This is a genomic window from Delftia sp. ASV31, assembly GCF_016428765.1.
Taxonomy (GTDB): domain Bacteria; phylum Pseudomonadota; class Gammaproteobacteria; order Burkholderiales; family Burkholderiaceae_C; genus Comamonas; species Comamonas acidovorans.
In genome coordinates, this window is sequence record NZ_JAELTK010000020.1 from 1 (window position 1) to 55,989 (window position 55,989).

At 65.4% G+C, this 55,989-nt stretch carries 49 protein-coding genes; 20 read left to right on the forward strand and 29 right to left on the reverse strand.

Annotated features, from left to right (window positions below; all coding sequences use genetic code 11):
- Positions 1-1,007: 1,007 nt before the first annotated feature.
- The 4 genes from JHD82_RS09535 to JHD82_RS09550 form a co-directional block, all read right to left on the reverse strand.
- Positions 1,008-1,979 (reverse strand): tripartite tricarboxylate transporter substrate binding protein, encoded by a 972-nt coding sequence (locus JHD82_RS09535; protein WP_199136186.1) that lies wholly within the window; start codon positions 1,977-1,979, stop codon positions 1,008-1,010.
- A 104-nt stretch (positions 1,980-2,083) separates the two neighbouring features.
- On the reverse strand, positions 2,084-2,350 hold the full coding sequence (locus JHD82_RS09540) for a DUF2783 domain-containing protein (RefSeq protein ID WP_013800326.1): 267 nt from the start codon (positions 2,348-2,350) through the stop codon (positions 2,084-2,086).
- A 31-nt stretch (positions 2,351-2,381) separates the two neighbouring features.
- Positions 2,382-4,073: an FAD-dependent oxidoreductase gene (locus JHD82_RS09545; RefSeq protein WP_047327018.1), complete on the reverse strand. Its 1,692-nt coding sequence runs from the start codon at positions 4,071-4,073 to the stop codon at positions 2,382-2,384.
- A 132-nt stretch (positions 4,074-4,205) separates the two neighbouring features.
- Positions 4,206-5,171, reverse strand: coding sequence for an MBL fold metallo-hydrolase (locus JHD82_RS09550; RefSeq protein ID WP_013800328.1), 966 nt, complete (start codon positions 5,169-5,171; stop codon positions 4,206-4,208).
- 149 nt (positions 5,172-5,320) lie between these two features.
- Between JHD82_RS09550 and JHD82_RS09555 the strand changes: the two genes are divergently transcribed.
- Positions 5,321-6,139 (forward strand): IclR family transcriptional regulator, encoded by an 819-nt coding sequence (locus JHD82_RS09555; protein WP_199136188.1) that lies wholly within the window; start codon positions 5,321-5,323, stop codon positions 6,137-6,139.
- Between the two features lie 19 nt (positions 6,140-6,158).
- Here JHD82_RS09555 and JHD82_RS09560 read toward each other — a convergent pair whose 3' ends face one another.
- Positions 6,159-7,991, reverse strand: a complete 1,833-nt coding sequence (locus tag JHD82_RS09560) for a methyl-accepting chemotaxis protein (protein ID WP_199136190.1) — start codon at positions 7,989-7,991, stop codon at positions 6,159-6,161.
- Positions 7,992-8,298: 307 nt separating this feature from the next.
- Between JHD82_RS09560 and JHD82_RS09565 the strand changes: the two genes are divergently transcribed.
- Positions 8,299-9,132 (forward strand): GNAT family N-acetyltransferase, encoded by an 834-nt coding sequence (locus JHD82_RS09565; protein ID WP_199136192.1) that lies wholly within the window; start codon positions 8,299-8,301, stop codon positions 9,130-9,132.
- Between the two features lie 255 nt (positions 9,133-9,387).
- On the opposite strand, the gene JHD82_RS09570 is transcribed toward JHD82_RS09565, so the two are convergent.
- From JHD82_RS09570 to JHD82_RS09585, 4 genes are all read right to left on the reverse strand, one after another.
- Entirely contained in the window at positions 9,388-9,855 is a 468-nt protein-coding gene (locus JHD82_RS09570; RefSeq protein ID WP_199136194.1) for a CoA-binding protein, read from the reverse strand.
- Positions 9,856-9,883: 28 nt separating this feature from the next.
- On the reverse strand, positions 9,884-11,155 hold the full coding sequence (nhaA, locus tag JHD82_RS09575) for a Na+/H+ antiporter NhaA (protein ID WP_199136196.1): 1,272 nt from the start codon (positions 11,153-11,155) through the stop codon (positions 9,884-9,886).
- Between the two features lie 236 nt (positions 11,156-11,391).
- Complete coding sequence (locus JHD82_RS09580) at positions 11,392-11,925, reverse strand: hypothetical protein (protein ID WP_013800334.1); 534 nt, start codon at positions 11,923-11,925, stop codon at positions 11,392-11,394.
- A gap of 193 nt (positions 11,926-12,118) precedes the next feature.
- On the reverse strand, positions 12,119-14,383 hold the full coding sequence (locus JHD82_RS09585; protein WP_199136198.1) for a protein-disulfide reductase DsbD: 2,265 nt from the start codon (positions 14,381-14,383) through the stop codon (positions 12,119-12,121).
- Between the two features lie 214 nt (positions 14,384-14,597).
- On the opposite strand from JHD82_RS09585, the gene JHD82_RS09590 reads away from it, so the two are divergent.
- On the forward strand, positions 14,598-15,575 hold the full coding sequence (locus tag JHD82_RS09590; RefSeq protein WP_034398003.1) for a tripartite tricarboxylate transporter substrate binding protein: 978 nt from the start codon (positions 14,598-14,600) through the stop codon (positions 15,573-15,575).
- A gap of 41 nt (positions 15,576-15,616) precedes the next feature.
- Positions 15,617-16,480 (forward strand): creatininase family protein, encoded by an 864-nt coding sequence (locus JHD82_RS09595; RefSeq protein WP_199136200.1) that lies wholly within the window; start codon positions 15,617-15,619, stop codon positions 16,478-16,480.
- A gap of 339 nt (positions 16,481-16,819) precedes the next feature.
- On the opposite strand, the gene JHD82_RS09600 is transcribed toward JHD82_RS09595, so the two are convergent.
- The 5 genes from JHD82_RS09600 to JHD82_RS09620 all read right to left on the reverse strand — a co-directional run bounded on the left by JHD82_RS09600 (position 16,820) and on the right by JHD82_RS09620 (position 21,888).
- The gene (locus tag JHD82_RS09600) at positions 16,820-17,794 is read right to left on the reverse strand and encodes a tripartite tricarboxylate transporter substrate binding protein (RefSeq protein WP_013800338.1); all 975 of its coding nucleotides are present in this window, start codon (positions 17,792-17,794) and stop codon (positions 16,820-16,822) included.
- 119 nt (positions 17,795-17,913) lie between these two features.
- On the reverse strand, positions 17,914-18,597 hold the full coding sequence (locus JHD82_RS09605; RefSeq protein ID WP_199136202.1) for a histidine phosphatase family protein: 684 nt from the start codon (positions 18,595-18,597) through the stop codon (positions 17,914-17,916).
- A 91-nt stretch (positions 18,598-18,688) separates the two neighbouring features.
- On the reverse strand, positions 18,689-19,648 hold the full coding sequence (locus JHD82_RS09610) for a PhzF family phenazine biosynthesis protein (protein WP_199136204.1): 960 nt from the start codon (positions 19,646-19,648) through the stop codon (positions 18,689-18,691).
- 224 nt (positions 19,649-19,872) lie between these two features.
- Positions 19,873-21,051, reverse strand: coding sequence for a PLP-dependent aminotransferase family protein (locus JHD82_RS09615; RefSeq protein ID WP_034398011.1), 1,179 nt, complete (start codon positions 21,049-21,051; stop codon positions 19,873-19,875).
- Between the two features lie 234 nt (positions 21,052-21,285).
- On the reverse strand, positions 21,286-21,888 hold the full coding sequence (locus tag JHD82_RS09620) for a LysE family translocator (protein WP_034398013.1): 603 nt from the start codon (positions 21,886-21,888) through the stop codon (positions 21,286-21,288).
- Between the two features lie 207 nt (positions 21,889-22,095).
- On the opposite strand from JHD82_RS09620, the gene JHD82_RS09625 reads away from it, so the two are divergent.
- Positions 22,096-23,547 (forward strand): PLP-dependent aminotransferase family protein, encoded by a 1,452-nt coding sequence (locus tag JHD82_RS09625; RefSeq protein WP_199136206.1) that lies wholly within the window; start codon positions 22,096-22,098, stop codon positions 23,545-23,547.
- Between the two features lie 218 nt (positions 23,548-23,765).
- Here the strand turns inward: JHD82_RS09625 and JHD82_RS09630 are convergent, their stop codons facing one another.
- The 9 genes from JHD82_RS09630 to motA form a co-directional block, all read right to left on the reverse strand.
- On the reverse strand, positions 23,766-24,479 hold the full coding sequence (locus tag JHD82_RS09630) for an RNA polymerase sigma factor FliA (protein ID WP_012202528.1): 714 nt from the start codon (positions 24,477-24,479) through the stop codon (positions 23,766-23,768).
- 5 nt (positions 24,480-24,484) lie between these two features.
- A complete protein-coding gene (locus JHD82_RS09635) occupies positions 24,485-25,366 on the reverse strand; it encodes a hypothetical protein (RefSeq protein WP_199136208.1) in 882 nt (293 codons plus the stop codon).
- Positions 25,359-27,005, reverse strand: coding sequence for a flagellar biosynthesis protein FlhF (gene flhF / locus JHD82_RS09640; protein WP_199136209.1), 1,647 nt, complete (start codon positions 27,003-27,005; stop codon positions 25,359-25,361). Before flhF ends, JHD82_RS09635 begins: the two co-directional genes overlap by 8 nt.
- Positions 27,002-29,101, reverse strand: a complete 2,100-nt coding sequence (flhA, locus tag JHD82_RS09645; protein ID WP_012202531.1) for a flagellar biosynthesis protein FlhA — start codon at positions 29,099-29,101, stop codon at positions 27,002-27,004. Before flhA ends, flhF begins: the two co-directional genes overlap by 4 nt.
- Positions 29,098-30,273 carry a flagellar biosynthesis protein FlhB gene (locus JHD82_RS09650; RefSeq protein ID WP_013800346.1) on the reverse strand — a complete coding sequence of 392 codons (1,176 nt, stop codon included), beginning with the start codon at positions 30,271-30,273 and terminating at the stop codon, positions 29,098-29,100. Before JHD82_RS09650 ends, flhA begins: the two co-directional genes overlap by 4 nt.
- Positions 30,274-30,495: 222 nt before the next feature.
- Positions 30,496-31,110 carry a protein phosphatase CheZ gene (locus tag JHD82_RS09655; RefSeq protein WP_012202533.1) on the reverse strand — a complete coding sequence of 205 codons (615 nt, stop codon included), beginning with the start codon at positions 31,108-31,110 and terminating at the stop codon, positions 30,496-30,498.
- Between the two features lie 10 nt (positions 31,111-31,120).
- Positions 31,121-31,507, reverse strand: coding sequence for a chemotaxis response regulator CheY (cheY, locus tag JHD82_RS09660; RefSeq protein WP_012202534.1), 387 nt, complete (start codon positions 31,505-31,507; stop codon positions 31,121-31,123).
- A gap of 124 nt (positions 31,508-31,631) precedes the next feature.
- Positions 31,632-32,669, reverse strand: a complete 1,038-nt coding sequence (gene motB / locus JHD82_RS09665) for a flagellar motor protein MotB (RefSeq protein WP_199136211.1) — start codon at positions 32,667-32,669, stop codon at positions 31,632-31,634.
- 24 nt (positions 32,670-32,693) lie between these two features.
- A complete protein-coding gene (gene motA, locus JHD82_RS09670) occupies positions 32,694-33,554 on the reverse strand; it encodes a flagellar motor stator protein MotA (RefSeq protein ID WP_012202536.1) in 861 nt (286 codons plus the stop codon).
- A 386-nt stretch (positions 33,555-33,940) separates the two neighbouring features.
- On the opposite strand from motA, the gene JHD82_RS09675 reads away from it, so the two are divergent.
- The 9 genes from JHD82_RS09675 to JHD82_RS09715 all read left to right on the forward strand — a co-directional run bounded on the left by JHD82_RS09675 (position 33,941) and on the right by JHD82_RS09715 (position 43,502).
- Positions 33,941-35,602 carry a glycosyltransferase gene (locus JHD82_RS09675; protein WP_123695344.1) on the forward strand — a complete coding sequence of 554 codons (1,662 nt, stop codon included), beginning with the start codon at positions 33,941-33,943 and terminating at the stop codon, positions 35,600-35,602.
- Entirely contained in the window at positions 35,599-36,756 is a 1,158-nt protein-coding gene (locus JHD82_RS09680) for a DegT/DnrJ/EryC1/StrS aminotransferase family protein (RefSeq protein ID WP_199136213.1), read from the forward strand. The genes JHD82_RS09675 and JHD82_RS09680 overlap by 4 nt, the downstream gene beginning before the upstream one ends.
- A gap of 69 nt (positions 36,757-36,825) precedes the next feature.
- Positions 36,826-37,455, forward strand: coding sequence for an acetyltransferase (locus JHD82_RS09685; protein WP_197944443.1), 630 nt, complete (start codon positions 36,826-36,828; stop codon positions 37,453-37,455).
- A gap of 6 nt (positions 37,456-37,461) precedes the next feature.
- On the forward strand, positions 37,462-38,568 hold the full coding sequence (locus JHD82_RS09690) for an aromatic ring-hydroxylating dioxygenase subunit alpha (RefSeq protein ID WP_199136215.1): 1,107 nt from the start codon (positions 37,462-37,464) through the stop codon (positions 38,566-38,568).
- A gap of 29 nt (positions 38,569-38,597) precedes the next feature.
- Positions 38,598-39,209 (forward strand): DapH/DapD/GlmU-related protein, encoded by a 612-nt coding sequence (locus JHD82_RS09695; RefSeq protein ID WP_199136217.1) that lies wholly within the window; start codon positions 38,598-38,600, stop codon positions 39,207-39,209.
- Between the two features lie 61 nt (positions 39,210-39,270).
- On the forward strand, positions 39,271-39,954 hold the full coding sequence (locus JHD82_RS09700) for an inositol monophosphatase family protein (protein ID WP_199136219.1): 684 nt from the start codon (positions 39,271-39,273) through the stop codon (positions 39,952-39,954).
- Positions 39,902-41,434, forward strand: coding sequence for an N-acetylneuraminate synthase family protein (locus JHD82_RS09705; protein ID WP_199136220.1), 1,533 nt, complete (start codon positions 39,902-39,904; stop codon positions 41,432-41,434). The genes JHD82_RS09700 and JHD82_RS09705 overlap by 53 nt, the downstream gene beginning before the upstream one ends.
- Positions 41,435-41,456: 22 nt before the next feature.
- A complete protein-coding gene (locus JHD82_RS09710) occupies positions 41,457-42,194 on the forward strand; it encodes a cytidylyltransferase domain-containing protein (RefSeq protein WP_199136222.1) in 738 nt (245 codons plus the stop codon).
- A gap of 48 nt (positions 42,195-42,242) precedes the next feature.
- Positions 42,243-43,502, forward strand: a complete 1,260-nt coding sequence (locus JHD82_RS09715; RefSeq protein WP_199136224.1) for a WavE lipopolysaccharide synthesis family protein — start codon at positions 42,243-42,245, stop codon at positions 43,500-43,502.
- A 54-nt stretch (positions 43,503-43,556) separates the two neighbouring features.
- Here JHD82_RS09715 and JHD82_RS09720 read toward each other — a convergent pair whose 3' ends face one another.
- The 6 genes from JHD82_RS09720 to JHD82_RS09745 all read right to left on the reverse strand — a co-directional run bounded on the left by JHD82_RS09720 (position 43,557) and on the right by JHD82_RS09745 (position 48,113).
- Positions 43,557-44,081, reverse strand: coding sequence for a UDP-3-O-(3-hydroxymyristoyl)glucosamine N-acyltransferase (locus JHD82_RS09720; protein WP_307838086.1), 525 nt, complete (start codon positions 44,079-44,081; stop codon positions 43,557-43,559).
- An 88-nt stretch (positions 44,082-44,169) separates the two neighbouring features.
- Complete coding sequence (locus tag JHD82_RS09725) at positions 44,170-45,315, reverse strand: aromatic ring-hydroxylating dioxygenase subunit alpha (RefSeq protein WP_199136228.1); 1,146 nt, start codon at positions 45,313-45,315, stop codon at positions 44,170-44,172.
- Between the two features lie 29 nt (positions 45,316-45,344).
- On the reverse strand, positions 45,345-46,091 hold the full coding sequence (locus JHD82_RS09730; protein WP_199136231.1) for an SDR family NAD(P)-dependent oxidoreductase: 747 nt from the start codon (positions 46,089-46,091) through the stop codon (positions 45,345-45,347).
- Positions 46,088-46,849 carry an SDR family NAD(P)-dependent oxidoreductase gene (locus JHD82_RS09735; protein ID WP_123695322.1) on the reverse strand — a complete coding sequence of 254 codons (762 nt, stop codon included), beginning with the start codon at positions 46,847-46,849 and terminating at the stop codon, positions 46,088-46,090. Before JHD82_RS09735 ends, JHD82_RS09730 begins: the two co-directional genes overlap by 4 nt.
- Positions 46,846-47,883 carry a ketoacyl-ACP synthase III gene (locus tag JHD82_RS09740; protein ID WP_199136234.1) on the reverse strand — a complete coding sequence of 346 codons (1,038 nt, stop codon included), beginning with the start codon at positions 47,881-47,883 and terminating at the stop codon, positions 46,846-46,848. The genes JHD82_RS09735 and JHD82_RS09740 overlap by 4 nt, the downstream gene beginning before the upstream one ends.
- Positions 47,884-47,888: 5 nt before the next feature.
- Complete coding sequence (locus tag JHD82_RS09745) at positions 47,889-48,113, reverse strand: acyl carrier protein (protein WP_034366508.1); 225 nt, start codon at positions 48,111-48,113, stop codon at positions 47,889-47,891.
- A gap of 367 nt (positions 48,114-48,480) precedes the next feature.
- Here JHD82_RS09745 and JHD82_RS09750 point away from each other — a divergent pair, with 367 nt between their 5' ends.
- The 6 genes from JHD82_RS09750 to JHD82_RS09775 all read left to right on the forward strand — a co-directional run bounded on the left by JHD82_RS09750 (position 48,481) and on the right by JHD82_RS09775 (position 55,945).
- Positions 48,481-51,264 (forward strand): tetratricopeptide repeat protein, encoded by a 2,784-nt coding sequence (locus JHD82_RS09750; RefSeq protein ID WP_233174683.1) that lies wholly within the window; start codon positions 48,481-48,483, stop codon positions 51,262-51,264.
- Positions 51,265-51,513: 249 nt separating this feature from the next.
- Complete coding sequence (locus JHD82_RS09755) at positions 51,514-52,365, forward strand: flagellin domain-containing protein (protein WP_071953708.1); 852 nt, start codon at positions 51,514-51,516, stop codon at positions 52,363-52,365.
- Positions 52,366-52,656: 291 nt separating this feature from the next.
- Positions 52,657-53,529 (forward strand): flagellin domain-containing protein, encoded by an 873-nt coding sequence (locus JHD82_RS09760; protein WP_199136238.1) that lies wholly within the window; start codon positions 52,657-52,659, stop codon positions 53,527-53,529.
- 180 nt (positions 53,530-53,709) lie between these two features.
- A complete protein-coding gene (fliD, locus tag JHD82_RS09765) occupies positions 53,710-55,125 on the forward strand; it encodes a flagellar filament capping protein FliD (RefSeq protein ID WP_199136240.1) in 1,416 nt (471 codons plus the stop codon).
- A 104-nt stretch (positions 55,126-55,229) separates the two neighbouring features.
- The gene (gene fliS / locus JHD82_RS09770; protein ID WP_012202552.1) at positions 55,230-55,643 is read left to right on the forward strand and encodes a flagellar export chaperone FliS; all 414 of its coding nucleotides are present in this window, start codon (positions 55,230-55,232) and stop codon (positions 55,641-55,643) included.
- Between the two features lie 2 nt (positions 55,644-55,645).
- Positions 55,646-55,945 (forward strand): flagellar protein FliT, encoded by a 300-nt coding sequence (locus JHD82_RS09775; RefSeq protein WP_012202553.1) that lies wholly within the window; start codon positions 55,646-55,648, stop codon positions 55,943-55,945.
- The last annotated feature ends 44 nt before the right edge of the window (positions 55,946-55,989 follow it).

The window sequence follows — 55,989 nt, forward strand, 5'->3', positions numbered from 1 at the left end:
CCCCCCCCCCCCCCCCCCCCCCCCCCCCCCCCCCCCCCCCCCCCCCCCCCCCTTTTCAAGCAGAAGACGGCATACGCGATCAACGTCAGCGTCTCGTGGGCTCGGAGATGTGTATAAGAGACAGGCGTATCTGCGCTGAACTTCAACTGGCGACCGGCCTTCATGGGTCCTTTGGCCAATCACTAGCGTACCGGCGGGCAAGATGTTGATGTGCTGCTGCTGCCCGTTAATGCTGGTGAGCGTTCAGGGCCTTGGACTGATCAACAAGGCCTGCGTGCAGCGGGTGTGGATGCCGACGCGTGCTATCCAAAGTGGTGGTGCATCCCATTGAGGGCCACCTAATGGACAAGACCCGGCAATACGTGGGCAAGCCGCCTAGCAATACGGTCTACGCCTTCGCTAGCAGCGCAAATGTGTCGCGCTCTGGCCGGCCGCGCAAATCGGCAGGTATGCCCATCCCAGGCAATTCAATAGCATGCGCTTGACCGTGTACCTGGCGCTCGAGCTTGGAAAGTGTGCATGGGTCGTGCGGTCCCAGATTGATTGAGTGCCCGAGCATGCTCGGCTCCACTGCAGCAGTACACGGACCGCACCTTCCGTCAGTTCCCTAAAAAAGAGAACTAGCTGTATTCCCAGCATGCGCGAGTGGAGTGCACCTCAAAGGGAAAAGCCAGGACATCGCACGAATTGGAAGCGAAGGTGAGAATCGCCACCACGTTGAAGGAAAGCCAGGCAATGGGCATGCGCTCACAATGCCGGGCAACCCATATGATGGCCGTAGTTAGCTGAAATGCTGGACCGCTTGGCGATGGTATCCAGGCCGTGATGTATGACACAAGGCGCAACCGATCTTGGCCGTGCTGCGGTTCTATTGCGCCAGCTGTTGCGCAAGGCTGACTACCATCCTTGCCCCGCTGCTCCAGCGTCTGCGTGTTCAGACATCGATGAATGCCTGAATGAAGAAGTGAATTTACAGGGCGGACTCAAGAGCTACAACATATGTCCGCTCAATCCAGCTTGATGTTGTTGGCCGAGATCACCCGTCCCCACTTGCTGCGCTCGGCGCGCACGAACTGGCCCATCTGGTCGGCGCTGCCCGGCATGGGTTCCACGCCCATGGCGGCCAGGCGTGCCTTGGTGCGGGTGTCGGCCAGGGCCTGCTGCAGCGACTGGCTGAACTTCTTGACCACCTCGGCCGAGCTGCCCGTGGGCACGACGATGCCCTGCCAGGCGTAGCCCTCGAAACCTTTCAGACCCTGCTCCTGCAGCGTGGCGACCTGGGGCAGCACGTCCACGCGCGCGGGGCTGGCCACGCCGATGGCCTTGAGCTTTTTCTCGCTCAGGAAGGGAATGATGGTGGCGCTGTCGGCCCACATGGCGGGAATCTGGCCGCCGACCACGTCCTGCAAGGCGGGGGCAGCGCCACGGTAGGGCACATGGGTCATGTTGCTGATGCCCGCCTGTTCGCGGAACAGCTCGCCCACCAGGTGGTGGGGGCTGCCCAGTCCGGCCGAGCCCCAGCTCACGCCGGTCTTTTGCTGTTTGGCCCAGGCCAGGAATTCGGCGAGGTTGGTGGCGGGCACCTCGTTGTTGACCACCAGCAGCATGGGAAAGCGCACCAGCATGCCCACGGGCTTGAAGTCGCGCTCGGCGTTGTAGTTGAGCTTGCTGAACAGGAAGGGGTTGGCCGCCAGCGTGGCGAAGTCGGCCGTGAACATGAGGTTGCCGTAGTCGCGCGAGCGGGCGCTGTACTCGGCCGCGATGTTGGTGCCCGCGCCTGGCTTGTTGTTGATGACGATGACCCGCTCCATGTTGCGGCCCATGGCTTCGGCGATGACGCGGGCGACCACGTCCGAGCCGCCGCCGGCCGCATAGCCCACGACCCATTCCAGGGGCTTGTCCTGTGCCAGGGCGGCAGGCCCTGCGGCCAGGGCCAGGCCCGAGCAGGCCAGTGCGGTCAGAAACTGCTTGCGTTGCATCCTTGTCTCCATGTTGTATGCGGCGCCCTTGTGAGATGTCCAAGGTGTGAGGCGGGCGCCTTTGTGGGGATGGCAGGCCGCCGCACGGGCGGCGGCGCGCGGCTTCAGGCGGCCGCGTGCACCGGGGCGACCGGCGTCACGGCGCCGCGCTCGGCGGGGTCCGCTCCGGCAGGGGCAAGTCCTGCGCTGGCGCGGGCCAGTTCGAGCGCATGCAGCAAGGTGCCCTGGTGGCCGATGTGGTTGGCCAGCAGCAGCACGAGGCGGGCATTGAGGGCATGGCTTTGCGCGGTATCGAGCCCCTGGTGGGTGGCGATCAGGGCTTCGTAGAAATCGTCGCAGGCCTGCAGGTTGGGGTGGGTGGACAGCAGCATGGCGGTCTCCTGTGGATGGGGCGTAAGAGGTTCAGGCCGTGGCGGCGGCGCCGCAGGCTCTTTGGAGAGCGGCGCGCACGCCGGCCTCGTCGGGGCGCCGCCAGCGCGCGCAGACATGCTGGTCAGGCCGCAGCAGGTAGCTGGTGCCGGGGCGCGCATCCAGGCGTTTGGCCGCCAGGCCGCGCGCATCGATGAGGTCGGCGCCGTGCGCATGGGCCTCTCCCTCGGCCGCGATGGACAGGTTGAGCACGCCGGGAAGCGCCTGTGCCCAGGCGGGCGTGGGGCCGAAGTGCAGCAGCGTGAAGTCCGGTCCCAGTGCGCGCAGCAGCCAGGCCGTGCCGTCTGCGCCGGGCCGGCGCATGGGCGCATCGGCCAGCACGGCGCCGGGCAGCTGCGTTCCGTCGAAGGTGTCGGTGTCGGGCGTGTTGAGCGCGGAGCCATGCAGCGTGGCCGGCACGGACAGCCGCCCGCTGTTGACGATGCGGCGCGCGAATTCATGGTCGCGCGCCAGGTCGAGCACGGCGTCGCGGAACAGGCGGCTGATCTCGCTCTTGGGCGTGATGAAGTCGGTGGCGCGCGTGGAGTTGCGGATGTTCTCGTCGGCCGCGTATTCGCGCTCGGCGCCGTAGGTGGCGATCAGCGAGGCATCGGCCTGGCCGCGCAGCACGCGGTCCAGCTTCCAGGCCAGGTTCTCGGCATCCTGCACGCCGCTGTTGGCGCCGCGTGCGCCAAATGGCGAGACGCCGTGGGCGCTGTCGCCCGCAAAGACCACGCGGCCATGGACGAAGCGGTCCATGCGCAGGCAGGCGAAGGTGTAGACGCTGGCCCATTCCAGCTCGAAGGGCGCGTCCTTGCCCAGCAGGGCGCGGATGCGCGGCACGATGTTCTCGGGCTTTTTCTCTTCCTCGGGGTCCGCGTCCCAGCCCAGCTGGAAGTCGATGCGCCAGACATCGTCGGGCTGGCGGTGCAGCAGCACGCTCTGGCCCGGGTGGAAGGGCGGGTCGAACCAGAACCAGCGCTCGGTGGGGAATTCGGCGTGCATCTTCACGTCGGCGATCAGGAAGCGGTCGCGGAAGATGCGGCCATGGCTTTCCTGGCCCAGCAGGCCGCGCAGCGGCGAGCGCGAGCCATCGCATGCCAGGACCCATTGCGCATCGATGCGGTAGCTGCCGTCGGGCGTCTCCACGGTCAGCAGCGCGCCCTCGGCCTGCGGCTCCAGTGCCGTGACCTTGCTGTGCCAGCGCAGGTCGATCAGCGGCAGCTGCAGTGCGCGCTCGACCAGATAGGCCTCGGCGTAGTACTGCTGCAGGTTGATGAAGGCCGGGCGCTCGTGGCCGTCCTCGGGCAGCAGGTCGAAGCGGTACAGCGGCTGGTCCTTGAAGAAGACCTTGCCCAGGTTCCAGGACACGCCCTTGTCCACCATGGGCTGGCCCACGCCCAGGCGGTCCCAGATCTCCAGCGTGCGCTTGGAAAAACAGATGGCACGCGAGCCCGTGGACAGCCGGCAGTCGTTGTCCAGCAGCACCACGCGCTGGCCGCGCTGGGCCAGGTCGATGGCCAGCGACAGGCCTACGGGGCCGGCGCCGACGATGACCACGGGATGCCGGGCGGGCGTGTCCGCACCGGCGTCCTGGTCGGCATGGCGCTCGTAGGGAATGTGGATGGCCTGTATGTCTGCGCCGCTGCCGCGCAGCGCTTGCAGGGAGATGGCGGGGTGGGACATGGTGTTCGTCCTCTGGCGTGGGCAGTGTGGAAAAAAGGGCGCAGCCATCCCTGCCGGCGCGCCAGGGCGCCGGTTCACGGACGGGTGCGATGGGCGGGCGTGCCGGTGTTCAGGCCCGGACGCCGCCGTGCATCAGCCTTCGAGCGCCAGCCACATCTGGCGGTCGCGCTCGGCGGTCCAGATGCGCGGGTCGGCGTGGCCCGATGCCTCGTCATAGGCGCGGGTCACATCGAAGGGCATGCAGTGGTTGAAGATCACCCACTGGCCGTACTTGGGCTGCAGCTTGGCGAAGGCGGCCTCGTAGACCTTGCGCAGGTCCTGCTGGGCATCGGCGCCGGCCTTGACCTCGGTCCACAGGTCGCTGATGAAGTCGCGCGTGCCGGCCAGGCCGGCCTGCACCTCGGCCGGCGTCTGCAGCGCGGCGCCGCGGCCGGGCACGAGCTTTTCGGGCTGCAGGGCGGCAATGGCGTCCAGCGTGTGCGGCCAGTCCTGGAAGTAGGCGTCGCCCGCATAGGGCGTGGCGCCGAACTCCACCAGGTCGCCGCTGAACAGCACCTTGTCCTGGGGCAGCCAGACCACGGTGTCGCCCTTGGTGTGGCCGCGGCCCAGCTGCAGGATCTGCACTTCCAGCTTGCCCAGCCACAGCGTCATCTTGCCGGTGAAGGTCAGGGTGGGCCAGGTCATGCCATCGGGCACGCTTTCCACGTTCTGGAACAGGCGGGGAAAGCGGCCGATCTCGCTGGCCTTGTCCTGCTCGCCGCGCTCCACGATGAGGTCGTAGGTGTCCTGGCTGGCAATGATGTGCTCGGCGCCTTCCGCGAAGAAGGCCGAGGCGCCCAGCACGCGCACCGCGTGGTAGTGCGAGAGCGTGACGTACTTGATGGGCTTGTCCGTGACCTCGCGGATGCGGCGGATCACGTCCTGGGCCATGACGGGCGTGGCCTGGGTGTCGATCACCATCACGGCGTCGTCGCCAATGATGATGCCGGTGTTGGGGTCACCTTCGGCCGTGTAGGCATAGGCGTGCTCGGAGAGCTTGTCGAAGCTGACCTGCTTGATTTCGAGGTCGGCGGCGGAGGCAAAGGTCTTGGTGGTCATGGGCATCCTGTTTTTGAGATGGACAAATGCATTTGTTTTTATCGAATGCCTGAATGCTAGGGAAAAATTCAACATTGAACAATTCATTTGACATAGTGAAAAACCCTCGGAGCCGCAAACTCCGGGTTCCAGCCTTCACAATGCCTGCCATGTCCGATGCCGCCTCCTCCCCGAACGACTCCGTCTTCCCCTCCGACAGCGCCGATGACGAGCCTGCGCGCGGCCCGCGCGGCATCCAGAGCGTGGAGGTCGGCGGCCAGCTGCTCAAGGCGCTGGCGCGCACCGGCCGGCGCATGGCGCTGAAGGATCTGGCGCGCGAGGCCGGCATGACGGCGGCCAAGGCCCATCCCTACCTGGTGAGCTTCTGCAAGCTGGGCCTGATGGAGCAGGACCGCGCCAGCGGCCACTACGGCCTGGGGCCGCTGGCCATACAGATGGGGCTGATCAGCCTGCAGCAGGCCGATCCCGTGCGCCTGGCGATTGCCGAGCTGCCCGCGCTGGCGCAGGAGGTGGGCAGCACGGTGTCGATTGCCATGTGGAGCGGCCAGGGGCCGACCATCATCCGCGTGGAAGAGGGGCCCACCCATGTCTATGTGGCCATGCGCCACGGCACGCCCGCATCGCTGCGCCACACGGCCACGGGCAAGATCTTTGCGGCCTTTGGCGAGCCCGGGCGCATCGCGCCCCTGCTGGACGCGGAAGGCCACAGCCTGGAGGAGCCCGCCTTTGCAAAGGAGCTGGCCGCCATCCGCGCCAGCCGCCTGAGCCGGGTCGAGAACCAGCTGCTGTCAGGGGTGAGCGCGCTGGCCGTGCCGGTGTTCGACGGCTTTGGCCAGTTGGTGCTGGCCATTGCCGCCATCGGCCCTTCGGCCACGCTGGACCTGGACCTGCAAGGCCGGCCGGCCCTGCTGCTGCAGGCCCAGGCGCGCAGCCTGTCTCAGCGCCTGGGAGCGCCGGCCCAGGCCTGAGCCCGTCGCGTGCTGCGGCTCAGTTGGTGAGCAGCAGCTGGTCCCGGGCGGGCGCACGCCCTTCCAGCGTGAAGCCGGCCACCGTGCGCGACAGGTGGTGGGCCTGCTCGTTGAGCACGGACGATGCGGCGGTGGACTCCTCCACCAGCGCGGCGTTCTGCTGCGTGGCGCGGTCCATGTCGGCCACGGCCTGGTTGATCTGGCCGATGCCCACGCTCTGCTCGGTCATGGCGCCGTTGATCTCGACAATGATCTGGGAGACGCGCTGGATGCCGTCCACGATCTCGCCCATGGTCTGGCCGGCCGCGCGCACGCGCTCCGTGCCCATGGCCACGCTGGCGCCGGAGGCGTCGATCAGGGTCTTGATCTCCTTGGCGGCCGCCGCGCTGCGGTGGGCCAGGCTGCGCACTTCTGCCGCCACCACGGCGAAGCCCCGGCCCTGCTCACCGGCGCGGGCTGCCTCGACGGCGGCATTGAGTGCCAGGATGTTGGTCTGGAAGGCGATGGCATCGATGACGCCGATGATCTCGCCGATCTTGGACGAGGCCTTGGAGATGTCGTCCATGGTGCTCACGGCGCTGCCCACCACGTCGCCACCCTTGGTGGCCGAGCTGCTGGCCGACTGGGCCAGGCGCGTGGCCATGGCGGCCGCCTCGGCCGACTGGCGCACATTGGCCGTCAGCTGCGACAGCGAGGCCGAGGTCTCCTGCAGGCTGCTGGCCGAGGACTCGGTGCGGTTGGACAGGTCCAGGTTGCCCAGCTTGATCTCGTCGGTGGCGGTCTTCATGGACTCCACGCCGTTGCGCACATCCTTGAGCACGGTGCCGATCTGCTCGACGAAGCCGTTGAAGGACGAGGCGATCTGCGCCACTTCGTCATTGCCCGACACCGGCAGGCGCTGCGTCAGGTCGCCGCCGCCCGAGCCGATCTTGTCCATGGCGTCGCGCACCTGGGACAGACGCCGGAAGGACTGTGCCGTCAGCGCCGCCGCCACGGCCGTGGCCAGGCAGGCCAGCAGCACGATGGCAATGGCCAGCGTCTTGAGCACGCTTTGCAGGCCGGTCGTGGCCTCGGCCTTGTCCAATGCCACCACCAGCAGCCAGTCCGTGCCCTGCACCGGGCGGGCCTTGAGCAGCTTGGCGCTGCCGCCCAGGTTCACTTCCAGCGGCGCCGTGGCGCTGGCCAGCGCGGTCAGCGCAGCCGGCGTCAGCAGCTCGGACAGGTCGGAGGTGGGCTTGAGCAGCAGCTTGGCATCGGCATGCGCCAGCACCTGGCCGTCACGGCTGACCACAAAGCCCAGGCTGCCGGGCGTGGGGCGGATGGCGGAGACCACCTCGCGCACGCCCTCCAGCGGCACGGCGCCGCTGATCACGCCCTGCAGCGCGCCGCCGCGCAGCATGGGCGCCACGAAGGCCACATAGGGCACGCCCGTGGTGGAGTCGCCATAGGGCTTGGTCAGCGTCAGCTTGCCGGCCTGCACGGCGCTCTTGTACCAGGGGCGGGCCGTGGGGTCGTAGTCGGGCGGGGTGCTGGTGGTGGACTTGAAGGTCTTGTCCTGCCAGCCCACCGTGGTGATGGGAAAGCCGCTGGCCTGGCCCATGTGGGCGGCAAAGCCCTGCGGGTCGCCATGCTCGATCACGGCGGCGGCGGCGCTGACGGCGCGCGCCTTGGAGGCCACCCACTGGTCGATGGCCATGGTGTTGCCTGCGGTGATGGCGTCCAGGTCCTGTTCGATGGTCTGGAAAGTGCTGCCGCGAACGATGTGGTACGTGGCAGCCCCCGTGATGGCAAGGGCGCCGACCACGGTGGCTGTGCTGATGGCAAGGATCTTGGAGCGAAGGGTCTGGAGCATGGCGCGGCAAGGGAAGACTGAGGACTCCGCAAGCCGCGATGGCCGGGCATGCGGCCCTGTCATTAACGCACAATTTGTTTCATTTTTGACGACATGCCAACCCTGTGGTGGCGTGCACCAACTTGCGCACAACACTTGTCATAGAGGCATTTGCTGCAGTGCACCATTGCAGTGCGGCATGACATGTTGCTGTAACGCAACCGTCGCGGGACTTTCATGGCGGCTTTCCACAATGGCGGCACGCAGGCAAACCGAGTGGCACAGGCAGGTCACCGACTGCGTCCAACATGACGAGGAAGGCGGGCATATGGACGTTCTTGACACCCTTCGCAACGCGGCGATCGACGTCGCCAAGCCCCCGCTTTCCGCGCTTCTCCAGCCACCCCAGGCCGCAGACAAACCGCTGCGGCTGGACGTGCGCTGGGCCCGGCACCTTGACGAAGTGCGACAGGTGCAGCGCCTGCGCCACGCGGTGTTCGCCGCCGAGATGGGCGCCGTGCTGCAGACGCCGCTGGCCGGACACGACATCGACGCCTTCGACGATTTCTGCGAGCACCTGATGGTCTGCGATGCCGACAAGGGCGTGGTCATCGGCACCTACCGCCTGCTCACGCCCACCCAGGCGCTGCGCGCCGGGGGCCTGTACTCCGACCAGGAATTCGACCTCGCCCCGCTGCACGCCTGGCGCCCGCGCATGGTGGAGCTGGGCCGCAGCTGCGTGCATGCGTCGCACCGCCAGGGTGGCGTGATCCTGGCGCTGTGGGGCGCCCTGGCCGAATTCATGCAGCGCAACCAGCTGGACGCCATGGTCGGCTGCGCCAGCATTCCCATGCAGTACCCGGGCCTGGCCCACGGCGAGGGCCCGGCGCGCGTCTGGCAGCAACTGCGCCAGACCCATCTGGCCGAGCCCGAGCTGCAGGTGCGTCCCCGCGTGGCCCTGCCCGAGGAGTTGGCCTCGGTCAGCACCAGCGGCATGAGCGTGGAGCCGCCCGCGCTGATCCAGGGCTATCTGCGCACGGGCGCCAAGGTGCTGGGCGCGCCGGCCTGGGACAGCGACTTCAACACGGCAGACCTGCCCATCATGATGCGCATGCAGGACCTGCCTTCGCGCTACCTGCGCCTGTTCACGCGGCGCGGCTGAGGCCGTCCCGGCGCTTGGGGGGAATCGGGGGATTTTCGGAAAGAGAGGGCGGATCCGGCTTCTTGTGCAGTGAGCCGGACCGTGATGTGCATCACAGGGCTGTCACAAAGACCGTGCATGATGCTGGATGTGGGCTGAAGCAGACACCCGGACGGAGGCAGGTAACCTGCACCGGACTGACCGGGCCTTGGTCCACGCCAATTGCAGGCCGCAGCCTTTCGGGGGCTGCGGCCTTTTTCATGGGCAATTCCTGAGCTACCGGGCAGTGGGCGGGGCATCGGCCAGAAGGCGCTGGTGCTCGATCTTCACGCAGCGGTCCTGCACGGTCCACAGGCCGGCAGCGCGGGCCAGTTCCAGGGCGGCATCGTTGACCACACCCAGTTGCAGCCACAGGCAGCGCGCGCCGATGGCAATCGCCTCGGCGGCCAGCGGCGGGATGTCCTCGCTCTTTCGGAAGCAATCGACCATGTCGATGCGCAGGCCCTGTGCGGCCAGCGCGGCCGCAGCGTCGGCCAGGCTGGCATGGACGGGCTCGCCCAGGATGCGTCCGCCTTCGCGTGCGACCACGGGGTTCACGGGAACGATGCGGTAGCCGTGGCGCTGCATGTACTGCGACGCCTGGTGGCTGGGCCGGTCGGGCTGCGGCGACAGGCCGACCACGGCCAGGGTGCGGCACTGCACGAGGATGTCGCGCAGGCGGGAGTCTGTGGCTGTATCACTCATGCGCCGCAGTGTACGCAGCGCATGCGGATCAGGCCGGCTGCGCTGTCGCGGCCGCAGCATGGCGGCGGCGCAGCACCAGGCCCCAGGCCAGGCCCAGCACGGCGGCCGTGGCCGAAGCCATCAGCACCCCCAGCTTGGCGGCATTGAGCAGGGCCTCGCTGTCAAAGGCCAGCGTGGCGATGAAGATGGCCATGGTGAAGCCAATGCCTGCCAGCAGGCCGGCCAGCAGCGTGTCGCCCCAGCCCATGCCTGGCGGCAGCGCGCACATCCGCAGGCGCACGGCCAGCCAGCAGCTGAGCAGCACGCCCAGCGGCTTGCCCAGTACCAGGGCCAGGGCCACGCCCCACATCACGGCCGACGTGCCCGCCACATCGGCACCTGCGCCGCCTGCCCCCTGCAGCGGCACGCCGGCATTGGCCAGCGCAAACAGGGGCATCACGCCAAAGGCCACCCAGGGATGCAGGTCCGCCTGCACGCGCTCCACGGGCGCTGCGCTTTCGCGGCCTGCCAGTGCGTGCACGGGCGTCACCAGGCCCAGCACCACTCCGGCCAGCGTGGGATGGGCGCCGGTCTGCCAGATGCCCCACCAGAGCACGGCGCCCGGCAGCACATAGGCCCAGGCGCGGCGCACGCCCAGCGACTGCAGCAGGAACACGCCGGCCAGGCCGGTGGCGGCCACCAGCAGCTGGCTCCATTGCAGCCCGCCCGAATAGAACAGCGCAATGATGAGCACGGCCACCAGGTCGTCGATGATGGCCAGCGCCAGCAGGAACACGCGCAGCGCGGGCGGCAGGCCCCGGCCCAGCAGGGCCAGCACGCCCATGGCAAAGGCGATGTCGGTGGCCGTGGGCACGGCCCAGCCATTGCGCAGCGGCGGCGCGGCATTGAAGGCCAGGAAGATCAGGGCCGGCGCCACCACGCCGCCCAGCGCGGCCATCACGGGCAGCAGCGCCTGGCGCGGCTGGGCCAGTGCGCCGGAATGCATCTCGCGGCGTATCTCCATGCCGACCACGAGAAAGAACACGCTCATCAGTGCATCGTTGACCCAGAAATGCAGGGATTGCGACAGCTGCCACGGGCCCAGGCCCAGGCTCAGCGGCGTGTGCCACAGCGCCTCATAGGAACCGGCCCAGCCGGAGTTCGCCCAGACCAGGGCGGCGGCCGCTGCCAGCAGCAGCACGATGCCGCCCGCAGCCTCGGCATGGGACCAGCGGGAAAGGAAGGCGCCGACGCGATCGGCGAAAGACAGGAAAAGGGGCGTGCGCGGGCCGGACGGCCGCGGGGTCGTGTAGGTGTTCATGTGCAAAGCAGCAAAGGGGCCTTGCGGCCCCGGTGCGCAGGCGGCCCGACCTGCGCTATCAACACCTGTCCTGCCGCCCCATGCGGTCTGGACACCCAGCGGCCATTATAAAAGAAGCCCCCACTCCCTTTGCTGCGCAAGGTCCCCTGCCCCCCCCGAGGGGGCCGCTTTTTGCCTTGGGGCGGCCCGGCGGCAAAAAATCGGCGGCCGGGACGCTTGCGCAAGACCCTGCGGATTCAGGGCCTGGGCGGCTCATTGCGCGCAACGCATTCGGCCAGCAGCCCCAGCGAAGACAGCGCAATCATGAAGACCAGGAACACATAGGCCGCCGTTGCCACGCCCAGGCTCATGCTGAAGCCCCATTGCAGCACCGAGCAGGCCATGCCGGTCTGCGGGTACATCGCCGTGCACTGCGATGCGGCGGGCATGTGCACGTACCAGGTGACGGCGATGAACATGGCGCCCGCCACCATGGCGGCATTGCCCCAGGGATGGGTCTGCGGGTGGTACAGCGCATAGATCAGCGCCACGGGAACGGCCAGGCCCCAGGCGAACATCATCAGCCAGCTGAACACCGGCGAGACCGCCAGGATGGACTGCAGCCATCCCATCTTGGGCAATCCGTTGACGAAGCCCAGCAGGTCCCAGACAAAGGGCAGGACGATCCCCGCCACGGCCAGGCTGGCAAGCCCCAGCGCCAGCAGCAATCCCTTGCCGCGTGAACGATGGTGCACCCCCGAAGGGTGCGAATGGGTGATCAGTGCATGCATGGCCCACCTCCTGTGTCGTGCAGGGCGGGCAGTTGCCGCGCGGGCGGGTCTCCGGAGTCGGGCGGCAGCCGCGGCGCCTAGCGTTCGGATTGCGGTATTCCCCGGATGCATCCAGTCTAGGACGGCGTGCGCTGCAACAAATGTAGGCCTGGGACCTACCCAAAATCGGGGTTTGTCCCAGGAGGGCGTGCCATCAAAGCGCGGCCAACGCCCCCAGTACCTCGCTCTTCGACAGCAGCTCGCTGAGCACCACCGGGGGCTTGCCCGGCGCATGCAGCACATAGACGGGCACGCCGCTGCGGCCCAGTTGCTGCAGTGCAGCGGTGATGGCCGGGTCGCGCCGCGTCCAGTCGGCGCGCAGCAGGGTCACGCCGTGCTTGTCGAAGGCGGCCAGCACCTCCTCATGGTTGAGCGTGGTGCGCTTGTTGACCTGGCAGGTCACGCACCAGGCGGCCGTGTAGTCCACGAACACGGGCTTGCCCGCCGACTGCAGCTCGGCCACGCGGGCGGCCGACCAGGGCTGCCAGCGCTCGCCTGCAGCGGACGCCGTGCCCGTGCCCTCCGCCTGGGCAGGCGTGGTGATCAGGGGCGCGGTGGTGGCCAGCAGCGCACCTGCCAGCACCACGGCCAGCGTGGCCAGCACGGCCCGCGTGCGGCCCTTGAGCGTCAGCGTCCAGACCAGGGCGCTGAAAGCCAGCAGCAGGGCCAGCAGCGCGGTGGCGGCGTCGATGCCGCTTTGGTGCCCCAGCACCCAGACCAGCCAGACCACGGTGGCAAACATGGGGAAGGCCATGGCGCGGCGGAAGGTATCCATCCAGGCGCCCGGGCGCGGCAGCCAGCGCACCACGGCGGGAACGAAGCTGGCCAGCAGATAGGGCAGGGCCATGCCCAGGCCCAGGGCGGCGAACACCGTCAGCGCCTGCAGGGCCGGCATGTCGATGGCAAAGCCCAGCGAGGCGCCCATGAACGGCGCCGTGCAGGGTGAGGCAATGGCCACGGCCAGCACGCCGGACAGAAAGGCATCGGCCACCGGATGGCGCGCATGGGCCGCAGCCCAGCGGGCGGGCAGCATGGAGCCGAACTCGAACAGGCCTGCCAGGTTCAGTCCCAGCAGCGTGAACAGGGCTGCCAGCAGGGCCACGATGGCCGGCGACTGCAGCTGAAAGCCCCAGCCCAGCTGCTCGCCCGCCGCGCGCAGCGCCAGCAACAGGCCGCCCAGGGCCAGGAAGGACAGCACCACGCCCGCCGTATAGGCCAGCCCGCCCAGGCGCTGGGCACGGCGGTCCTGTCCATGGCGTGCAAAGCCCAGGATCTTGATGGCCAGCACCGGGAAGACGCAGGGCATGAGGTTGAGGATCAGTCCACCCACCAGGCCACCGAGCAGGGCCATCCACAGGCTGGTGGCGCTGGCAGCAGGCGCAGCGGCCTGGTTGGCCGCCAGGGCGGCGGCCAGTGCGGGGGAAACGCTGGCCATGGCGGCAGCCGTCCAGTGGCCCTCTACCGGGGCCTCGGCGCGCCAGGCCACGGGCTGGCCCTGCTCCAGCGCTGCGGCGCGCTCGGCGGGTGGCAGGGCCAGGACCACGGGCAGCTTGGCCGGGGTCTCGCCGCGCATGTCGGACAGGGGCAGCTCGGCCACCCAGGCCGCACCATCCCAGCGCTGCTGCCAGTCCTTGCCCAGTTCTGCCGCGTGGTGGAAGGTGTCGGAAGATTCGGGATAGAAGTCCAGCGTGCGGCCCTGCAGGGATTCCGGCAGGCCCTCGATGCGCAGCTGCACGCGCTCGTCGGGCGTCCTGCCTTGTGCGGCAGGCTGGCTGGCCGGCACCACCTTGGCCTGGGCTGGCGCAGACAGTGCCTGGGGCTTGAGCGCCCAGGCCTGGGTGAAGGCCTGACCCTGGCCTGCCGTGCTGCCCTGCACGGGCAGCTGCAGCTGGAAATCGCCTTCCTCGGGAATGCACTCCACGCGGCAGACCAGCCAGTTCGCATGCAGGCGCAGGTCCAGCATGCCGGACGCGGGCGGCTTGAAGTCGGCGGCCACCTGCACGGGCACGGGCAGCAGCACCTGGCCCTCATAGCCGTAGTTGAGCAGCGGGCCCACGCGCAGCGCCTCGGGCACGGGCCACTGGATCTCGCCCGCCGTCAGGCCTGCAGGCAGCTGCCAGTTCAGCTCGGTGGCCAGGCCGGAGTCACCGGCGTTCTTCCAATAGGTATGCCATTCGGGCTGGTGGGTGATCAGCAGGCCCAGCCACAGCGTCTGGCCGGGCTGAACGCCTTCGGGTGCCTGGGCCACGAGCTCGGCCCGCACGCGTGGCGTGTCCACGGCCGCCCCGCTGCCGGTCTTCAGGCGCAGCTGCGCGCCGGCAGGGGTGGCAAGCAGGCTGGCGGCGGCAAGGAAAAAGGCGAGGAGCCAGAAGGCGAGGTGCTGGGGGGCAGTGTGGCGAAGAGGTGGTTGGTGCGGCATGGCGGACTGTGGGAGCCAGGGGCATGGTCTTTGGTTCCCCCGGCTGCAGGCTGCGATGGTAGCGGGCTGTCCAGAGAGATCGCCTGTGGCCGGCTGCAGGACGATTGGCAAAAGATATCGTTGCATAGGCGCTTGGTATTGGACAGGCGATATGTCCGTTGCCCATCATGGACCGGCCACCCATCCGGGATAGAGCAACACAAGGAGACAAGCCATGCAGGAGACATCTCGCCGCCACTTCCTGGCCGCTGGCGCGGCAGCGGCCGCAGCCTGGGGACTGCCGCAGCACGCGCGCGCGGCAGCCGCCTATCCCGACAAGTCCGTGCGCGTGATCGTGCCCTTTCCCGCCGGTGGCACCACCGACGTGGTGGCGCGGCTGGCCATGCAAAAGCTCGGGGAGCTGACCGGCCAGTCCTTCGTGGTGGACAACAAGGGCGGTGCCAACGGCGTCATCGGCACGGAACTGGCCGCCCGCGCCACGCCCGATGGCTATACCCTGCTGATGAACACGGCCGGCGCGCAGACCCTGAGCCCCGTGCTCTACAAGACCAGCTACGAGGCGCTGTCCAGCTTCGAGCCCATCAGCCATCTGTGCGACGTGGGCTTCGTCCTCATCGCACGCAAGGACCTGCCCGTGAACAGCCTGCAGGAGCTGGTCGCCATGGCCAAACAGGGCAAGCCGTTGAGCGTGTCCTCGGGCAGCAGCATGATTTCGCTGATCACCGAGCAGTTCAAGAAGGTGATTGGCGCGCCGGGAATCGTCAACGCCCAGTACAAGGGCACGGCGCCGCAGATGCAGGCCGTGGTGGCGGGCGAGGTGGATTTCTCGTTCGACTCCTTCACCTCGGTGGAGATGATCCGCACGGGCAAGGTCAAGGCGCTGGCCGTGCTGCTGCCCCAGCGCGCCGAAGTCTTTCCCCAGGTGCCCACCATCAAGGAGGCCGGCGTGGACGGCATGGGCTTCAGTTCCTGGTCGGGCCTGCTCGCGCCCAAGGGCACGCCCCGCGACATCGTGGCCCAGCTCGCGCAGCAGATGGACAAGGTCATGCAGATGCCCGACGTGCTGGCCAAGCTGCGCAGCTACAGCTATGTGCCGCGCCGGGGAACGCCCGAGGAGTTCGCGCGGCTGATCGAGTCGGACAACGAGCGCTGGAAACGCATCGTCAAGGAATCCAACTTCAAGGCCGAGTGAGGAGGGCTCCGGCAGCCCATGGATGGCCCTAATATCGGGCCATGCAAGACTCCCCGCCCGAACAGATATCCCCCGGCGCCTGGCCTTCCCGCTGGTGGGCCGAGGCCTCTGCACGCGACTTTGCGCAGGCCCAGGCCAGCGGCCTGGCTGCCGAAACCATCGCCGTGCTGCCCGTGGCCGCCGTGGAGCAGCACGGCCCGCACCTGCCGCTGTCCGTCGACGCCCGCCTGCTGCAGGGCGTGATCGATGCGGCCCTGCCGCTGCTGCCGCCCGAGCTGCCCGCGCTGTTCCTTCCCCCGCAGAACATCGGCTTCAGCGTGGAGCACCAATCCTTTGCCGGCACGCTGACGCTGTCGCCCGCCACGGTGATCGCGCTGTGGACCGAGCTGGGCGCTTGCGTGGCACGCACCGGCGTGCGCCGGCTGCTGCTGCTCAACGGCCATGGCGGACAGGTCAGCGTGATGGACATCGTGGCGCGCGAGCTGCGCATGCGCTATGGCCTGCTGGTCTACAGCAGCAGCTGGTTCGGACTGGTGGACGATGCGGCCAATGCGCAGTTCAGCGCGCATGAGCACCGCTTCGGCATCCATGGCGGTGAGGTCGAGACGTCGATGATGCTGCACCTGGCGCCGGAGACCGTGCGCATGGAGCATGCGCGGGACTTTCATTCCACTTCGGAGGATAGGGCGCAGCGGCATGCCTTGCTGGGCAATGGGCGAAGCGCCAAGATGGGCTGGGCCATCGAGGACTACAACGTTTGCGGGGCGGTGGGGAATGCTGCGGGGGCTACGGCCGAGCGGGGGGGCTTGATGGTGGAGGCTTCGGCTCGGGGGCTGGTGCGGTTGTTGTCCGAGATGGTTGCGCTGCCTGCGGATACTGTTGGAAGGGCGCCGGAGCCTCTTTAGTTTTTGGGACCCTGCCGGGTGGTTGTTTTTCGAGGCCGGTATTCGGCCCGGCGGCCGACCCGCTTTCTTGTCTCGCCAAGAAAGCGGGGCAAAGAAGGCGACCCGAATGTCCGCGACCCCTTCGCTGCGCTGCGGGGCACCCTGCGCCGTGACGGTTGCGGGGTTCGCCGTGAAACTCACTTCGCGCTGCGCGCTACGTTCAAACATCACGGCGAGTCAGATCACGAAGCAGTCCTGTCCTTCGGCAGGACTGCAACCCCGCAACCGCCACGACGCAGGCGCTGACATACGGGGGGTGGGCTCGGGCCTTTGCTTCGCTCGGCCTATTCCTTTATTGCTTTATTGCTTGGGGATCTTGGCCTGGACGATCACGTCGCCCCAGCGCTTGATTTCCGATTGCAGCAATTGCGCGGTCTGCTCGGGCGTGCTGGACTGGGCCTGGACGTTCATTTCGCGCAGCTTCTGCGTGACTTCGGGGGAGTTCACGGCGGCGGCGATTTCCTTGTTCAGGCGGGCGATGATTTCCGGAGGGGTCTTGGCTGGGGCGGCCAGGGCGTTCCAGGAGGAGGCGACGAAGCCCTTGACGCCTGACTCCTGGGCCGTGGGCACGCCGGGCAGCAGGGCCGAGCGCTTGTCGCCGGTGATGGCCAGCAGGTTGACGGCCTTGGAGTTGATCTGGCCCATGATGGGCGTGAGGATTTCCACGGCCGCGTCGATCTGCTTGCCGCGCAAGGCCGTGACCACGGCAGGGGTGCCGTTGAAGGGCACGATCTGGGCGTCGATGCCGGCAGTGGTCTTGAACAGTTCGGCTGCCAGATGCTGGGTGCTGCCGATGGCGATGCTGCCGATGTTGAGCTTGCCGGGGTTGGCCTTGGCCCAGGCCACCAGCTCGCCCAGGTTCTTGAAGCGCGAGTCGCTGGCGGTGAGCACGCCGATGTCGAAGTAGCCCAGGGTGGATATCGGCGTGAAGTCCTTGACCATGTCGAAGGGCAGCTGGTTGAACAGCCCCACGGTGACGGCACTGCCGTTGGACATGAGGAACAGCGTGTGCCCGTCGGGCGCGGACTTGGCCACGGTGTCGGCCGCGACGATGCCGCCTGCGCTGGGCTTGTTGTCGATGATGACGGGCTGGCCCAGCTGCGAGGCCAGTTTTTGCGCGACGACGCGCGAGGTGACGTCGGCCACGCCGCCTGCGCCAAAGGGCACGACGATGCGGATGGGCTTGTTCGACAGGGGTTGGGCCTGGCTGGTGATGGCGGCCAGCAGCAGGGCCGCGCAGGCCAGGGCGCTGCGCGTGAAACGGCGTTTGTTCATGGGTCTTTTGTCTCCTGGCCGGCGAGTTTGGCGCAAAAGCGCAGGCCGGCCCAGAGCGCCCGTGTTCTGGCTGCTATGCCTTGGCGCGATAGCTGTGTGACAGCCTTGCCGGTGCCGTATCAGGCGTGCGTGATCCAGCTGCGGTGCTCGTCCGAGTCCAGGTGGTTGAGCGTGTTGAAGGTCTGCAGCATCAGGCGCTTGGGGCTGGTGGTGAACTCGGTCACGGCGCTGTTGCGGATGCGCATGTTCAGCGCAATGGTGACCTCGGGCGAGGTGCCAAGCACATGGCCCACGGCGGTGGAGATGGGGCCGCCGCTGCTGACCAGGAGCACGTTTTCGTCGGCATGCTCGTGGCGCACGCGCTCCAGCACCTGGCGCACGCCGCCAGAGAAATCATCCCAGCTGGGCATGCCTTTGGGGCTGATGGTGCCGGCCATCCACTGGGCCAGGGCATCGCACAGCAGGCGGAAGTGGTGGCGGTACAGCTCGGGCGTGTCGGGCTTGGGCAGGGGCGCCGGATGGATGGCCTGCAGCAGCGCGCCGCTGTCGTATTCATCGAGGCCTGCAAGCGTCTGGGTGCGGTGTTGCTCGGCAGGCAGGCTGCCCAGGCCGTCGGCGATGCCGGCCAGCGTCTGCGCATGGCGGCGCAGCGTGCCCGTGTAGACCGCGTCGAAGCGCAGGCCGCGCTCTCGCCAGTAGGCACCCAGCCTTTGCGACTGCGCCGTGCCGCGCTCGCTGAGCTGGTCGTAGTCTTCGGCACCAAACGAGGCCTGGCCATGGCGCACAAGATAGAGGGTTCCCATGGCGCGGATTGTGGCCAGCGCCGGCGCTGGCGTTTGTCCTGCGGGCGACTGGCTGCCGCCTTGGCGACAGATTCCGACAACCCGGCAGGCCCTACAACAGTACCTGGCCGCTCACGCATTCCACGACATGGCCGCCTATCCACAGCGCGCCCTGCGCGTCCTCGCTGACGTGGACGCGCCCGTCGCGCCCCACGCAGCAGCCCTGGCTGGCGATGTAGGGCGCATGCAGCAGGCCTTCGCCGCGCAGCCACAGGGCCAGGCTGGCGTTGAGGCTGCCGGTGACGGGGTCTTCAGTGACGCCGACGGGGCTGGCGAAGCCGCGCACTTCCAGGCTGGGGGCGGCATCCGCATCGGCCCCGGCCGGGCGCTGGCCCGTGGCAAAGGCGCGGGCCTCGCGGCTGCTGCGGCCGATCAGTGCCGGTGCATCTTGCGCGCTTTCGTACAACGCGCAGGCGCCCACCTTGGTGTTCAGCGCCTTGAGCCTTGCATGGTCGGGCTCCAGCGACAGCACCTGGTCGGGGTGTTCGAAGAGCACGCCCATCCAGCGCGGGCCGTTGTCCAGCCAGGCCGCACGCAGGATCTGGCCGCGTTCTGCGCCCAGCGCGGCCGCCACGTCATCCAGCAGGCCGGGCTCCACGTCGCTGATGTCGGTGGACGGTGCCTGGAAGGCCAGGCGCCCGTCCTGGCGCTCGATGCCGATCAGCCCCTTGGCGCATTCCTGCACGATGCGCTGGGCCTGCTGCGGCACGCCGCCCTGCGCCAGCCAGGCATGGCAGCTGCCCAGCGTGGGATGGCCGGCAAAGGGCAGCTCGCCGCCCGGCGTGAAGATGCGCACGCGGTAGTCGGCGCCTGCAGCTCGGCCCGCCTCGGTGGGAGGCAGCACGAAGGTGGTCTCGGACAGATTGGTCCAGGCCGCGAAGGACTGCATCTGCGCATCGGTCAATCCGGTGGCGTCGAGCACGACGGCCAGCGGATTGCCCAGGTAGGGCCGTGCCGTGAACACATCCACGGTCATGAAGGGGCGCTGGCGGGAGACGTATGCAGGTGTCATGGCAATGGGCAGATGGAAGGGAGGATGGAAAAGCCGACAGCAAGCCGGACTTTGGTTCGACTGCGTGTCGGCTTCCCCCTGGCCCAAGCAGGTAACTGGCCCAAACACCAGGGACGCCGAGCAAGAGCCGCCTCTCGGCGGGGGCGCCTAGCCGAGGGCGTCGTCCCCCTCCCTTGCGAAGCAAGTAGAGAGGGGGAAGCGGCGCTAGCCGCTCAGGGGGTGGTTTACATCGTGGAGCGGATGGCGTCGGCCAGGGCGGCGATGCCCTTGTCGATCTGCTCGGCCGACACGGTCACGTAGGACAGGCGCAGCGTGTTGGCCTGGGGCTCGTCCGCGTAGAACGGCGCGCCGGGCACGAAGGCCGTGCCGCGTTCCACGGCGGCGGGCAGCAGCTTTTGCGCATCCATGCCCTTGGGCAGGCGAACCCACAGGAACATGCCGCCCACGGGACGGGTCCACTGCACGTCCAGGCCGGCCATTTCGCGTTCCAGCGCGGCCAGCATGGCGTCGCGCTGGCGCTTGTACATGGCGCGGATGGTGGGCACATGGCGGTCCAGGAAGCCGTCCTTGATGACCTCGGAGACCACGCGCTGGTTGAAGCCCGGCGTGTGCAGGTCGGCCGCCTGCTTGGCCTGCAGCAGCTTGTTGTAGACGGACTTGGGCGCCACCAGGAAGCCGATGCGCAGGCCCGGGGCCAGCACCTTGGAAAACGAGCCCAGGTAGATCACGCCTTCGGGGTTGCGCGCGGCCAGCGGCAGGGCAGGGGCCTGCTCGAACCACAGGTCGCCGTAGGGGTTGTCCTCGATCAGCGGGATGTTGAGTTCGCGCGCCTTGTCCACCAGGGCCTGGCGGCGTGCCTCGGCCATGGTGCGGCCGGTGGGGTTCTGGAAGTTGGGCAGCACGTAGGCCAGACGGGCCTTGTCGGCGCCGGTGCCGGCCTTGGCGGCGAAGTCCTCGACGAGGATGCCGTCGTCATCGCTGTCCACGCCCACGGGAATCGGTTCCTGCGGTGCAAAGGCCTGCAGCGCGCCCAGGTAGGTGGGCTTTTCGACCAGCATGCGGCTGCCACGGTCCAGGAAGACCTTGCCGATCAGGTCCAGCGCCTGCTGCGAGCCCGTGGTGATCAGCACCTGGTCGGGGTCCACTTCCCAGGGCAGGAAGTCGGCCACGGCCTGGCGCAGGGGGGCGAAGCCCTCGCTGGTGGCGTATTGCAGGGCCGAGGCGCCATCGCGCTGCATCACGGTCTGGCAGGCCTGGGTGAACTCGTCCAGCGGGAAGGCCAGCGGCGAGGGCAGGCCGCCCGCCATGCTGATGATGCCGGGACGGTCGGTGAGCTTGAGGATTTCGCGGATGGCGGAGGGGTTCATCTTGGCAGCACGGTCTGCCAGCGTCCAGGTCGTCATAAAAAAAGCAGTTCCAGGTCTTTGCGGTGCCCGCCATGCGGGCGGGCTGGTATGGATTGCCATGCCGTCGTGGGGCACGGGCCGGCCGCATGTGAAGAGCGGAGTGCGGATAGTGCGCTCGCTCTTGCGCCGGCAATGAGGGTATTTTGTCGCGGGCGTGAAGGGTCTGCGCATCCTCCCTTCAATAGCTGGGCAGGCCAGTACGGCCTTTGCCTGGGCGTGGGTGGAGGACCCTCATGCGGCCACCATCCACATCGCCGTCAGCGCCAGCATGGTCGCCATGGCACGGTTGAACCACAGCAGCCTGCGTCCCTGGGCCAGCCAGTGGCGCAGCAGTGCGCCCACGCAGGCATACAGCAGATTGCTGAAAAAGGCATAGGCGGCCATGACGGGCAGCACCACGGTCAGGCGCTCGGTCAGGTCGTCGCGCCCGGCCAGCCAGCCGGCCACGATGGCCAGGGCCAGCAGCCAGGCCTTGATGTTCACGAATTGCAGTCCCACGCCCTGCCAGAAGCCCACCTGCAGCTGCTGCGGCGATTGCAGCGAAGCCATCTGCGCGCTGCGGCTCAGGCGCCAAGCCATCCACAGCAGGTAGCCGATGCCGGCGGCCTTGACCAGCCACAGCAGCAGCGGCGCCGCGACAATGGCCGCGCCCACGCCGGCCGTGCTCAGCACCAGCAGCACGCACCAGCCCACGGGCACGGCCAGGACGAAGCGCAGCGCCGGGCGCAGGCCGTGGTTGGCGGCCAGGGCCGTGGACAGCGTGGTGTTGGGACCGGGGCTGAAGCTCATGGAAGCGGCGAGCAGCAGCAAGGCGGTGAGTTCGGACGGTGGCATGAGGCGGTGGCCCCGAAGGTCTCCATACAGGCGGCAGGGGCTGTTGGGGAGGAGGGCACGGCAGGCCTTCTCCGCAGCACGAATGCATGAAATATAGGTGCAAGACCTGTACAGTGCCAATACAGTTGGACCCTCAATTGCATGTTCTGTATTGGTGCCTATCCCGATACAGTGACTTTCTGGTGACCCCTTCGCAGCCGTTTCCGTATGACCGTTCCCCTCTCGCGGCTGGCGCCGCAGACCCTGAGCACCCAGCTGGCCGAACGCCTGGGCGAGCGCATCCGCATGCGGCTGCTGCCTGCGGGCGCACGCCTGCCTTCGGTGCGCGAATGCGCGCGCCAGCAGGGCGTGAGCACGCACACGGTGGTGGCCGCCTATGACCTGCTGCAGGCCCAGGGCCTGGTCGAGGCGCGGCCACAAAGCGGCTTCTTCGTGCGCGACTTCGTGCAGGATGCGCCGCTGCTGCAGCCCGAACAGGCCCGTGCGGTCCCCGCCGAGGAGGCCCCTGGCGTGCCCAAAGGCACGCGCATCAATGCCTCCATGCTGGTGCGCGGCATGTTCCACCAGAGCGTGGGCGGCAGGCCGCAGCCCGGGGCGGGCGTGCTGCCGGCCGAGTGGCTGGAGGCCGGCTTCCTGGCGGCGGCCATGCGCAAGGCCTGCTCGGGCAAGTCCCTGCACGACTCCTGCGTGGGCTACGGCGACCCGCTGGGCGACATCGGCCTGCGCGAGGCGCTGTCGCGGCGCCTGGCGCGCCTGGGCATTGCGGCGGCGCCGCAGCACATCATCACCACCATGGGCGCCACCCATGGGCTGGACGTGGTCAGCCGCGCCCTGCTGCAGCCGGGCGACCCGGTGATGGTGGAGGAGCCCGGCTGGGCCGTGGAGTTCGCGCGCCTGGCATCGCTGGGCATGCGCGTGCTGCCCGTGCCGCGCGGCCCCGACGGGCCGGACCTGGCCGTGATGCAGCGCTACTGCGAAAGCTGCGCACCCAAGCTCTACGTCAGCGTGAGCGTGCTGCACAACCCCACCGGCTACAGCCTGTCACCGGCCAGCGCCCACGAGGTGCTGCAGCTGGCGCGGCGATTCGGCTTCTACGTGGTGGAGGACGATACCTATGGCGAGATCGCGCCCGACCACGCCGCGCGCATGACCGTGCTGGACCGCCTCAGCCACAGCATCTATGTGAGCGGCTTCGCCAAACTGCTGGCGCCCAACTGGCGCGTGGGCTACCTGGCGCCCCCGCCGGCCCTGGTGGAGCGCCTGGTGGACACCAAGCTGCTGTCCACGCTCACCACCCCCTCGCTGATGGAGCGCGCCCTGGCCCACTGCATGGACCAGGGCCAGCTGCGCCGCCATGCCGAGCGCCTGCGCCAGCACCTGGCCCAGGCCCGCATGCGCAGCGTGGCACTGGCCCAGCAGGCAGGAGCCCGCTTCGCGGCCGAGCCGGCCGGCATGTTCGGCTGGGTGGACACCGGCGTGGACACCGAAACCCTGGCCCAGCGCCTGCTGGACGCCGGCTACTTCATCGCCCCCGGCGCCATGTTCCACGCCGGCCGCCAGCCCAGCACCTGCATGCGCATCAACTTCGCCACCACGCAGGAACCCGCCTTCTGGCGCATCTTCGAACGCGAAGTCCAGGCCATGCGCGGCAGCGGATAGAAAACGGGAATGGGAGAGAGGAGAGGGGGAGGGGCGGAAGGCGGGGAAGGCTGTATCGACCCGCAAACATAGATCAGACCAGCAGCGCAAAAAACCGACGAGGCCCAAAGCAAGGGACACCGAGCAAGGGCCGCCCCGCCGCGAGGGTGTCGTCCCCCTCCCCCGCGCAGCGGGTAGAGAGGGGGAAGGCGCGCAAGCGCCTCAGGGGGTGCTCCCAGTCAATGCGCCCGCATTTTTGTCCGCAAGCGCGCAATCGCCTGGCTGTGCAGCTGGCACACGCGCGATTCGGTCACGCCGAGCACGGCGGCGATTTCCTTGAGGTTCATGTCGTGCTCGTAGTACATGCCCATGATGTACTGCTCGCGCTCGGGCAGGGCCTTGATGGCTTCGACCAGGGCCACGCGCAGGCGGTGGTCGCGCAGCAGCGCAAAGGGATCGGCGCCGCTGTCGGCCACGTGGCGCTCGAGGAAGTCCTCGCCCTCGTCGCCGCCCGACATGTCCTCCAGATACACCAGCTGCGTGCCGCGCACCTTGCCCAGCAGCGACTGGTAGTCGTCCAGGTCCATGCCCAGTTCGTCGGCGATCTCGGATTCCAGCGGCGTGCGCCCCAGGCGCTGCTCCAGGCGGTGCAGCGCGTGCTCGATGTCCTTTTGGCTCTTGCGCGAGCTGCGGCTCATCCAGTCGCCTTCGCGCAGCTCATCGAGCATGGCGCCACGGATGCGCTGGCTGGCGAAGGTCTCGAATTGCACGCCCTGCTCGCTCTCGAAGCGGGACAGGGCTTCGGCCAGGCCGATCATTCCGACCTGTATCAGATCATCAAGCTCCACATTGGGAGGCAGCTTGGCGATCATGTGCAGCGCGATCCGGCGTACCAGAGGTACATGCCGACGGATCAGTGCATCGCGGTCGAGTTGGCCTTTGGCGGTGTACATGGCAGTCAGTGGCTCCAGGCATGGGATGCGGGCAGCGGCGCGAAGCCGGCGGCCAGATCCTGGCCGCCATGTGGCAACACGCTGCCCGCATGGTTGAGCAGTTGCAGCGCCAGGCGCTGCAAGTCCGGTGCATGGTGCAGGCGCACGGGCAGCAGTCCCGGCGCATGGCCCAGGTGGCGCTGCGCGCAGCGCATCAGCGCGTCGATCTGGGATTGCAGCTGTTGCGCATCCTCGGCTTGGCTGCGGGCGCCGGTCTGTCCACGGCGCCAATCGTAGCTGGTCACGCCCAGGTCATCGGCGCTGGGCAGCAGCGGCGCCAGCAGGCAGCGCAGGCCGGCATGCACCGCCAACTGCTTGAGCTGGCGGTAGCAGCCCAGCACGCGGGTGCCTTGTTCGGGCAGCACCATCAGCGGGTGCACGGCCTGGCCGGCCAGGTTGCTGGCCAGCGTGTCGGCATTGGCATACAGCATGACGATGGCGTAGCCGCGCACGTGGCGCTGCAGCCATTGCATGGGCGTCATGCCGGCTTGCCGTGCCTGCAGGGGCAGCAGATCCAGGCCCTGGCGGGCGGGCAGCACGGCCACCGAGCTGTGACGGGGATCGGGGTGCAAGCCGGTACGGGCCTGCCAGGCGCTTTGCTGCAGCAGCTGCGCCAGTCCCGGTGCATCCGGGCACTCGCCCTGGCTGGCGTCCAGCACCAGAACGGGCAGGCCCAGGCGCTGCAGGCTGGCACAGACCGGCCACAGCAGGGATTGTTCGGCCTGGCCCTGCGGGTCGTTGGCCGTGTCGCGCAGCATGGCCAGCACACGCAGGCCCATGGGCGCGGCGGCGCCGGGCTGGCCGTGCAGGCCCAGGCCCTGGTGCAGCTGGGGGAAGGTTTCAAGCATGGTGGATCTCGCCTTCCGTGCTGGGGCTGGACGGGGTGAAGAAGAAGTCCAGGTCCAGTGCCTTGGGGTCGAAGGCCGAGCGGGTGGCGGCGCGCATGGAGGCGGACACCAGTTGCTGCGCATCGGCGCGTTCCCAGTCTTCGGGCACGCGCTGGCCGTTGGTCACACCGCGCAGCTGCATCTGGTGGCGGATCAGCGTGTCCACCGACGGGCCCAGCTTCACGGCCTCGTCCACCTTGGTGAGGATGGCCTGGCTGGAGCCGCGCGCCTTGAAGGCCTGCATCACATCGTCCAGCGCATCGCCCTGGCCGGCCGCGTTCACGGCCAGCAGTTTCTGGATGCCGGGCAGGTCCAGCAGGTCGAGGATCTCGTCCTTGCGCGGATCGCGCGGGGCCACGCCCGTGGTGTCGATCAGCACCAGCTGCTTGTTGGCCAGCAGGCCCAGCAGGTCCTGCAGCGCGGCGCGGTCATGGGCCAGGTGGGCCACCACGCCCAGCATGCGGCCGTAGGAGCGCAACTGGTCGTGGGCGCCGACGCGGTAGGTGTCCAGGGTGATCAGGCCGACGCTGGCGGCGCCGTACTTGGCTGCGCACAGGGCAGCCAGCTTGGCCGTGGTCGTGGTCTTGCCCACGCCGGTGGAGCCCACCAGGGCGAAGACGCCGCCTTGCTCGTACAGCGGGGCCTGGTCGGCGTCGGTGCGCAGATTGCGTTCCAGCACCTGCATCAGCCAGCGCACGGCGTCGCCGGCGGACAGGTCCTGGGGCATGTGCTCGACCAGGGCGCGGGCCAGCACGGGGGAGTAGCCCGCGCGGATCAGCTTGTGCGTGAGGTTGGCGTGGATGGGGTTCTGGCGCGTCTGGCCCAGCCAGGTCAGGGTGTTGAAGCGCTCTTCGATCAGGTCGCGCACGGACTGCAGCTCATCGCGCAGTGCCTGGGAGGCCATGGTCGGTGCGGGCTCGCTGCGCAGGGTCTCGCGCAGCGGCGCTTCGGCGCTGGTGCGCAGCGGGTTGTGGCGGGCCACGGAAGGCGCAGGCTGTGCCTTGAACGGCTGCTGTGCAGCCGTGGGCGCGGCGGCCGGTGCTTCGCGCAGGGCGTCGCCCAGGCTGCGGCGCTGGGCAAAGCTGGGCAGCGGCTCGTCAACGCCGGCCTCGTGGCGGCGGCGCAGCATGCGTTCGCGCACATAGTCCTGGAAGGACAGGGTGCTCATGGCCAGCTGTTCGGTGTCTTCCTGCACGCTTTGGCGCAGGCCGGCCGGCTCGGCACCGTCTGCCGACAGCGAGGCTGCCTGCGAGATGGCCTGCGCAATCGCCGACGACGTTGCCTGGGAAGCACGCGATGGAGCCGCCTGCGCGGCCGGCAGTGCCGTGCGCGGCTGGGTCTGCGCCTGGATCAGCTTGGCCTGCACCTGCGGGCGCAGGCCCGTGGTTTCCTCTGCGGAGCGGCGCTCGATGGCCTGCTGCAGCGGCGTGCTGCTGGCAGCGGCCTTGCTTTGCTCCAGCGTGTCCTCGGCCGTGGCCATGACCTCGACGCCATCGGGCGTGTTGCGGTTGGACAGGATCAGGGTGCCCGCTCCGAAAGCCATGCGCGCCTTGGCCAGGGCCTCGCGGGAGGTGGGGGCGTAGAAGCGTTTGATGTTCATGCGGATGCACCTTTAAGAATCGAGCCGATGCGGATGGTGTGCGTTTCGGGGATCTCGCTGTGGGCGAGAACCTGCAGACGCGGCGCCACGCGGCGCACCAGGCGGGCAATGGAATTGCGGATGGAATCGGGAACCAGCAGGCAGGCAGGCAGGCCCAGCTCTTCTTGCTGGTTGGCCATGTCGGCCGCCTTCTGGGTGAGGATCTCGGCCACGCCGGGATCCAGTGAGGGGGAGCCGGGGTTGGACAGGGCCTGCACCAGCAGGCGTTCGAGTCCGGGCTCGATGGCGATGACGTTCAGCTCGCGGGTCGGGCCGTAGATCTGCTGGACGATGGACGGCGACAGCGCAATGCGCACGCGGCGGGCCAGCTCGACAGGGTCCTGCGTGGTCGAGGAGTGCTCGGCCAGCGTCTCGATGATGGTGCGGATGTCACGCACGTGCACCGAGTCTTCCAGCAGCAGCTGGAGCACTTTCTGGAACGTCGTGATGGACACCATTTTCGGAATGACTTCTTCGATCAGCTTGGGAGCCAGTTTGGCCACATGCTCCACCAACTGCTGCGTCTCGGTACGGCTGATCAGCTTGGCGGCATGCACTTGCATCAAGTGTGACAAATGGGTGGCCATCACGGTTTCCGAATCAACCACGGTAAAGCCTGCCATTTGTGCCGCTTCCTTCTGGCGTTCGTCGATCCAGTGGGCGGGCAGGCCGAAGGCCGGGTCGGTGGTCTGGGTGCCGATCAGCGGGGTGCTGATGCCGCCCGGATTGATGGCCAGGAACATGCCGGGGAAGGCCTCGCCCTCGCCCACCATCACGCCGCGCAGGGTGATGCGGTAGGCGCTGGGCTTGAGCTCCAGGTTGTCGCGCACATGCACGGCCGGGGGCAAAAAGCCCACTTCCTGGGCGAACTTGCGGCGCACGCCCTTGATGCGGGTCAGCAGGTCGCCCTGGCGGCCCTTGTCCACCAGGGTGATCAGGCGGTAGCCCAGCTCCAGGCCGAGCAGGTCCACTGGCTGCAGGTCGTCCCACGTGGCTTCGCCGTCGCTGGGCGCGGCCACGGGTGCGGGCGCCTGGGTCTGCTGGGAGGCGCGTTCCTGCTGGCGGCGCGAGAGCATCCAGGCCAGCCAGCCCAGCAGCGCGCCCGTGCACAGGAACACGACGTGGGGCATGCCCGGAATGACGCCCAGCAGGCCCAGCACGCCGGCCGTGATGCCCAGCACCTTGGGCGACATGAACAGCTGCTGCGCGATCTGCTGGCCCATGTCGGTTTCCTTGCCCACGCGCGAGATCACCATGGCCGCGGCCACCGAGATCAGCAGGCCGGGGATCTGCGCGACCAGCGCATCGCCCACGGCCAGCAGGATGTAGCTGTCGGCGGCCTGGCCGGCCGACAGGCCGTGCTGGATCATGCCGATGGCGAAGCCGCCGATGATGTTGATCACCAGGATCAGAATGCCGGCGACCGCGTCGCCGCGCACGAACTTGCTGGCACCGTCCATGGAGCCGAAGAAATTGGCCTCTTCCTGCACCTCGGCGCGGCGGCGCTTGGCTTCCTTTTCGTCGATCAGGCCGGCGTTCAGGTCGGCGTCCACGGCCATCTGCTTGCCGGGCATGGCGTCCAGGGTGAAGCGGGCCGAGACTTCGGCGATACGCTCGGCACCCTTGGTGATCACCACGAAGTTGATCACCACCAGGATGGCGAACACGATCAGGCCGACGGCGAAGTTGCCGCCGATCAGGAAGTGGCCGAAGGCCTCGATCACCGCGCCGGCCGCGCCCGGGCCTGTGTGGCCCTCCAGCAGCACCACGCGGGTGGAGGCCACGTTCAGCGACAGGCGCATCAGCGTGGTCAGCAGCAGCACCGACGGGAAGGCCGCGAAGTCCAGCGGCCGGATCATGTAGGCCGCCACCATCATCACCATCAGCGCCACGGCGATGTTCAGCGTGAAGAAGGTGTCCAGCAGCCACGGCGGAATGGGCAGCACCATCAGCGCCAGGATGGCCACCACCAGCAGCGGCGCCATCAGGCCCTGAGCGAACTTGGCGTTCTCGCTCGACCACATCGATTGCAGGGATTGGAGCGGATTCGTCGTCATGGAGCAGTACCTTCAGTGGTCGCGGCGGCGCCTGGCGCGCGGCGGCCCTGGTGCGGATCGAGTTCGGCGGGCACGACGGGTTCGCCGAGATCGCCAGGCATGGGGCCTTCGCCGCGCAGCGCGGCCTTCAGGCGGTAGACATAGGCCAGGACCTGGGCCACGGCCGTGTACAGCGCGGCGGGAATGGCCTGGTCCAGGTCGGCGTGCGCGTACAGGGCGCGCGCCAGCATGGGGGATTCGAGCACCGGGATCTTGTGGGCGCCCGCGACTTCGCGGATCTTCAGCGCCACCAGGTCCGTGCCCTTGGAGATGACCTGCGGGGCGGCCATGGTCTTTTCGTCGTAGCGCAGGGCCACGGCATAGTGCGTCGGGTTGGTGACGACGAAGTCGGCGCGCGGCACGGCGTTGACGCTGGCGCGGTCGGCGATCTCGCGCTGCTTCTGGCGGATCTTGCTCTTGATCTGCGGGTTGCCGTCGGATTCCTTGTGCTCCTGCTTGACTTCCTCATGGCTCATCTTCAGGCGCGACTTGAACAGGTAGGCCTGCAGCGGCACGTCGATCACGGCCATCAGGAACACCACCAGCAGCAGCAGGGCCACGCCGCTGGCCAGCCATTGCCCCGTCATGGACAGCGCCATGGCCGAGGGCTGGGAGGAGATGGCGGCGATCTCGGCGAGATGGCCGCTCAGGAACTTCCAGGCCACGAAGGAGAGGATGGCCGTCATCACCACCATCTTCACCACGGTCACCATCTGCTGCTTGGAAAACAGGTTGGTCAGGCCCGACAGCGGATTGAGGCGGTTGAACTGCGGTTGGATGGGCTTGAGGCTCAGGATCCAGCCGCCGGCCAGCATGCCCGACACCAGGGCCGCACCCGTGGTCACGGCGGCAACGACCAGGGAAATCTTCAGGCCCAGGCTGCCCATGGACAGCATGCGCTCCATCATCAGGGCCGGCGTCTTGGCCGTGTGCGCATCGAAGGCCAGCTGCTGGGCCAGTGCCATGCGCAGGTGCTGGATCAGGGGCTCGGCGCCCATCAGCATCATCAGCGCGCCCGTGCCCAGGATGGCCAGGTGCGACAGGTCCCGAGAGCGCGCACCCTGGCCGTCAGAACGCGTTTTCTGCAGTTTGCGTTCGGTGGCGGGAAGGCTTTTGTCTTGGCTGGAGTCCATGGCGCAATGACGGAAGGATTTGCGTCATTGTCGGAACAAGCCAGGCAGGCGAAGCCCCGATAAGCGGGGCTCAAGCGGCGCTTATGTGCTGTCTGCACAAGGGGAGGAGCGGCAGCCGCATGGTGCAAGGGCGCCGCGAAGATGGCAGTCAGCCCCTTGCGCCCAAGCGAAAGAGGCTGCCCTGCAATGAGAGGGGAGGCGCCGGGCGCCTCCCCGGGGTGATCAGAATCCCAGGCTGGCCAGGAGATCGTCCACCTGGGACTGCGAAGTCACCACATCGGGCGTCTTCTCGGGATCGACCACGGGGCCGGCGAGGTGCTCCTTGGGCTTTTCCAGGGGCTCCAGCGCCGTCTGCTGCGGGTTGGGCGAGGTCTGGATGAGCAGCTGCACCAGCTGGTCCTCCAGATCGGCGGCCAGCGAGACCACGCGGGCGATGACCTGGCCCGTGAGATCGTGGAAGTCCTGGGACATCATGATCTCGGTGAGGTGCTCGTCGGCCTGCTGCGTGCCCTGCTCGACTTCCTCCAGGAAGTTCATCACCCGGCCCTTGGCCACGGCCGCCACGGGGTCCTCGACCATCTGTGCCCGCATGGCGCGTACACGCTCGGCCAGCCTGTCCTGCTGGACCTTGGCCAATTCGACGCGGTTCAGAACCTTCTCGGCGGCTTCTCCGGTCAGCCGCGCAATGTAGGAAAGGCGGCTTTGCGCGTCCGGCAGCTCTCCCATGCTGCCGCGCAATCGGTCCGCATAGCCCAGCTCGTTGAGCGAGTCATGCAGCTGGCGCGTGAGAACGCCCACCTTGTAGTGGACGCTGTCGGGGACATCCGGGTTGCTCATGGCGCGTGCCCTACAGGCCCAGCTTTTTGAGGATCAGGTTGACTTTCTCTTCCAGCGTGGCCTTGGTGAAGGGCTTGACGATGTAGCCTGCCGCGCCGCCCTGGGCCGCTGCCACGATGTCCTCCTTGCGTGCCTCGGCCGTCACCATCAGCACGGGAAGGTGCTTGAGTTTGTCGTCCTGCTTGATTTCGGTGAGCAGCTGGAAGCCGTTCATGTTGGGCATGTTGATGTCCGTCACCACGAAATCAAACTTGCTGTTGCGCAGCTTGTGCAGTGCCACGACGCCGTCTTCGGCTTCATCGGCTTCGGGAAAGCCGCTCTCCTTGAGCAGATTGCGCACGATGCGCCGCATGGTGGAGAAGTCGTCAACGATCAAAAAACGCAGGGCATTAGCCACGTGAGGCCCTTTCGGTCGGTAGGTGCTCGGTACTGGTAAGAATCCGCCGCGATGGTAACAATATGAAACCTTCTTGGCGCAATGTGGGAATTTTCCTGCTTTTCGGCAGCATCGGGCGCAAACCTTAATTTGTTACACGATCAGGTGACGCGGGCGCGGACGGGGCAGCTGCAGGCGAGGTGGCGGCGGGCTGCGCAGCGGTCTCGCCGGTTGCGGATTCGGTGGTGGCCGCATTCGCCGTGCCGCCATTGCCGCCGGCCAATGATGGCGGCAAGGCGTTGCGTGTCACAGGGCCGCGGTGGCCCAGCAGGCGCTTTTCAGCCTCCTGCGTGAGCACGGTGATGGTGATGCGCCGGTTCTGCGGGGCACGCGGATCATCGGGCAGCAGCAGGTCGCTGCTGGCCAGGCCGGTGATGCGGGCCAGCTGGTTCAGCGGCATGCCGGCCGCCACCAGCTCGCGGCGCGAGGCGTTGGCACGGTCGGAGGACAGCTCCCAGTTGCTGTAGCCGCGGTCGGCATTGCCGTAAGGGGTGGCATCGGTATGGCCGGACAGGCTGATGCGGTTTTCCGCGCCCGCCAGGGCCGCGCCCACTTCGCGCAGGATGTCGCGCATGTAGGGTTTGACCATGGCGCTGCCGCTGTCGAACATGGGGCGGTTTTGCTCGTCCACGATCTGGATCTGCAGGCCGTCGGGCGTCACGTCGGTGCGGATCTGCGAGCGGAATTCGTTGAGGCGCGCATTGCTGGTGATCATCGCGTCCACCTTGGCCTTGAGCGCCTTGATGCGGTTGGAATCCACCTGGGCCTGGTCAGCGCGGCCTGCATCGACGCTGGTGCGCCGGTTGGAGCTGTCTGCAGCCTCCGAACGCCGCACCTGGCCGTGCACCTTGGCCAGGTCGTTGCCGCCGCCGGGAATCACGCTGGAGCTGTTGCCTGCACCGTCGCCGCCGGCCATCGCCACCTTCAGCGGCGAGGAAAAATACGCAGCAATGCCCTGCAGCTCGCCCTTGGCCGTGGAGCCCAGCAGCCACATCAGCAGGAAGAAGGCCATCATCGCGGTCACGAAGTCGGCATAGGCGATCTTCCAGGCACCGCCGTGGGGTGCATGCGCCGTCTTCTTGACGCGCTTGATGATGATCGGCTGTAACTTTTTCTCTGCCATGGCTTGACGCTGCTGGACGCAGGATTACTTCTTGCCCTTGACGTGGGTTTCCAGCTCAAGGAACCCGGGACGTTCGGTGGAGAACAGCACCTTGCGGCCGAACTCGATGGCCGTGGCGGGGTTGTAGCCCTGCATGCTGGCCAGCAAGGTGGTCTTGATGCACTCCAGTTCCTTGGCAGCATCCTGGGCGCGTTGCTCCACCAGGCCGGCCATGGGCTCCACCAGCGCATAGGCCAGCAAAATGCCCAGGAAGGTACCGACCAGGGCCGAGGCGATCATGCCGCCCAGCACGGAAGGCGGCTGGCCCACCGAGCCCATGGTGTTCACCACGCCCAGCACGGCGGCAATGATCCCGAAGGCGGGCAGGGCGCCGGCCAGGCGGGTCAACGCGTTGACCGGGGCATGCGCTTCGGCGTGATGCGCCTCGATCTCGCTGTCCATCAGCGACTCGATCTCGTGGGAGTTGAGGTTGCCCGACACCATCATGCGCAGGTAGTCGGTCAGGAACTCCACCACATGGTGGTCGGCCAGCAGCTCGGGATACTTGGTGAAGATGGGCGACTCGTTGGGTGCCTCCACATCGCTTTCGATGGACATCAGGCCCTCCTTGCGGGCCTTTTGCAGAATCTCGTACAGCAGCGCCATCAGCTCCATGAAGCGGGCCTTGGTGTAGCGCGAACTCTTCATCACGCCAGGGATGGCCTTGGCCGTGGCCTTGAGCACCTTGGGCTGGTTGCACACGATGAAGGCGCCGATGGCGCCGCCGCCGATGGTCACCATCTCGAAGGGCAGGGCCTTGAGAATGACCTGGACGTTGCCCCCGTGCAGCACATAGGTGCCGAAGATGCAACCGAAGGCGACGATGTATCCGATGATGACAAGCATGGGAGTGGATTCTGTCAGAGGTGTCCCGATGGAAAAGTCGGAACTGGCTTGGAAATGCGCGCTTGTTTTGACACTGGGCCGTGGCGGGGTGGCGGCCATCGACGAACCCATGGCTTGTCAAGCTATCGACCGCAGGCATCAATACTTGAGAGCCCTGAGATGCAGGTGTAAACGCGCCGCTGCGCGCCAAAAGCCCAAAAAGGCCGGCAAATCGGTGCCTGTTTGAGTCTTGCAAGGCGGGCGCTTAATAGCGGATCGCGCGGCGCGCATGCGAGGATAGTCGGCACAGTTTTATTCTTTGTGTCACCGCGCGCACAAGCGTGCGGACCGCGGGCCGACCGTGTGCCGACCGCGGGCCGGCTTGATCCTTCCTCTGCTGCATCGCCATGCCATCTTCACCTCTTGCCAACGCCTTTGCTGCCGCTGCGCAGCCGCCCAGCATCGACAGCGAGCTGACCCGCATCCGCGCCATGGTCGATCGCGCGCAGTTCCTGGAGGCACTGTCGGACCTGGCGCAACTGGTGGCCCGGGACCCGCGCAACTCCAAGGTCTGGCTGCACATCGGCTTTGTCTACGTGCGCATGAGCATCTGGCCACAGGCCATGGAAGCGTTGCAGATGGCCCTGGAGATAGAGCCCCGCATGCCCAACGCCCAGCGCCTGCTGGCGCTGGCCCTGTTCAGCACGGGCCGCAGGCAGGAGGCCTGCGACCTGATCGACGACGCCTGCCGCCACGCCAAGAACGAGAACACGCACTGGATGACGCGGGCCTACATCCACTCGCACACCAGCAGCGATCCGCTCAAGTCCCTGGAAGTGGCGCGCGACTGGGGCCGGCGCTTCGCCGACCCGCTGACCCGCAACGCCAAGCCCTTTCCGCCGCGCGATCGCAACCCGCGCAAAAAGCTCAAGGTCGGCTATGTCACGGCCGACTTCCGCCAGCACTCGGTGGCCTTCTTCATGCGGCCCGTGCTGGAACACCACAACCCGGACAACGTCGAGATCCACGTCTACTCCAGCGGCCGCCCCGACAAGATGACCGAGAAGCTGCGCGCCCTGGTACCGCACTGGCACGATGCGGTCGAGCAGACCGACGACCAGCTCTACGAACAGATCCGCGCCGACGGCATCGATGTGCTGGTGGACCTGTCCGGCTTCACCCTGGGCCACCGCCTGGAAGTCTTCGCCCGCCGCGCCGCACCCGTGCAGGTGACCTGGCTGGGCTATATGCATACGCTGGGGATGAAGGCCATGGATTACCGGTTGGTGGATGGCGCCATTGCTCCGCCCAGCCATGCTCCCCACTATTCGGAAAAGCTCTTCCAGCTGCGCTGCATGGCCAGCTACTCTCCACCCGAGTATTCGCCGCTGTGCGAGGAGCCGCCCCTGCTGCGCAATGGCTATCCCACGCTCATCTCGCTCAACAACTCGGCCAAGCTCACCGACGAGATGCTGGCCGTCTGGGCACGTATCCTGCACGAGCGCCAGGACGCGCGCCTGATCATCATGGTCAAGGAACAGGACCCAGACGCCGCCCAGGCCCACATGCAGCCACGCGTGGAGGCAGCAGGCATGCCGCTGGACCGCGTGTCCGTGCTGCACCAGCAGCCGCTGGAGGGCTTCATGGAACTGGGGCATATCGCCGATGTGGCGCTCGACACCTCACCGGTTTCAGGAGGCACCACGACCTTGCATGCGGTGTGGATGGGGTTGCCGATCGTGACGCTGGACGCAGTCCGCGGCGTGGAGGCATCCACGGCCAGCGCCTTGCGGGGCATAAGATTCGGCGGTGAAATCACCAAGGATGTTGACGGCTATGTGCAGGCCGCGCTGCGCTTCATGGACGATCCGGACCGCCTTGTGCACCACCGGCAGATCAGCCGCAGCAAGCTTGAGGCCAGCATCCTGATGAACTATTCCGAACGTACCGCCGATCTGGAGAAGGCCTATCGTTTCATGTGGCTCAACTGGCTTCAGAGCGATCAGCAGACATTGAACTTGCTTGACGACCTGGATCAGCGTCTGGCTCAGGTGGAAGCCGCAGCATGACCTGCTCCCCTGAAATGGATTGGGTGCCTTTGCTGGTGCCTGACATGCCCGCTCCCCAGCTACTGATGCCGTGGCTGGAGCGCATGCATGCGACGCGCCACTATTCAAACTTCGGCCCACTGGTGCGGGAGCTGGAGTCCGGGTTCGCAAGCCAGTTTGCCTTGCCCGCCGAGGGCATTACCACCGTTGCCAATGCAACGCAGGGGCTCGAACTTGTGCTGCAGGCGCTGGAGCTTGCAGCGGGATCGCATGTCCTGCTGCCCGCCTTCACGTTTGTGGCCACGGCCACTGCAGTGGTGCGCGCAGGCCACGTGCCCGTGCTGGCCGATGTGGATCCGCACAGCTGGCTGCTGACTCCGGAGATCGCACACAAGGCTTGCCGGGAAATGCGCATCGATGCCGTGATGCCGGTGACGACATTCGGGATGCCGCACGACATGACGGCATGGGCACGATTCGAGGCAGACATGGGCATTCCCGTCGTTGTCGATGCCGCCGCAGCCTACGGCAGCCAATGGCTTCATGGGGCTCAGGGCACCCTGGTTTTCAGCCTGCATGCGACAAAGAGTCTGCCAGCCGGAGAGGGCGGACTGGTCGTTTCCACCCGTCCTGGCCTGGCCAGCAAAGTGCGCCAGCTGTCCAATTTCGGTATCAATCTGGATGCCTCGGCGGGCCTGCCGGTGGGCGCGCTGGCCAGTGTCGGCACCAATGCCAAGATGAGCGAATACCACGCAGCCATTGGCCTGGCCTCGCTTGACGTTTGGGAGCAGCATGCGCGGCAGCGAAAGGCGTTGCATGCAGACATGGTGCAGGAGCTGTCGCGGCTGGCAGACAATCGCCTGGTCTGGCAGAAGCCCGGTCCAGGAGGCGAAATGATGGCCCCGACCGTGATTTGCATGCAGCTGCCGGATGAACAGGCACGCATCGCGCTGGAGCAGCAGTGCAGGCAAGCGGGCATCACGACACGGCGCTGGTACCAGCCACTGCTGCAGGACATGCCGGTGCTGCGGCGCGAATGCAGGCTTTTGCACACCCCGCATGCCGAGGAGCTGTCGCGCACCCTGCTGGGCCTGCCATTTTTTCTCGGCATGTCCGCTGCGCAGACGCAGCGTGTGCGGGAGAGCGTCAGGCAGTGGGTGGCCGGTGCGCACTGAACCCGGCCGGGCCGTCTGCAAAGGCGGCGCGCCCTGGGTCATTCATTTACTTGCAGGCAAAGCTTCGTTATGAGAGACGTCTACATCATCAATGCCGGTGGTTTCGGCCGCAACATGGCATCGGTCGCGCGAGCGGATCCCGCATATGGCAAGGAGTGGGTCATCAAGGGGTTCCTGGATGGGCGCCAGGGCCTCAAGCAGGTGCCGGAGCTGCCGATCCTGGGTGATCCGATGACATTCCGCTACGAGCCATCCCAGATCATCGTGTGCGCTCTCGGTGACCCGGGGGCGCGCCGAAAGTATGCGCAGCCCCTGCTGGCGCAGGGCGCGTATTTCATGAACCTCAAACCTTGGCTGTACGCCGCAGACCGCGTGGAAATGGGGATAGGCTGTCTGTTCGAGCACCATGTCTCGATCGGACCCGATACCCGGGTGTGTGACTTTGTCGTTGTGCTGGCCAATACCATCATCGGCTATGACGTGCAGGTGGGCTCGTACACCACGATTGCCAGCTTTGTGTTCATTGGCGGGGGCGCGCAGATCGGTGAGAACGTCACCATCCATCCCCATGCGACCATCCTGCCGGGCATCAAGGTGGGGGACGGTGCGGTCATCGGAGCTGGCAGTGTCGTCATCCGCGACGTGCCACCCGGCATCACGGTCTTCGGGAATCCCGCCAAACCCTTCTCGTTCCGCTAGCCATCCATGTATCCAGGACTTTCACAGCTTGACTACATCGATGACGGCGTCTTTGCGCAGGAGCAATCGCGCATCTTCCGCAAGCTCTGGATCTTTGCCGGGCTGCGCACGCTGCTGGACAAGCCGGACAGTTTTCTGACCCGCCAGATAGGTGGCGTACCCGTTGTCGTCCAGAACTTTGATGGCGCCATCAAGGCCTTTCGCAACCAGTGCGCCCACCGGCAAGCTCCTTTGCAGATGGAGGAATATGGCTGCCGCCGCCTGGTCTGCCGCTACCACGGCTGGAGTTACGACAACACGGGCCACGTTCATGGCCTGCCGGGTGAGCACCGCCTCTACCATTACGGCGATGCACGGCGTGAACAGCTGTGTCTCGATGAGTTCGCTGTCCGTTGCATCGGCAATCTGTTGTTCGTCAACCTCGATGCGGATCCGCTGCCGATAGAGCAGCAGTTCGGACCAGCACTGCTGCAATCCCTTGCCGACAGCAGCGGGCATCTGTGCGGGCAGGCCATCCATTGCGCGATGCCGGCGGCCTACAACTGGAAGCTCAACTTTGAAAATGTCCTGGACTACAACCACGTGCCCTTCGTCCATCCGCAGTCCTTCCGGCCGCTGATGGAAAAAGGCGCGTTGCACGAACTCAGTGTCGCGCTCGAGGCTGACCCGTCGCAGGAGTTCGATCTGCAGGAACTGAGTTTCCTGCGAGAGACCCCACTGAAGCTGCCTCGCAGCGCTTGGCATGGATCGGTGGACCGCTTTGGGGACAAGGATGTCTACTACAACTACTTTCTCTACCCCAACACCAATTTCATCTCGGTCGGGGGCTACTTCTTTCTGATCCAGCAGTTCGACCCCGTGGCGCCAGCGCGCACGGATGTGCGCTTCACTCTTGCCACCGCGCGGCCGCACCAGCGTATGGCGGCGATGCCGGCCATTCTCTGGGAGCACATGAAGATCGAAAAGCGTGTTCTGGACGAAGACAGGGTGATCCTGGAGACACTGCAGCGCGGGCTGCATGCAGCAGGTCCGGTGGCCCGGCATGGCGCCTACGAAGTGCAACTGCACCGAGTGGCCATGGCCTACCGCCAACTCATGGGGCGCTCGCAATGACGCAGGCACCACCTTTCGCAATGGCCCTTATGGGCCACGGCGCCTTGTTCGATGACATTGCCGCCTGTGCGCCGGCACTGGCGGCGGGCGGCACGCTGCGATTGATGCCTTTGTCGCCAGAGGGAGCGGTCGCTGACCAGGCCATGGCACTGCTGGAGGGACAGGATCCTGAGGGGCTGCGCATCTTCACCGCCATCGACGAGCAGGCCCTGAACCATGAGCGCCTGGATGTCTACGCAAGGCTTCGCCTCAGGGGCTTTCGCGCGCTGAGTCTGCGCCATCCTTCGGCAACGGTGGCCGATGGCGTGCGCATCGGGGAAAACTGCTGGATCGGGGCGCGCGCCGTCATCGCCCATGGCGTGCAGATTGGCAACAACACCGTCATCGGCGATGCCGCGCGCATCGAGGCAGGCGCCCGGCTGGGCTCCAACGCATGGGTCGGCCCGGGTGCCAGCATCGGCCGAGGTACCGCGCTGGGCCCGCACAGCGTGGTCGCGAGCGATGTGCACATCGCTGCGGGGCTGCAGATAGGTCGCCACTGTGTCATCGGCATTGCCGGCGCGTACACCCAATCTCTGCCCGATGGCAGTTTCATCGATCCGCTGTTTCCTTCGCCGGTCAGGATCTATGGCGCCGTCTGAAGCCGTGGCGCAATCCTGTCCTGTGGGCACGGCACTGAACTCCCACGAGGGAAAGATGCGTATGAATATGCGAGCCTTGCTCGAAGACGCTTGCGATGTGATCCAGGCGGCCCTGCCGGCCATCTTCGAGAGGCGCTACAGCATCCGGTACAAGGAAGATGGCAGCCCGGTGACCGAGGCCGACTTCTTCATTGAACGATTGGTCGGAGACTGGCTTCGGCAGCGGCTGGACGGGGTGGTTTTTGTCGGCGAGGAATCGCATGACCACCGCGCCGTGGACATGGGCGGCTACGTGGTGTTGATGGACCCCATCGATGGGACCGAGAATTTTTGCTCCGGCCTCAAGGAATGGGGCTCCTGCCTGAGCGTCTGGGCAGGCGGGCAGCACCTGGGCAGCGCGCTGATGCTGCCAGAGCTGGGTGAGCGCCTGATCACGGGCGACAAGGTGATTGCGCGCCAGTCACGGATCACGGGGTTTTCCTCGTCATTCGACGAATCCATTCTCCAGGGCATCCGGGAGGCTGGCGAGTACAGAGTGACCGGATGCGCGGTATACAACCTTCACAGCGTCATCACGGGGTCGTTCAAGAGATTTATCAATCCGAAAGGCGCCTGTGCCTGGGATTTGATGCCCGGGCTCATGCTGGCCTTGGAAAATGGTTGCACAGTGTTCGTAGACGATGAGGTATTCGATGGGAAATTTCTCCAGCCAGATAGAAAATATCGTATCGACATACAGCGATGACAATATCTTCATTCTGGGAAAAGGCTCCTCGGCCGATCTGGTGGATACCGGGCTGCTCAAAAAATCGCTGATCATTGCCGTGAATGATGCGGAGCAGATATGCCCGGCAGATATCACGGTATTCAGGGAAGAATGGGCGGGGGATGCCATCGTGGCCCAGGGATGCCGTTCGCATGCCTATGTGACTTCATTGCCGGGGTTTGCACCGGCGGGGCGAAAGGTCATCCGTGTTCCGCATGTGCCGTTGACGCAGGAATCTTCGGAACTCCTCATGCAGCGGTTCATGAGTGTTCCCGTGGTGATCGAGGATATATTGCTGCTGACCGCGTTGAAGATCGCCCGTGAAGTGGCGGGTATCCGGCGGCGTCGGCAGAATGTCTACTTTGTCGGTTTTGATTTCGACGCCTCGGCTGGATACAGCAAATCAATTGCGCATGATTATTCTCCTCAGGGCGAAGAGCAGAAATCCATGCGTATCTCTGTTCAGGAGTTCTATTTCATCAATGCGCTGTATTTCCTGAGGGATTCCAATGTGCGCATGTTGCATGTGGGAAGCCGGCCTTTCAGTGCGCTGACCCCGCAGGATCTCAACCAGAGCCTGGGAAAGGCGAATTCTGGGCGCAATGGCTACGAAGTGGCGATCGTGGCGGAGCTGACCACCAATCACTTCGGGGACCGCGGCCGGCTGGAGCGCATGGTGCGGGCCAGCAAGGCGGCGGGCGCCGACCTGGTCAAGGTGCAAAAAAGGGATGTGCAGAGTTTTTATACCCGTGAGCAGCTGTCATCCCCTTATGTCTCTCCCTTTGGCAAGACCTTTGCGGACTACCGCCATCAGATCGAGTTGGGCAGGGAGGATTTTTGCTATCTGGACCAGCTCTGCCGCAGCCTCGACATGGGATGGTTTGCTTCCGTGCTGGATGAGAAATCCTTCCACTTCATGCTGGAGATGGATTCGGAAATGCCCATGGTGAAGCTGCCATCCACGATTTCAGAGCACCATGATTACCTGAAATATGTGGCGAAAAACTACCGTGGCGCGGTGGTTCTTTCCACGGGCATGACCGGTGCAGATTATGAGCAGTTTGTGCTGGAAACATTCAAGAGTTGCGAGCGGCTGTACCTGCTGCAATGCAATTCGGCATATCCCACGCCACTGGAAGATTGCAATGTGGCCGTGGTGCACCGGTACCGTGAAATGGCACGAGCTGACCCCAGAATCATCCCCGGCTACTCCAGCCATGACATGGGATGGAAGGCCTCAGCCCTCGCGGTAGCGGCCGGCGCCAGGATGGTGGAGAAGCACGTCAAGATGGGGAACACGGAGTGGGCGCATTTTGATGCTGTGGCGGTCGATCTGTCCACGCCCGCATTCAAGGATTACGTGGATCATATCCGGGAAGCCGAGATGATTCTGGGCTCTGGTGTGAAGAAAATCAACCAGAGTGAGCACCATAAATATTTCACAAAGAATACTGCCTGATCGCGTTTTTAGGAGATCGAAATTGAACAGCACCCATGAATTATGGGCCGTGGTGCCTGCCAGAAGTGGTTCCAAGGGCTTTCCTGGAAAGAATATCGCACAACTCAATGGTCTGCCTTTGCTCGCGCATTCCATACTCTTTGCAAAGAGCCTGCCCTTTGTCAGCAAGGTCGTTCTCTCCACGGACAGCCAGGAGTACGCCGAAATTGGCGAAAAATACGGGGCCTATGTTCCGTTTCTGCGCTCTGAAAGCGCATCCGCAGACCTGTCCATGGAGGAAGACATCCTGCTGGATCTGTCAGTGCAGGCGAAGTCGAGAGATATCGAACTGCCTCGCAGCATGCTCTGGCTGAGGCCTACGCATCCCTTGCGCGAACAGGCGGCATTTGTGGATGCATACGGGAAATTCATGTCAGGAAATTACAGTTCGGTTTGCGTGGTGACGCCAGAAGATCCGCGAATATTCAATGTGCGCAATGAATGCATTTACCCTGTGACCTCAGATTTTCAGGGAAGATCCATGATCCGGCGGCAGGATTGCGCGCCTGCATACCGGATATTTTCGGGTGAGTTCTTCAATATGCCCAATGTATTCGATCCCCATTTTCTGGGAGACAGGATCGGCTATGCCGCGCAGACACGGCAGTGCAGGTTTGATATAGATTATCAAGAGGATCTCGATTATCTGAACTATTTGCTGTCCACGCAGGCCGGGCGCCAGCGTTATGAACATCTGGTTCAGCGGGGCGATGGGGCATGACAGTTTTTTCTGTGAAGGATATATTGGAAATGCATGGGGTGAAACCGCATGGCTGAAATAATTGGTTCATTGGAAAGGGTTCTGCTCAGATATCCGGATCTGGACATCGCCAATCTGCGTGTCGTGGGCTGGGGTGCGGGAGAATTCTTCAAGAAATACTATCCGCTGATCAGCAGTCGCATACAGCTTGAATATACGGTTTGCCCCTGGCAGGAAAATCAGGGCAAGTTTTTCAATGGCGTGGAGGTCAGATCTCCCGAAGCCTTGATGAATGAGGATCCAGAGAACACCCTGATTCTGGTGTTTTCATACGATTTTTCGGAGCGATTGAGCGAGATCACCTACGGGGAGTTCCGGAAGTTCAAGGTAATGCGTGCAGTGGAGCTGGATGTGGGAGATGTGCCCCTGATGGACGAGCTGCAGGAACGGCAGCGCCTGATGGACGGTCTCAGCATGGCGCGAAGCCTCAAGGGCACGCCGAAAGCCGGTATTTTTGTACAGGGTCTGGCCTTTGACTTCACGCCCCAGGTGCTGGCGTGGAACCGCATGCGCTTTCCTTCGGCCTACCAGTGCATGGTGACCTGGGACCATCAGCCCAGGGAACTGCTCGATCGCTGCCGTCCATGGCTGGATGCGCTGATTCTGGTGGCACAGCCGGAAAACAAGGGACGGCACAACACCAACTATATTGCGCGGTCTGCCCGCCTCGGCGTGGAGCATCTGGCGCAAAAAGGCATCGAGTACGCCGTGCGTTGCCGCAGTGACAATCTCCTGACGGGCTCCAGCATCTATGAGGCCATCCAGCATTTTTTTGCTGGTGGACGCAACAAGGGAAAAATAGCCATCGATCTGCGCTCAGGCTGGCGCCACGTGCCTTTCCATTTTTCCGAAAAGACCATGCTGGCGCGCACGGAAGATATGGTGAGGCTGTGGTCCGTGCCGGAAGACCGCCTGTCCGAGGCGGATATCGAGCATTCGGCCGGCATGCATTTCCAGAAGCTGGCCGATGTCACCATGGAAAGCTATCTGTGGAAGTCCTATGCAAGGAGCCTGGGATTTGCCGCCGAGACGCTGAGGGATTCCTATCGCTTTGCACATGACCGTCTGCTGCCGATCAACTCCCGGCTGGACTGGTTTTCGTACAAGTTCATACCCCTGTTCAACGTGAAGATGGCCAGCGAGATGTGCTTTCGGCAAAGCGATTGGGACGAGATGATGCAGGATCAGGAATTTGCCTTGCAGCGCGCCAGCGACATCAGTGCCCTTGATGTGTCGGTACGGGAATTCTGGCAACGCAAAATCGACTGACGCAACAGGTGCGCGGCCGGACACGGCAGGCCCGCCCTGCGCAGGGCCTGTCCTTCACGATCCGTAGGTGCGGATTGGTTCGTCGTAGCGGGGATCGAAAACGGTTTTGCCGGCGATGTCCGTGTCATAGCGCCGGGGCCAGCCCAGTTCGCAATCGCTGCCGATGTGGATGCGCGGTGCGATCAAGGCCCCGCTGCGCAGGGTGCACCGCGCCGAGATCCGTGCGCCATCTCCCACCATCACGCCAGGCTCCAGCCAGCAAGATGACTGGACGTCCACACCGTTGCCGATATTCGTGGCAGGCAGCAGGACGCAGTTGGAGTCGATGCGGCTGCCGGACCCGATGATGACGCCATCCGCCACGAAGGTGTTGATGCCCACGCTCACGTCGGCGGCCAGCATGGCGCGTGGGCTGATATAGGGGTCAAGCCGCAGCCCCCGTACCTGGGCGGCTGCCATGAGTTCCATGCGCTTGAAGTTGCCAAAGCGCTCGTCGAAGGCAATGAAGGCCGTCCCCTTTTCCGGTGAAAGCGCGTCCAGAACGCCCAGATCGAACTCGTAGAGGGCGTCTTGCTGCACATGGATCCTTTCCACCTGCAGTCCGGGGCAGGCCTGACGCCAGGCCTCACAGGCCACGTCCAGGAAGGCGCTGGCGCCAATGATCCATTTACAGGCCATTGCCATCCTCCATCAGGTGGCTGTACCAGCGTTCCACCAGGCGGTTGTCGCCTTCATAGGCGCCTTGCATTGCAATGGGAGCGTCTGGGTGCAGGGAAGCCTGGACTTTTTCCATGATGTCCACATCCTCTGCAAGCACCAGTTTGCTGGCATGCATTTCCGCCAGAAGCACGGCATGGGAATACGTGAAAGCCTGCTTCTTGCGGGCCGAGAAGCGATAGACCTCCATGCTGGTGGTGTCCGGTGTCAGGGGCGTGTGGTATTCCAGAATGAAGGAGTGGCCCCCGTTGGCGCTGGCGATGTGAAGGTTGGGGTAGGCCAGCCAGTTGTAGTAGGCGTCCTCTGCGCCCCAGCGTTGCACCAGGTCATGCCAGCCGAATCGCTGCATGCGGCTGATGTGCGCATCCATGCCGCCTTTGCTGAGGCGGCGCAATTGCTGGCGTAATCCCTGCTGGCTGGTGTCCTGCAGCGGCTTTGCTGTCTCGGCAAGCAGCGACTCGTTCACCTGGGGGGCGAAGGTCACGGTCTTGGCCAATGTCCCCGGATGAACGAATCGGGCGTGGTTGGCGTCGCGCAGGTTCTCGTAGGCGAGCTTCCAGTTGTACTTCCCGTGCCATGTGGTCACCATGACTTCGCTGTCATAGGCTTCGGAGCTGCTCTCCAGTGAAGCGATGAATTCCGGGGAAAACTGTTCTTCCAGTGGAAAGGGGTTGGAGTCCAGGTTGACGAACAGCAGGTTACCGACCGGGCGCAGTGCAAACTGGCGAAGCTTCAGTCCGCATCGTTCCTCACTGCTGAAGCGATAAAGGGTATCGCCGTCAGGAATATGCTCCACCTGGCCCTGTTCCCCATAGCGCCACGCGTGGTAGGCGCAGACCAGGGGGCGCCGGCCCACGGGCCCGGTCTGCAGGGGAGCGCTGCGATGCAGGCAGACGTTCTCGAAGGCCCGCAGTTCACCGTGGAAGTTCTGGATGACCACCGGAATGCCGGCAATCTTGCGGGTGAGAAAGGCGTTGTGCTCCGACACCAGCATTTTGAGCCCCGCAAACATCCAGACCTTGCGGAATATCTTGCGTTGCTCACGTTGGAAGATGTTCTCGTCCAGGTAGCAACCGGGATACATGCGTGAGCGCATGGCTCCTCCTTCAACGGGGGGCTGACATGTCAAAGAACGACGCCGCCGTCCATGACCAGGCTGGTGCCGGTGACCCAGCGGCTGGCGTCGGACAGCAGATAAATGGCGGCATTGGCCACATCCTCAGGCTTGCCAAGACCCAGGGGGTGACGGGCCTCCTGCGCCTGAAGCTGTTCGTTCTGCCCCGCATCGCCCCACATGGGCGTTGGTACGACCGAGGGAGAGATTCCGTTGACCCGCATGCGATGCCGGGCCTGCTCCACAGCCAGACAACGGATGATGCCCAGCAGCCCCGACTTCATCGCGGAGTAGGGTCCCACGCCACGCGTGCCGATGTGGGCCGACGTCGAGAGCATGAAGATGATGGAGGCTGCGGGCGCCAGCTTGTTCGTGATCAGAAGCTGCTGGGTCAGCATGACGGGTGCCAGGAAATGTATGGCATACATCTCCGTCATGAGGGACTCCTGCAGCTGGCGTATGGGGCTGAGCATCTGGCGGCCTGCGCAGTGCACCAGGCCGTCGATCCGCGGCGTTGCCTGGACCAGGGCTGTCCTGTCCTGCGCATCGGTCAGGTTGGCTTCGATCTGCTGGTGGCCGCTGCCTTCGAGCAGGTCGAAGGTGCCCTGCAGGCGCTGGCGGTCACGCCCCGTGGCGATGATGCGGGCACCGCGCCGGGCGCAGGAAATGGCAATCTGCCTGCCCAGGCCCGATGAACCGCCGGTGACCAGCACGGTCTTGCCCTGCAGGGAAAATGGGTCGTGCGCAGCTTGGGTCATGCAAAGACATCCATGGGAACCGTCAGGCCGCCGTCAATAGTGAAGTAGTTCCGGGTGATCCATCGGCTGGCGTCGGACAGATAGAAGACCGCTGCGAGTGCGACGTCCTGCGGCTCTCCCATGCCAAGCGGGGCGAGCTTGGCGTATTCCTCGGTATCCACGCCTCCTGCGGACAGTCCGTCCAGCATGGGGGTACGCACATATCCCGGTGCAAGGCAATTGGCGCGGATGCCTTGTTTGGCAACCTCCAGGCCCAACGAACGCATGGCGCCGAGCAGGGCTGCCTTGCTGGCCGAGTACCCGCTGCTTGCCAGTGGCCCGATGTGGGATGCCACGGCGCTGATGAACACAATGGAGCCGTGGGGCCGGATCAGACGCTTGGCCAGCAATTCCTTGGTCAGCAGGATCGGGGCGTATGTGTTGTGCGCGAACATCTCTTCCAGATGGGCTTGCTTGACCATGCGCAACGGCACCAGCTTAGAGATGCCGGCTGCGTGGACCACGCCATCGATCGAGCCTGCCTGGGCCGCAAGCGCACTGATGTCCTGTGCCTGGGTGAGATCGGCGACCACGCTGACATGGCCATCGCCTGCGAGCAGGCCTGCCGTGTGGGCAAGGCGCTCTGCATTGCGGCCCGTGATGATCAGCGTGGCGCCCTGGCTGGCGCAGGAGATCGCTGTTTGGTGGCCAATGCCCGACGATGCACCCGTCACGAGGATGCGCTTGCCTGCCAGGGAGAAGGGATCGTTGGCAGTCATGCTTCGGTCATTGCAGGAAAGCGTGCCTTGTTCACGTCCACGATGGCGGTTCCCCAGGACAGGCCCACGCCGAAGCCACTCAGCAGCAGCCGCGCCTTGGCGCCATCCAGCTGTTCGTGCAGCCGTGCGGTGAGGGTGACAGGCAGCGAGGCGCCGCTGGTGTTTCCCAGGTCATGCAGGGTGCTTGGAACCTTCTCCGCGGGTAGGCGCAGCTTCTTGCGAATGGTCTCGTTGATCAGCCGGTTGGCCTGGTGGAATATGAAGTGGTCGATCTGCTCCTTGTCCACCTGTGAGTACTCCAGCAGGCGTTCTACGGCAGGCGGCACACGCTGGGTAGAGAAGCTCAGCACCGCCGGCCCGTCAAGCACCAGGTCGGCGGGCAGGCGCAGGAAGCCATGCTCATCGCGCTTGGGAATCACGTGTTCGATTCCGTAGGGCTCGCGGTGGCCGCCAGCGGGCAGCATGATGGCCTTGTAGCCGCTGCCATCGCTGTTGAGGTCGAAATACATGGGAGGCGCACTGGCGTCGAACTCCAGCGCCGTGGCCGTGCCGGCGTCCGAGAACAGGGGATCCATGATGGTCGCGGATTTGTCTCCCACCAGCACCAGGCCTTTTTTAAGGCCTCCTGCCGAGATCATGCTGCCCAGCATGTGCAGCCCGAACGGGTAGCCAGAACAACCCAGGTTCACGTCGAAGGCGATCGTGCCGTGCGCCAGTCCCAGCCGGTCCTGCAGGATGATGGCCGTGGCGGGGATCAGATAGTCGGGCGATTGCGTGACGACGATCAGGACGTCGATTTCGTCGCGCTGCCACTGCAGTTCATCGAGCAGCTTTTCCGCGGCCACGAAGGCCAGGTCCGAGAAACACTGCCACTCCGGGCAGATGCGCCGGGTTTGGATGCCGATGTTGCGTACCAGCCGTTCGCGTTCGGAGCGCTGTGAGGGCGGGCAATCCTCCAGATTGGAGATCTCGCGCCGGGGTATGCAGCTGGCCATGCCCGCAAAGCGGACGTTGTGCAGAGTGGACAGCGCCATGGTGTTTATCCCAGCAGCTTGTAGAGATCGGTGATGGTCGAGCAGTTCTTGAGATCGTCGCCCGTGATGGTCTTGCCGTAGTCGACGTCGAACATGACGATCACGCCCAGCGCGGCCAGCGAGTCCCACTCGGGCAGGCTCCTGAGTTCGGTGTCAGGGGTGACTGCTACGGCTTCCTGGAAGTCCACGGCGGTCAGAAAGCTTTCGATGAATTGGTCGATGGAGGGCATGGGATATGTTCCTGAAAAAGAGCTGCGCACCTGCCTATGAGGGCAAACGCTTCGATGAATTTTCGCAGACCCCTCCTGCGCCGGAAGGTTGGAACTGTAGGTAAAAGCGGGGCCTGTTCCGATGCTGCGAGAGGCGATTGTGTCCTTGCGAAGCCGGGGATGATGGCATACAGCCACGTGGCGTGCTTCCTGTTTTGCAGCAACTGGTGACCGGTCCGTCTGGCAAAGGTGGAAGAAATGCGGTTTGCGCCCGCTTATCCAGGGGCCGTGTTTGCGGGCTTGCCTGCACGATGGCGGTATTTGTGCGGGTGTCGGCCTGAGTGCCGGGCCTGTGGTGGGGCGCCTGCCCGCAACCTTGATGACCAAAATGAATACAACCGAGCTTTTGCAGCATGCCCGCCAGTTGCACGACCAGTGGAATTTCGAGCAGGCACAGGAGGCCTATGCCCAGGTTCTCGAACAGGCTCCCGGCCATGCCGAGGCCCTGCATGGCATGGGGCTGCTGCTGGGGCTGCACCAACTGCGCAGTGCCGAGGCGCTTCCGTATCTGGAGGCGGCCATCGGTGTGCGGCCTGCAGACTTCAGCTATTGGCGCCTGTACATCCACATGCTGATCCGCGAGGGCCTGCTGGACATGGCCATCTCGCTGATCGACGTGGCACGGGCCAATGGCATGCAGGAGATCGCTCTGGAGCAACTGGAAAAGGATGTGGCTCTGGTGCAGGGCGCGCAGGCCGCGGCTTTTTTGGAAGAGCAGGCCGCGCGTTGGCCGCTGGGACCGGCCGAGCCCGAGATGGCACCTGCTGCCGGCGATGGCCGGGGCCGTGTGCCCGAGGCGCAGCTGCGCCTGCTGATGCAGCTGTTTGCCCAACGCGAGCATGCCGAGGTCAGCCAGCTGGCGGGGTCGCTGGTGCGCCAATATCCCAAAAGCGGCCTGGTCTGGAAACTCAAGGCGGCGGCCGATCACGCGGGGGGGCGCATCGAGGCCGCCCTGCAGGCAGCGCGCCAGGCGGCCAGCCTGCTGCCGCGCGATGCCGAGGTCCAGTTCAACCTGGGTGGCATCTGCCTGCAGGCCGGCCATGTGGTCGAGGCCGAGCGTGCCCTGCGTGCGGCGCTGGCGCTGCGGCCGCATTGGACCCAGGCCTTCGCACATCTGGGGGATGCCTTGTGCGCCCAGGACCGCATCGAAGACAGCCTGCCTTGCTATGTGAACGCACTGCTGCTCGATCCCGAGGATGTGGACACCTTGTCCCGGCTGACTGGCGCATTGCAGAACACCGGCAGGCTGCAGGAGTGCGCACAGTTCCTGGTGCTGCTCATGCAGCAGCGGCCCGAGGACCTGCGCCTGTGCTTGGCCAGTGCCCGTGTGCTGGGACAGGCGGGTTGGGCATTGCAGGCCGAAACCGCGTATCGCATGGCCCTTCAGATCAAGCCTGAGAGCCTGGAGCTGCTGTTGCAGCTTGCGCTGCTGCTGTGTGCGGGCGGTCGGCTGGAAGAAGCCGAAACCTGCCTGAGCAAAGCACTGCAACTGCGCCCCGACAATGTGGTGCTCCACTGCGAGACCGCCTTCACTTTGTTTGCCCAGAAGAAATGGGCACAGGCGCTGGAACTGCTTGAGCAGGCACTGCGAATCGAGCCCGGCAGTGCCCGTGCCCACATGCTTCGCTGCCAGGTGCTGCTGGAAAGACATGACCTGCCCCGGCTAGATCAGGCCCTGTGCGAGGCGTTGGAACGCCTTCCCGGTGACCGCGAGCTGATGTTTCAGCGCGCGGCTTACTGGGACCGCTGCGGTGATGCCCTGCGCCATAGGCAGCAACTCGACGATCTGGTGAGGCTGCACCCGGACTACAAGCCTGCCTACAGCGCAAGGCTGTTCGCCATGCTCCATTCGCCTGATGCCAGTGCAGACTCGGTGGGGCGTGCCAATCGGGAATATGGCGCGCTCATGCGGCAGCGCATGGCGGGGCGGCATGAAAACGCCCGTGAGCCAGGCAAGACATTGCGCGTGGGCTTTGTATCGGGCGATCTGCGCAGCCACGCGGCGGCCAAGTTCTTTCTGCCGGTAATGCGGGAGCTGTCGCGGCGTGATGATTTGGTGTGCGTTGCCTATTGCAACAACGAGATCCACGACGGGGTTACCAAGGAATTCCAGGGACTGTTCCAGCTATGGCGCGGTATCCGGGATATGAATGTGCAGTCGATGGTCAATCTGGTGCAGGCCGACGGTATTGACATCCTGTTTGACCTCAGCGGCCATACGCGAGGGCACAGGCTGGATGTATTCGCAGTCCGGCCCGCGCCGCTGCAAGTGACCTGGATAGGCAACCCCGGCAGCACTGGGCTGGAAACCATGGACTACATCGTGCTCAGCGACCTGATCATGGAAGATGAACTGCTCAAGACCCAGCTGACGGAGCGGCTGATGCGTGTTCCGCTGGCCTATGTCTTCGACGGAGGCATCCACCAGGAGGCCGTGGCGCCACTGCCGGCGCTGCGCAACGGGCATTTGACGTTTGGCTCCTTCAACCGTTTGTCCAAGATCAACCGCAAGGTGGTTTCTGTCTGGGGTGAGGTGCTGCGCGCTCTGCCCACAGCGCGGCTGAAGATCGCGGCCTGCCCCCGTTCCGGTCCTCCGCAGCACCTGCGCGAATGGCTGGCCGAGGAGGGCGTGGCCGCGCAGCGCGTCGATTTTGTGGAGCAGATGGGATTTGAGCACTATCTGCAGGCCCACCATGACATAGACATCTGCCTGGATACCTTGCCTTTTACGGGCGGAGTGGTCACCAACCACGCCCTGTGGATGGGCGTGCCCACGCTGACGCTGATGGGGGAACTGCTGGCGGGGCGGCAGTCGGCCGAAGTGATGGCTCGTGTGGGCCTGGACCAGGGCTTTGCAGCACGGGACCTGGCGCAATTGCTGGACCAGGCTGCGTTCTGGCAGGCACATTTGCCGCAGCTGCAGCAGATACGCCAGGGGCTGCGCGAACGCCTGCAGGACCAGGAGCCGCAACAGGCGGACATCGTGGCGCGCTCGGTGGCGATGGGGATGCGCCAGGCCTGGGCCCGCTGGTGCCAGGGACAGGAGCCTGTGGATCTGCGTGTCTCCTATGAGGATCTGGGTCTGGCCGCTCCCGTGGCGCCCGTTTTGTAACAGCGAATCAGGCACCGCGCGGATGGGCCATGCCGCGCGGTGTAAAAAATCTTGTGAAGTCCCCCTAAAGTTCGCCGGGGCAGCTCCGAAAACCAACTCAGCAGAGGGACAAAAAGTCCTGAGCCCACCAAAAGCCGCGTAATTCGATGTGAAAGCGGCCGATGGTCGGATTGGGCCGCCGCCGCCCGCCTTGCGATAAGCGAGGGCACCGTGGCGGCGACGTAACTGACTTTACTAGGAGTTGTCACCATGGCCATGTCTATCAACACCAACGTGCAATCGCTGAACGCCCAGCGCAACCTGGCTACTTCGCAAAGCTCGCTGTCCACCACCATGCAGCGCCTGTCCTCCGGCCTGCGCGTCAACAGCGCCAAGGATGACGCCGCTGGCCTGGCCATCGCAGAACGCATGAATGCCCAGGTCCGCGGCATGAACGTGGCAGTGCGCAACGCCAACGACGGCGTGTCGATGGCGCAGACCGCTGAAGGCGCCCTGTCCAAGGTGACCGACGCTCTGCAGCGTATGCGTGAACTGGCTGTGCAGGCCCGTAACGGCACCAACGGCGCCAAGGACCAGGTTTCGCTGAACAAGGAATTCGTCGAGCTGGGCAAGGAAATCGACCGCGTGATCAAGGGCGCTGATTTCAACGGCAAGAAGATCCTGAGCACCGATGCCGGCGCCATCAACTTCCAAGTGGGCGCCAACACTTCGGCCAACGATTCGATCACCGTCACCACGAGCAATCTGGGCACGAACACCGATATCGGCAACATCACCAGCGCTTCGATCGGCTCCGACGCCACCACGGCCCTGACCGCGACTGCCCTGGCCACCGTGATCAGCAACCTGGACACGGCCCTGGACACGGTCAACTCCGAGCGCGCCGTGCTGGGTGCCACGCAGAACCGCTTCGAGGCCGTGGTCTCGAACCTGCAAGTGGCTTCCGAGAACACCGCTTCGGCCCGTAGCCGCATCATGGATGCCGACTTCGCTTCGGAAACTGCCAACCTGAGCCGCTCGCAGATCCTGCAGCAAGCCGGCACGGCGATGGTGGCCCAGGCCAACCAGCTGCCCCAGGGCGTCCTGGCCCTGCTGCGCTGATCGTAGTACGAGTCCGGCTGCCTTCCCAAGCAGGAGGCGGCCGGAATTCTCCAGGCCCCAGGCATCTGCCTGGGGTTTTTTTATGCCCGAAAGAGTGGGCGAAGAGGGTGTTCGAAGGGTGAATTGGCATCCGATCATGGGCTTTATCGGCGCTTTGGCGCAGGGGCTTTTCCGCACAATCGTTGGCATCAGATAGGCAGAGCTGGAAGTCCTGGCGTGCTTTCTGGCGTTCTGGCGGCTTGGGGTCGTCGAACGGTTGGCCATTGTTCATGCCTAACGAGGAGCTGCCCCATGGCATCCATCATCAACACCAATCTTGTTTCGCTTAACGCCCAGCGCAATCTCAGCACATCCCAGTCGTCGCTGAGCACGACCATGCAGCGCCTGTCTTCGGGTCTGCGTGTCAACAGTGCAAAGGACGACGCGGCGGGTCTGGCCATTGCCGAGCGCATGAACGCTCAGGTACGCGGCATGAATGTGGCCATGCGCAATGCCAATGACGGCATTTCCATGGCGCAGACGGCCGAAGGCGCGCTGGGCAAGCTCAGCGACAACCTGCAGCGCATGCGTGAGCTGGCCGTGCAGGCCGCCAACGACACCAACGGCACGACGGACCGTGGTTCGCTGGACAAGGAGTTCCAGCAACTGGCACAGGAAATCGCCCGTATTGTCGGCAGCACGAGCTTCAACGGCCGCCAGCTGCTGGACAACAACAATCCCACCGTGTTCCAGGTGGGCGCGAACACTGGCGCCGACAACCAGATCACCATCACGGCGGTCAATCTGACCGGCGCATCTCCTGGTGGCCTGGCCATCACGGCCGGAACGCCTCCTACCCTGGGTGGAGCCCTGGGCTCGCTGCTCGGCGCGGGTAGCTCGGCGCCTGATGCTCGCCTGTCCATGGCTGCCATCGACACCGCCCTGGATCTGGTCAACAACACGCGCGCCACCTTCGGTGCCGCACAGAACCGCTTCGAGGCCGTGATCTCCAATCTGCAGGTGGCTGCAGAGAACACCGCATCCGCACGCTCGCGCATCATGGATGCCGACTTCGCTGCCGAAACCGCGAACCTGAGCCGCACGCAGATCCTGCAGCAGGCCGGCACAGCCATGGTGGCCCAGGCCAACCAGCTGCCCCAGTCGGTGCTCAAGCTGATCCAGTAAGAGGGAGCCCGCGGGGCTTTGAGCCTGGCTGCGCGGGGCGTGGCCAAGAAAAGCCTCAGGTTCCGGAAAAACCGGTCGATAAGATACCGGGGAATGCTCTCGGGCATTTGGTGTGCGTGTTCGCAAGGACGCGCTCTGCGCTATGGCGCGGAGGTGTTCTGCACTTAGAAAGGGATGGTCATGGCCACCTTGAGTTCAGCTGGCATCAGCGGCAGCGGCCTGGACGAGACGATGATCGCCAAACTGGTGGCCCTGCAAAGGCAGTCACTGGTTCCGCTTCAGCAAAAAGCGTCTGTCCTGGATTCCAAGATATCCACGTTCGGGCAGATCAAGTCCCTGATGTCCACGCTTCAGGACGCGGCCACTTCGCTGGCCGACGCCGATACCTGGCGCTTGACCAATGCTGCCACGACCAATACGGCTGTGGGCGTCACGGTGACGGACGCCAATGCCCTGCCTGGATCTTCGGTGATCTCGGTGACGCAGCTGGCGCGCAGCCAGTCGGTGGCGACCGGTATCATGCCGACGGCCACCCAGTTCGGGGCTGGCAAGCTCACCATCACCATGGGCAACTGGAACAGTGGTGGAACCCAGTTCAGCAATCCTGGCACGCCGATGGAGATCGATATCGCGGCGGGTGCCAAGCTGGAGGACGTGGTCCAGGCCATCAACGGCAAGGGCACCGGCGTAGTCGCCTCTGTGCTCAAGGATGCCCAGGGCGAACGTCTGGTGCTGCGCTCGCGCAGCACGGGCGCGGATGCGGGTTTCACCGTCGGTGCCAGTGGCGATGCCAGCCTTTCGGCCCTGGCGTTCAATGGCGCGGCCACCACGGGTTCCGTGGCTCAGTACGCCCAGAACGCCGAGATCGATGTCAATGGCATCAAGGTGCAATCGACCACCAATGAATTCAAGCAGACCCTGCCTGGCCTCAATATCACGGTGAACCAGGTGACGACGTCCCCTGTCACGGTGACAGTGACCTCGGACACCGATGCCTTGAAGAAGAAGATCCAGGCCTTCATGGATGCCTACAACGGGCTCAACGACGCGTTGGCCAGTTCGACCAAGTACGACGCCGAAAGCAAGGCGGCCGGCGTGCTGCAGGGGGACTCCACCACGGTGGGCATGACCAACAGCCTGCGCAGCGTGGTCTCGGGTACGGTTGCTGGCGGCGCGGACACGCTCAAGCGCCTGTCCGACATGGGCATACAGATCCAGAAGGGCGGCAAGCTGGCCTTCGGTACGACGGCCAGCGACAAGACCAAGCTGGACGCAGCGCTGAAGGACCCCGAGTCCATGAGCAAGATGTTTGCCGCAGTGGGAACGGACGGGCAGCCTGATACGCAGGGCCTGGCCGCGCGCATGAAGGATTTCACGCGCAAGGCGCTGGAATTCGATGGCACCTTCGACACCAAGAGCAAGAGCCTGCAGGAGCTCAAGAAGAGCAACGGCAAGTCCCAGGACCGGATCAATGACCAGGCCGATTCGCTGGAAAAGCGCCTGCGTGAGCAGTACGCGTCCCTGGACAAGAAGATGAGCGGCTACTCGGCGCTCAGTGCCTACATGAACCAGCAGGTTTCCCAGTGGAATAAATAAATAGGAGCCATGCGGAGCGGCGGTCGTGTTTTCTGTAACCAATGCCCGGTGCCTCTAAATTTTCAGGCATTGCAGCCGAAGAACAAGACATCAAGGAAACGAACATGTACACATCGCTCAACCGCCGTGCTGCAAGTGCCTACGCCCAGGTCGGCGTCCAGTCCTCCGTGGACGGCGCATCGCCCCACCAGCTGATCCAGCTGCTGTTCGACGCGCTCGAAAAAGCGCTGAACGCGGCCAAGGGAGCCATGCAGCGTGGCGACATCGGTGAGAAGGGTGTGCAGATCGGCAAGGCCGTGCGCATTCTGGAAGAAGGCCTGAAGGCCTCTGTCAATCCCGATGAAGGTGGCGAGCTGGCCCAGAACCTGATTTCCGTCTACGACTACAGCATCACCCAGCTGACGCTGGCCAATCTGCGCAACGACACGGCGCTGCTGCAAAGCGCGCAGGATGTGCTGGCTCCGATTGCCCATGGTTGGCGCGACATCGCCAACGCGCCAGCCGTTGCCGGGACCTAGAAATGGAGCTGACATTGATTGACTTTTACCGGGCCATAGAAGACAGCAGCGCCAAGATGCTGCAGGCCGCACAGAACAAGGATTGGGAGGGGGTGACGCGCTACGAGGGCACCTGTGCCGTGCTGATCGAGCAGCTGCGGCTCAAGTCGCATGACGAGCCGCTGGCGCCCGATCAGCGCAAGGAGAAGGCCCGCATCATGCAGCGTATCCTGCGCAACGATGCCCAGATCCGCACGCTGGCCGAGCCCTGGCTGGCACAGTTCGAGCACATGTTCGACGGCCAGCCCCACGCCATGCATTGAGCAGGGCAGATCGGCAGGAGCTGCATCCGCAGCCTTCCTGCCGG

What these genes read in the sequence shown, in the direction of transcription:
- JHD82_RS09750 (WP_233174683.1), top strand. Translation starts at nt 48,481, where the DNA reads ATGAATACAACCGAGCTTTTGCAGCATGCCCGCCAGTTGCACGACCAG.
- JHD82_RS09755 (WP_071953708.1), top strand. Translation starts at nt 51,514, where the DNA reads ATGGCCATGTCTATCAACACCAACGTGCAATCGCTGAACGCCCAGCGC.
- JHD82_RS09625 (WP_199136206.1), top strand. Translation starts at nt 22,096, where the DNA reads ATGACCGTTCCCCTCTCGCGGCTGGCGCCGCAGACCCTGAGCACCCAG.
- nhaA (WP_199136196.1), bottom strand. Translation starts at nt 11,155, where the DNA reads ATGAACACCTACACGACCCCGCGGCCGTCCGGCCCGCGCACGCCCCTT.
- JHD82_RS09540 (WP_013800326.1), bottom strand. Translation starts at nt 2,350, where the DNA reads ATGCTGCTGTCCACCCACCCCAACCTGCAGGCCTGCGACGATTTCTAC.
- JHD82_RS09705 (WP_199136220.1), top strand. Translation starts at nt 39,902, where the DNA reads ATGGGAAATTTCTCCAGCCAGATAGAAAATATCGTATCGACATACAGC.
- JHD82_RS09545 (WP_047327018.1), bottom strand. Translation starts at nt 4,073, where the DNA reads ATGTCCCACCCCGCCATCTCCCTGCAAGCGCTGCGCGGCAGCGGCGCA.
- JHD82_RS09775 (WP_012202553.1), top strand. Translation starts at nt 55,646, where the DNA reads ATGGAGCTGACATTGATTGACTTTTACCGGGCCATAGAAGACAGCAGC.
- JHD82_RS09610 (WP_199136204.1), bottom strand. Translation starts at nt 19,648, where the DNA reads ATGACACCTGCATACGTCTCCCGCCAGCGCCCCTTCATGACCGTGGAT.
- JHD82_RS09620 (WP_034398013.1), bottom strand. Translation starts at nt 21,888, where the DNA reads ATGCCACCGTCCGAACTCACCGCCTTGCTGCTGCTCGCCGCTTCCATG.
- JHD82_RS09655 (WP_012202533.1), bottom strand. Translation starts at nt 31,110, where the DNA reads ATGAGCAACCCGGATGTCCCCGACAGCGTCCACTACAAGGTGGGCGTT.
- JHD82_RS09760 (WP_199136238.1), top strand. Translation starts at nt 52,657, where the DNA reads ATGGCATCCATCATCAACACCAATCTTGTTTCGCTTAACGCCCAGCGC.
- JHD82_RS09570 (WP_199136194.1), bottom strand. Translation starts at nt 9,855, where the DNA reads ATGAGTGATACAGCCACAGACTCCCGCCTGCGCGACATCCTCGTGCAG.
- JHD82_RS09695 (WP_199136217.1), top strand. Translation starts at nt 38,598, where the DNA reads ATGGGCCACGGCGCCTTGTTCGATGACATTGCCGCCTGTGCGCCGGCA.
- JHD82_RS09600 (WP_013800338.1), bottom strand. Translation starts at nt 17,794, where the DNA reads ATGAACAAACGCCGTTTCACGCGCAGCGCCCTGGCCTGCGCGGCCCTG.
- JHD82_RS09630 (WP_012202528.1), bottom strand. Translation starts at nt 24,479, where the DNA reads ATGTACACCGCCAAAGGCCAACTCGACCGCGATGCACTGATCCGTCGG.
- flhF (WP_199136209.1), bottom strand. Translation starts at nt 27,005, where the DNA reads ATGAACATCAAACGCTTCTACGCCCCCACCTCCCGCGAGGCCCTGGCC.
- motB (WP_199136211.1), bottom strand. Translation starts at nt 32,669, where the DNA reads ATGGCAGAGAAAAAGTTACAGCCGATCATCATCAAGCGCGTCAAGAAG.
- JHD82_RS09735 (WP_123695322.1), bottom strand. Translation starts at nt 46,849, where the DNA reads ATGACTGCCAACGATCCCTTCTCCCTGGCAGGCAAGCGCATCCTCGTG.
- JHD82_RS09680 (WP_199136213.1), top strand. Translation starts at nt 35,599, where the DNA reads ATGACCTGCTCCCCTGAAATGGATTGGGTGCCTTTGCTGGTGCCTGAC.
- JHD82_RS09585 (WP_199136198.1), bottom strand. Translation starts at nt 14,383, where the DNA reads ATGCCGCACCAACCACCTCTTCGCCACACTGCCCCCCAGCACCTCGCC.
- JHD82_RS09650 (WP_013800346.1), bottom strand. Translation starts at nt 30,273, where the DNA reads ATGGACTCCAGCCAAGACAAAAGCCTTCCCGCCACCGAACGCAAACTG.
- flhA (WP_012202531.1), bottom strand. Translation starts at nt 29,101, where the DNA reads ATGACGACGAATCCGCTCCAATCCCTGCAATCGATGTGGTCGAGCGAG.
- JHD82_RS09675 (WP_123695344.1), top strand. Translation starts at nt 33,941, where the DNA reads ATGCCATCTTCACCTCTTGCCAACGCCTTTGCTGCCGCTGCGCAGCCG.
- JHD82_RS09685 (WP_197944443.1), top strand. Translation starts at nt 36,826, where the DNA reads ATGAGAGACGTCTACATCATCAATGCCGGTGGTTTCGGCCGCAACATG.
- fliD (WP_199136240.1), top strand. Translation starts at nt 53,710, where the DNA reads ATGGCCACCTTGAGTTCAGCTGGCATCAGCGGCAGCGGCCTGGACGAG.
- JHD82_RS09550 (WP_013800328.1), bottom strand. Translation starts at nt 5,171, where the DNA reads ATGACCACCAAGACCTTTGCCTCCGCCGCCGACCTCGAAATCAAGCAG.
- motA (WP_012202536.1), bottom strand. Translation starts at nt 33,554, where the DNA reads ATGCTTGTCATCATCGGATACATCGTCGCCTTCGGTTGCATCTTCGGC.
- JHD82_RS09560 (WP_199136190.1), bottom strand. Translation starts at nt 7,991, where the DNA reads ATGCTCCAGACCCTTCGCTCCAAGATCCTTGCCATCAGCACAGCCACC.
- JHD82_RS09555 (WP_199136188.1), top strand. Translation starts at nt 5,321, where the DNA reads ATGTCCGATGCCGCCTCCTCCCCGAACGACTCCGTCTTCCCCTCCGAC.
- JHD82_RS09615 (WP_034398011.1), bottom strand. Translation starts at nt 21,051, where the DNA reads ATGACGACCTGGACGCTGGCAGACCGTGCTGCCAAGATGAACCCCTCC.
- JHD82_RS09635 (WP_199136208.1), bottom strand. Translation starts at nt 25,366, where the DNA reads ATGCTTGAAACCTTCCCCCAGCTGCACCAGGGCCTGGGCCTGCACGGC.
- JHD82_RS09730 (WP_199136231.1), bottom strand. Translation starts at nt 46,091, where the DNA reads ATGACCCAAGCTGCGCACGACCCATTTTCCCTGCAGGGCAAGACCGTG.
- JHD82_RS09725 (WP_199136228.1), bottom strand. Translation starts at nt 45,315, where the DNA reads ATGCGCTCACGCATGTATCCCGGTTGCTACCTGGACGAGAACATCTTC.
- JHD82_RS09605 (WP_199136202.1), bottom strand. Translation starts at nt 18,597, where the DNA reads ATGGGAACCCTCTATCTTGTGCGCCATGGCCAGGCCTCGTTTGGTGCC.
- JHD82_RS09565 (WP_199136192.1), top strand. Translation starts at nt 8,299, where the DNA reads ATGGACGTTCTTGACACCCTTCGCAACGCGGCGATCGACGTCGCCAAG.
- JHD82_RS09595 (WP_199136200.1), top strand. Translation starts at nt 15,617, where the DNA reads ATGCAAGACTCCCCGCCCGAACAGATATCCCCCGGCGCCTGGCCTTCC.
- JHD82_RS09740 (WP_199136234.1), bottom strand. Translation starts at nt 47,883, where the DNA reads ATGGCGCTGTCCACTCTGCACAACGTCCGCTTTGCGGGCATGGCCAGC.
- JHD82_RS09690 (WP_199136215.1), top strand. Translation starts at nt 37,462, where the DNA reads ATGTATCCAGGACTTTCACAGCTTGACTACATCGATGACGGCGTCTTT.
- JHD82_RS09745 (WP_034366508.1), bottom strand. Translation starts at nt 48,113, where the DNA reads ATGCCCTCCATCGACCAATTCATCGAAAGCTTTCTGACCGCCGTGGAC.
- JHD82_RS09580 (WP_013800334.1), bottom strand. Translation starts at nt 11,925, where the DNA reads ATGCATGCACTGATCACCCATTCGCACCCTTCGGGGGTGCACCATCGT.
- JHD82_RS09715 (WP_199136224.1), top strand. Translation starts at nt 42,243, where the DNA reads ATGGCTGAAATAATTGGTTCATTGGAAAGGGTTCTGCTCAGATATCCG.
- JHD82_RS09700 (WP_199136219.1), top strand. Translation starts at nt 39,271, where the DNA reads ATGAATATGCGAGCCTTGCTCGAAGACGCTTGCGATGTGATCCAGGCG.
- JHD82_RS09535 (WP_199136186.1), bottom strand. Translation starts at nt 1,979, where the DNA reads ATGCAACGCAAGCAGTTTCTGACCGCACTGGCCTGCTCGGGCCTGGCC.
- JHD82_RS09590 (WP_034398003.1), top strand. Translation starts at nt 14,598, where the DNA reads ATGCAGGAGACATCTCGCCGCCACTTCCTGGCCGCTGGCGCGGCAGCG.
- fliS (WP_012202552.1), top strand. Translation starts at nt 55,230, where the DNA reads ATGTACACATCGCTCAACCGCCGTGCTGCAAGTGCCTACGCCCAGGTC.